Below are 55521 nucleotides of genomic sequence, written 5' to 3'. Positions count from 1 at the left end.
GGAGAACAGGACCGTGCCGTCAAACGGTTCGGCGCCATAGAGGTCGATTTCACCAGCTACGCCGCGTTCGTCACGAGCGGCGAGCGCCGCACGCAACTATCCCTGACGCTCAGCGAATTTCGAATTCTCGCCTATATGATCCGCCATCCCACCCAGGCTTTCGCACGCGCCGATATTCTCGACGCCTGCCTGCCGGAAAGCGACGCTCTGGTGCGCACTGTCGACACGCATATTTCCAACCTTCGCCGCAAACTGGAAGAGTTGGGGCAGACCGGCTTCCTTCCTGCCGTAAGGGGAATTGGCTATCGTTTTTCGGATCCATGATGAAGATATTCAAGCTCCCCTCGCTGCCGCTTGCGACGGTTACCGCTGTCATCATCGCAGTGATGCTGCTTCTCAGCGTCGGCATGACCTATCTCGGGGCCATCTGGTATTCCACCTATCTTGAAGACAGCATCATTGAAAACCTGCCACCGAGAGCTGCGGTTGCTTATCGCGATCTGGACAAGGGCGTCGTCCCCGACCAGGATTCGCTCAAGCTCCTCCTCGCTAACCTCAATGCGCTGCAGGAATCGACCAATTTCGATTTCAAGCTCCAGATGGTGATCCTCATCTGCGGCCTGCTTTCGGCCCTTGTCTGCGCCATTATCGGCATATTCCTGTCGCGGCAGATCGCAAGGCCTCTGGCAGAGCTGACATCTGCTGCCGACGGCTTGAAATCCGGCGACTTTTCAGTGAGCGTCACGACCTCGCGTCACGCCACCCGAGAAGTCTCCAGTCTCATGGGTACGTTCAATGCGCTGGCGGGCAGTCTCGACAGCATGGAAAAAAGACTGCGCTTCAACAATATGGCGGTCGCCCACGAATTGCGCACGCCGCTCACGATCCTGCGGGGTTCGCTGCAGGGCATGCTTGATGGCGTTTTTCCAATGGACCGGAAGATGATGTCCGATCTCCTGGTTCAGGTGGAGGGTCTCGGGCGAATTGTCGAGGATCTGCGCACCCTGTCCCTGGCGATCGGCCAGAAACTCGTGATGGAGCGTTCACCGACCGACGTGTCGCAGGTGGTAGAAGCAGTGCTGACATCGGCCAAATCTATGCTGGAGACGGGCACGCTGACGCTCGAAACCGGGCTGCAGCCCGCCTTCCTATCGATCGACTCGTCGCGTATTCGCCAGGCCGTGCTGGCGCTTCTGGAGAACGCCTGCCGCTATGCGGCAGACGGCAATTGGCTGCGGTGCGAAACGGAGCAGTTGCCGGACAAAAGCGTCGTCATCCGCCTTCTCGATCGAGGTCCCGGATTTCCTGAAGGACTGGATGCGGTGGCCACGAACCCGTTCTGGCGCGGTGATCCCTCGCGGTCTCGTGCAACGGGCGGCACGGGACTCGGACTATCGGTGGTGCAGGCCATCGCACATGCCCATGGCGGACATCTTGAATTTGCAAACCGGCAAGGCGGTGGCGCGATGGTCGCAATCCACCTGCGCCCGGCATGAGGCGCAAGGATCCGGACACCACCGCGACACGAGGCCGGCACCCTCAATAGAATAGTTCGCCGACCATGTAGAAACGCGATTTGCTCCGGGTGCACCTGTCCGCTCCGCCGGTTGCGGCCTTGGCCACCCTGAACCCGTAGGATCGGCAGAGCGCTCGGCCCCGAACGTATCGACCGCCGACAGCATCATGGAACGTCGTTTGCGGCGGCGGTATTGGATCGGCTGCCTGGCCCGCGACACGGCCAGGAAATGCGGGATGCGGCCTTCGATATAGCCTGGGTTTGATCCAGACCTTGTGCCGTGTGGCCCCCTCATCAGACCCTTCGGGCCACAACCTCTCCTCTCTCATCAGCGAATATTCGTCCTCAATGTCACCCCCTCAACCTTTCATCCTGCAGGTTGCCTCCCATCGACGCCGAACCAGCGGATGAAGCCCTCCTCCGTCCGGTTCAACCGCTCACCCCTGACGATCGGATGACCCTCATGTGCATGTTCTCCTCGCCGCCGAAAGCCGAGCCGCCGCAGGCGCCACCCGAATACGCCCAGCAGAAGACACCCGATTATGCCGCGGCCCAATCCACGGCCGCGCGCCGCGCCTCCGACAAGGTGAAGGGCGCGCCTTCCACCATCCTGACCTCTCCATCCGGCGCACCGCCGCTTGCCGATACGCAATCGCCGGTGCTGTCGGGCAATGTGCTCAAGAAGACGCTGCTCGGGCAGTAACGCGGAGATATCGATGGAAAATCCCCGCCGCGCCAATGAGACGCAGATCGCCTATCACCGCCGCAGGCTCGAGGAGCTGAAACAGGTGCGCCAGCCATGGGAAAGCGAATGGCGTACGCTTGCCGATTATATCGAGCCGACGCGCCTTCGCCTCCACGCCGAAAAGGAAGGACCGCGCTCGCGCGACAGGATCATCGACAGCACCGGCACCCACGCCTACGAGACGCTGAAATCGGGCATGCATTCGGGCCTCACCTCGCCCGCCCGCCCCTGGTTCCGGCTGACGACCTTCGATCCCGATCTGAAGAAGCAGGATTCGGTAAAGGTCTATCTCGCCGCCGTGCAGGACAAGATGCGCGAAGTGTTTGCCGCATCGAACCTCTACCGCGCCTTCCATATCGGCTATGGCGATCTCGGTCAGTTCGGCCAGTCGGTGGCGATCCTCGTCGAGGATCAGGAGACCGTCATCCGCGTGCAGCAGCTGGTGCACGGCCGCTTCTGGATCGCCCGCGATCACAAGGGAAAGGCGACCACGCTCTACCGCGCCTTCCGCTGGTCCGTGCAGCGCATCGTCGAGCGCTTCGGCTACGACAATGTGCCGGAACGGCTGCGCAGCCTTTATGACTCGTCGAGATATGGCGAGTGCTTCGATGTCTACCACGCGATCGAACCGCGCTACGACCGCGACCCCGACAGGATCGACAAGCGCAACAAGGCCTTCCTCTCCAATTACTGGATCGACGAGCTCGGCGGCGATCTCCTGGAAGAAAGCGGCTTCGATTCCAACCCGATCATCGCGCCCGCCTGGGAGCTGTCCGAGGACGATCACTATGCACTCTCGCCCGGCCAGAAGGCGCTCGGCGATATCAGGATGCTGCAGCTCGAACAGACGCGAAAGCTCGAAGGCATCGACAAGAAGGTGCGCCCGCCGATGAACGCGCCGACCTCGATGCTGAACAGCCCTGCTTCGCTGCTGCCCGGTGCCGTCAACTATGTCGACGATCCCACAGGCAAGGGCTTTCGCCCGGCCATGGAGGTCAATCTCAGCCTCGCGGAGCTGCGCGAAGATATTCAGGAAGTGCAGAACCGCATCGAGAAGACCTTCTTTGCCGATCTCTTCTTCGCCATCACCAATATGGAAGGCGTGCAGCCGCGCAATCAGTTCGAACTGACCCAGCGCAAGGAAGAACAGCTGCTGCAGCTCGGCCCCGTGCTCGAAAACGTCTTCGGCGACCAGCTGGGGCCGACCATCGACCGCACTTTCGATATTCTGGCGGCCCGCGACGAGCTGCCCCCGCCCCCGCCGGAATTGCAGGGCACGGAGCTGAAGGTGGAATATATTTCCACGCTGGCGCAGGCGCAGCAGGCGGTGGCGACGGGCGCCATCGAACGCGGTGTCGCCTTCATGGGGCAGGTCTCGGCGGTCAAGCCGGAGGCGCTGGACAAGCTCGATGTGGACGAAGCCATCGACCTCTATTTCGACGCGATCGGCGCGCCGCCGTCGATGATCCTTGCCGATGACAAGGTGGAGGATATCCGAGCCCAGCGCGCCCAGCAGATGCAGGCGGCACAGACGGCGCAAATGGCCGCGCAGGTGGCCCCTGCCCTCAACCAGGGCGCCAAGGCGGCACAGGTGCTGGCCGATGCAAATGACAACCCGAACGGCGCGGCCCTTCTGCGCCAGCTGGGGCTCGGCTGATGGCGCATTTTACGCATCAACCTTTTACGCCCGATAGCTTGGCGCGAGACGAAATGTCAGCGGCGTTTCGCGAGGTCTTCGCGACCGCCTCCGGCAAGCGCGTGCTGTTCTGGATGTTGGAACAATGTGCCGTCTACCAGGAGGCCTATGCGGGAGAACTCGGCAACGCGACGCATTACACCCTCGGAAAGCAGGGCGTCGGCCGACGGCTGATCGCCGAGCTCGATCGGATCGACCCGACGCTCTATCCGCGCCTGCTGCTCGCGATCGCGGATCTGAAAGCCACAGACAAGGCAGCGGCGGCAAGCCGCGCAAAAGATGAGGAAGGCGAAGACCATGACATCGATGCTTAGCAGGATCGGGCAGCCCGCCCTTGCGATGGGCGCTGAAGGGCCAGGCAGGGGTGGCGGTGATACCGGCGAAAGCGCTTCGCCGGAGAGCATTCTCTTTCCCGACGAAGCAGGATCACCGGATGGTGACACGCATGGAAACGGCGCTGCGGACGCCGGCAAGGCCGACGACACCGCAAACGATGATGCTGGGAACAACGGCTCTGGGAACGACGATCCTGATGACCGCGTGCCCGACGACGGCCGCTACGCCCTCACCATGCCCGAAGGCGTCGAGCTCGATCAGGAATTGATCAATGCGCTCGGTCCTGACTTCCACAATCTCGGCCTCACCAACCGTCAGGCTCAGCAGCTGGCCGACCGCTTCATCGAGATCCAGGGCCGCCGCGGCAAGGCGGCTTCCGAAGCCTGGGCCGGCCGCGTGCAGGGCTGGGCCGACGAGGCGCGCAGGGACCGCGAGATCGGCGGGGCGAAATGGGCAGGCACCGTGGGCTCGGCCCAGCGCGCGCTCTCCCGCTTGGGCACGCCTGAACTGCGCGAGTACCTGAATAGCAGCGGCGGCGGCAACCACCCCGAGATGATCAGAATTTTCGCAAAGGTCGGATCGATGATCCAGGAGGACAACCCACCGAATGGCGGCGCGGGCGGAAACGGCAGGAAAGCCGAAACCGCGCACCTGATGTTTCCCAAAGACGCACCGAAGGGCTGATAAAACATGGCCACCATTGGCAGCTACTACCCCAACCTCGTTGACGCATACAAAGGCTCTGCCGAAGGCGCCGTCATCGAGCTTCTCTCCCAGCAGAACCCGATCCTCGACGACGCGATGGCCGTCGAATGCAACATGGATGCCGTGCACTGCCATATGGTCCGCACCGGCCTGCCCTCGGTCTCCTGGGGCCGGCTCTACCAGGGCATCAAGCAGTCGAAGGCCACCATGCAGCAGGTGGACGACACGACCGGCTTCGTGCATGCCCGCTCCGAAATCGACATGCGCCTGCTCGATCTGGCACCCGACAAAGCCAAGGCCCGCCTCGTCGACACCATGCCCTTCATCGAGTCGCTGAGCCAGGAAATGGCGTCCGGCCTCTTCTACCACGATACGGCAACGACGCCGGAGAAGTTCAAGGGCCTGTCCGCCCGCTACTCCGCCTATAATCCGAACCTGCCGAACCCGGCGCAGCCGAACATCGCCAACCAGGTGGTCAACGGCGGCGGCACGGGAGCCGACAATACCTCGATCTGGTTCGTCACCTGGGGCGACCACGCCACCCACCTTCTCTACCCCAAGGGTACGAAAGCGGGCGTGAAGATCGACGACAAGGGCGAGCAGCGCGTGCTCGATGCCAACGGCGACCCCTACTATGCCAAGGAAACGCTCTATACCTGGCATATCGGCGCGGCCGTCAAGGACTGGCGCTACAATGCCCGCGTCGCCAATATCGATGTGTCGGACATGATGGCGGGCACCGTCGATCTCTGGTCGCTCTTGCGCAAGGGCTACTATCGCCTGCAGTCGCGCCGCCTGAACGCCAAGGCGAGCCGCATCGCCATCTACATGAACAAGGATGTTCTCGAAGTGCTCGACGTGCAGTCGTCTGACCGCGCGCTGACCTCCGACCGGCAGAACACCGTGCACCTGACCACGCAGTTCGTCGAAGGCCAGGAGGTGAAGTTCTATCGCGGCATCCCGATCCGCGAGACGGACGCCATCCTCAACACCGAAGCCGCCGTTCCGGCGCTCGTCTGATCGTCTCCCCCCAGTCCCGCCGCCGAAAGCGGCGGGCGACCCTCCCTTGAATAAGCCCGCCGCCTTGAGCGGCGAGCCTTCCCCAATCTAACGAAAGGCACTCTCATGATTTTCGACCGGCAGACGCTGCTTTCGGACGCGCAGGCTATCACCGCAACCGGCCCCAGCACCAATGTCATCCATCTCGGTCCGATCAAGGCCGGCCTCACCCGCGATATCGGCAAGGGCGAACCGATCCCCTTCCTCATGCAGGTGGTGGAAAGCTTCAACAACCTCACCTCGCTCGCTGTGACCATCCAGACCGACGACAACGAGGCCTTCCCCTCGCCGAAGGCGGTCATCACCACCACGCTCAATCTCGCCGATCTCAAGGCCGGCAAGATCATCCCGCCGAGCCATATTCCGCGCGGCACGGACGAGCTCTACCTGCGCCTGCTCTACACGGTGACGGGTACTGCCCCGACCACGGGCAGGATCACCGCCGGCGTCACGTCAGGGGTTCCCTCGAATGGTTGATGTCGTGGCAACCGCATCCGGCTATTTCGGCGGCGCCAGACGCGATCCCGGCGAGCACTTCAGCCTGCCGGACGCGCTCTGGAAGGACGAGAAGCGCCGCCCGACATGGGTGCGGCTGGCAAGGCAGGGCGACAAGGCGACCGGCAAGGGCGAAGCGGACCCGGCAGACAAAAGACCTGCCGCAAAGCCCGCAAAGCTCCCCACGTATTCCGAGCCTGCCATGCCCTCCGAGACGAAAGGCAACGGCGTGCAGGAAGCGCTCGGCGGCCCCGCCCCGGACTGGCTGCCGCCGGAACTGCAGAACCCCTCCCATCCTGGCGACTGACACCCTGGTCACAGGCCAACTCTGGAGCGTCGTTCGTCCATTCGCGCGCACAAAAACGCTCCAGCTTTCTACTCGACGCATCAGGATTCCGAAATCGATTCCGATTTTCGAACCGATGCTGCAGCGGCTTCGGCCGCTCTTTTCCCGGTTCAGCGAGGAAGACGTGCCGATGGCGAAACTCTACAATATGCAGCCCGTCCAGGGTGTGGTGATCGTCCCCGACGGCACGCGCATGTTCAACAACCGCCCGGTCATCGGCATCCGCGATGTGGGCGACGCCACCCTCTTTGCCCATAACTGGCCTGTCCTGGGTGTCGAAATCCTCAGCAATGGCGAAACCGTCCATAACGGCCTGCCCGTGCTCGGCGCTGTCAGGATATCGGATGGGCGCAGCCTCTATGGCAACGCGCCGGTCGTTCCCGTGAAGGGCGCAGCCGTCGTCGTACCGCTGCCGGCCCTGCCGCTGCCGGCCGGCGCAAAGATCATGGGCCTTGGCCACAGCTTCATCGGCCTCGGCGCCGCGCAAACCTATACCGCCGGGCAGGCGGCGACGAGCGGCCATACCGGCTTTTATGAAAACGGCCGAACGGTCCTCTCATGGATCAAGGCAGCCGATGGCCGCTTCAACCTCGACATGTTCGCAGAACTCAGCCACCCCTTCTTCGCGCCGAGTTCCTTTGCCGCCTTCTCGGGCGCCATGGGCGGAAAATCCGGCGACTGCCTCTTCCCCGTTCCCGGGATGGAAGCGCAGTTCCCCGGCACGCTGGCCCGCACTGCCTATGCTCTCGGCCAGAAACCCGACATCGTCTATATCGACATCGGCTATAACGATATCGTCCGAGGCAGGACGCTTGCTGAGATCGTTGCGGATCTCGACACCCAGGTGCAACGCATCGTCGATGCCGGCATTTACGTGATCCTGCAGACGCTGAGCTGGACCAACACACTCGACGACCAGCCCGGCACCGACGATCCCGCCTGGCCAGGCATTCTCAACGGTATCAATACCTGGATACTGGCGCAGGCGGGGCGCAACGGTGTCGTTCTCTGCAACACCCTCGCGCTCGACGGCCCGGCCTCGGGCATCTCGTCGGCCATGTTCGTCGACGGTCTTCACCCCAAGCCCGACCTGATGGCCAAACGATCCGATATTCTCCTGCCGGTCCTTCGTGCCATGGTATCGCCGGGAGAAACACGCTCGCTCGATCCTCTCGCCGCCTACAACCTCTTTCCGCAGAAGGGCACGCCCGGCATGACCGGCACCAAGACCAACGTCACCGGCGACGTCGCCACCGGCATGCGCCTGGTTCGCGGAACCGGCACCTCGACCTATGTCGGCAGCAAGGAAGCGGTGGCGGCCGGAAACGAAAAGCAGGTCATCACCATCACGCCGGTCGATGACGCGCTGGCCGTCCACACCGTGACCTACGGCCTGCCCTCCGCTCTCAGCCTCACAAGCCTCGGGCTCATCGCCGGCGACTGGCTCGAAATCCAGATCCCGGTCGAGCTGAACGACTGGGCCGGCTGGGACTACCTCGACAGCTCCATCCGTGGCCCGGTCCAGATCGGCAACACGGTAACAGTCACCGGCGGCGGCTGGACGACGGGCAACTACATCGGCGCCCGCGGACGTTCCCTCATCTGCGGTTCGAAACTCTGGCTGCCGACGGGACTGACGATGACGAACATCCGCCTCGATAACCTGCTCATTTTGCGGCATCTGTGCAATACCGGCGGGACCGGAGTCGCCAAGATCGGGGCACCGGTCATTCGCAAGATTGGTAATCCGCGACTGGCCTGGCAACTGGCGGCCTAGCGGAGATTCTCCTGACTTAAAAGGGGAATCGTAAGATAACTGCTCTACTCGGCGAGGAGCGGCGGAATCTTCATTTCAAAGTAAAAGGACGTCCCCCGGTCAGGGAGGGACGCCCTTTTTATGTCGACTCTGAACACCTATTCCACGCTGACTCTGAACGGACAGCTCGACAGAAAGTAGCGCACGGACTGCGATATGTAATCGGACTAAAGTCCGAGGCTTCACAATCCTTTCGTGTGAGGGATCAGTGGGCGAGCTGCGCTTCGGCATCTATCAGGTCGCCAGCGACATCAACATGAGACGACAGATTTAGGGCTCCCGATCACCATCTGCCGGCGAGAACTTTCCTGCCGAAGAGCTTTGCAATGAAAGCCGCTACCGCATGCAAAGCAACTGGCATGACAGAGTGCCGGCGGACGATCGGCTGCAGACCAGCCTTCGGACGGGAAGCCGGCGGTGGACGGATCTCATCTCTCGCGGACCAACCATCGCCTTTCCGACGTCCGAGCGCCCAAGAAAAATCGTTTCCTTGAACGGTCTTGTCCTTGGAGATGGCAGGACCGGAAAGCTCGCGCCCGTCTGCAGCAATGGCCTGTATCAACTCGTCTATGTCGTAAACTTGCTCCGTTTCTTCAAATAACTGCTCAATACCCATTCCACCTGCCCCGGAAACCTCAACCGATGGGCAGCGGTATCAAGTTGAAAATTGCACGTAAATCGCGCAGAGCCGCGAGGCCGGGAGAAAGTCCAATCAAGGTGAACCGGTAAGGTTAAATACCCGCCCCTCGCCCTTTTGCGGCAGGTTGAGGCACGATTCCTCATGCTGACGGGCCTCCCACCACCTCGTCAGGGCCGAGCACGGCGGGAGGGTCCACTCCGCTCATCGCCACTGACGTGCCAATCGCCGGAGCGCTCCTGCAGGTCAATGAAGAACTACAAGCGCGGTAACGCCGGCTTCATCTGCGGCCCGGATGATCGCCGCCCTGAGCTGGTCAGGTTCGGCTTTGCCGGTCATCACGTCCAGGCAGGCCTTGACGGCAGACAGGAATTCCTCTCCGTCGTCAGACGGAAAATCCTTCATCAGCGCGTTGGCTGCTTCTCCGACCGTTCGGACAACCACACGCTTGTCCCCGTCGTCGAAGAGGAGGATGACAGGATCGAACGATGCCGAAGTGTCCCATTTCATGACGCCTGGTTCCCGATGAACTGAAATATCGGTAACCTTGCAAAAGCCATGCCGCCACACGCAGAGGTTCGGCGATCGCACGGCTCGATGACAAAAACGGCCGGCGAGAGCCGGCCGTTTCAAATGCAGTCCCTGCGTTACTCAGACCAGCAGCGAGCTGTTGATCAGGATGTCGCTGTGGTCGAAGAAGGCCTTGTTGACGCCGACGAAGGCGATGTCCTGGGCGGCATCCTTGCCGGCGCCGTCGTGATCGTAGGAGAGCACGCCTGTCGCGGCATTGTAGGTCAGGACCGCATGATCGCCGCTGACCTTCGGACCATTCTTGACGAGCACCAGAAAGGCGTCGTCATCGACGATGCCGTCATTGTTCTTGTCGAGGCCGGTGAAGACGGAGCCGAGCGAGATCTTGTCGTCGGCATCGAAGTCCCAGATCGAATCCTTGTTGGCAGCACCCATTTCGTTGAAATGGAACGTATCGGCGCCGCCCTTGCCATAGAGGCTGTCATTGCCGGCGCCGCCGGCGATGATGTTGGCCGCAGCATTGCCGGTGATCATGTTGGCAAGGCCGTTGCCGATGCCCTTGATCGCGCTGCCGGAGAGGCGGAGATTTTCAACGAAGGCATTGTCGTTGAGATTGACATTGACCGAAGCCCAGATCGTATCCGTACCACCGCCGGCCGCTTCGTCGACGACCCGGTCGCCGATATTGTCGAAGACATAGCCATCGTCGCCTGCAGAGCCATGGATCGTATCGGCACCGGCGCCGGCGTCGATCCAGTCATTGCCCGATGTGCCGTAGAATGTGTCGGCTGCGGCCGAACCGACGATGGTCACGCGCTCGACTGACGTCAGCGAGACCTTCGAGTGGTAGCCGTCAGCGCCGAGGATATCGTAGACGACCGTGCTGCCGTTCACCGTTGCGGTCACGGATTGCGCAAGCGAGAAGTCGAGTGCTGCAGAGTCGTTGCCGTCTTCACCATCGAATATGGCTGACTGGCCGTGGTCGAATGCCCAGGGAAGCTCTCCTCCGCCCAAGCCCTGCTTGTAGACCAGCGTATCGTCGCCGGTGCCGCCGAAGATTGCGTTGCGCGATTGGTCGCTTGTGACGAGGAACTTGTCGTTGCCTTCTCTGCCCTCGAGCACGTTATTGCCCGCGAAGCCGTTGAGGATGTTATTGCCATCGCTTCCCGTGATGCGGTTGTCGAGTTCGTTGCCATAACCCGATGAGTCCCCCCTCCGCAGGTCGAGGTCCTCAATGTTCGCCCCGAGAGTATAGGTCAGGAGTGTTGTGTGAACGCTATCGTGAGAACCAAAGTTGCCGCCGAGTTCGATCACCTGATCGCCAACATCATCGACCGAATAGTCGTCCATCTCCGTTCCGCCAATCATTATGTCGGCGCCAGCGCCGCCATTTAAGAAGGCGCTTCCAAAGGAGCCACTGACGGAAATGTAATCATTGCCTGCACCCGTAATGATGTCGGCAAAAGTTGAACCGGTTACCTCAACGTGATCATCGCCATGGCCTCCATACACTTTGACAAAGTGGGCGGTCACATTCGCGTTCAGCGGTGAATTGGAAGTCACGCCGGAGGAATAGGCGGTCCACATTGTGGCATCGCCGGATAAGTATGGATCAAACGACGGCCCCGATCCGAGAGTAACGCCTAGCGACGTGTCGAAAGAACCGATCGACAGGGAGGATGTATTTGTTGATCCCCCGGTAAATGTTGTTCCGTTGATGAACTGGCCCAAATAAGCGCCATCATCGGTGTAACTAATTACAAGCGTTCCCATTAAAACCCCACAAAAAATCTGCGCACGCGGGATTTCTTCCACAGCCACAACCAGAAGTCAAAGTCTTAGTTAACGAATACCCAATACTGTTGCAACCCGGCAATATTTTAGATTATATAAATATTTCTATACTATGTGGCGCGCTATCTCACCTCTAAAAATGAAGGGCAACCAGCTTCCCGCGCTGCCGAAATACAGCAAGCCGGAGACAAGTCTTCCAATCTACCTACCGCAGCCCGGCCTCCGCAAGCGAAGACCTCAATATACTGTATCCACCCGGCGCCAGATGCAGTTTATCGACGACATAATTCGAGCATCCCTGCTTGGCAAAGCCGCATGTCAACGCATTCTCGTCAATCTTGACGAGCGTCACGCCGGACTTTCCAGCGAGCTCCCGTTCGATGCCCGCATTCGCTTCGAGGCGATCCTTGGCGCGGAAGGTGAAGCCCGATCCGCGCGGCAGGATGGGCACGACATAGATCTTGCTGTCGCTCCAACGGCTTCTCAGCTGATCGACGACAGCAGCGATGCCCTGCGAAACGCCGCAAGGGGCAAAAGAGCCGTCCCACAGGTTGTTGGTTCCGATGATAAGGACGATGTTTTTGGGCTGAATTGCCGGCGGCATTTCCTTCAGGCGCCAGAGGAGCTCCTGGATATGGTCGCCGAAGATGCCGAAGTTTCCGATGGTCGCGGCCCCGAAATCCCGATTGAGATCCGGCCCCCAGTTCTCCGCCAGCGAATCCCCGAAGATCGCCACATCGAGCGCGCCGGAGATTTTCTGCTGCTGCCGCGCCTTCATCAGCCGGACGGGAGACTGCTCGATGACTGGGGTTTGCGCCACAAGCGCCTGCACGGGATCACAGGCCGGGGCGGCATTCGCCTGCGGCGCAGCCAGGAGCAATAGTCCGGCGATCGCGCAAGGGAGCCACCGCATCACAAAGTCCGTCATTTCGAGCCTCTCTGCCAAAGCGTGACGGACGATCGGGATTCGCCGGCCACGCTTGTTGTTTTCCGCATGCCGTGAGCGCCAAACCACGGGCGCCCGTTTGCGCGACGCAGTTTAGCGTGGGGATTTTGCCCCGATTGTGATGGCGCCGATAAAAAGAACAATTCCGGCAAAAATACGAAGTGACTTTGAGACAGAAGCCCTATGAAAACAAAGAGATAGAGCTTCGGCCGGCCCGAGAAAAATGGAAACGCGCTAGAAAAGAAACCACAATAATACCGCCAGCAACAGCGCCGCAGCAATGAACTTGAGCACCGTGGCTGGAGACCGCGGAGGCTGCTGGCGCGCGGTGACATAGGGCTCGATGATATTCAGGAAGAAGATGTCCCGGTCTTCGGGCCGCGTGGAGACCAGCTGTTCGTATCGGGATATCGTGATGCCGCTGGCCTGGCCGCTGCCGCCATCGGCGTAGAGGATATCGAGCGTTCGCTCGCGCGCGTGGTACTTTACTTTCCGTACCTTCTTACACTCGAAGGAAGTCCAGGTCATTGTGGCGTCCAAATAGAATTATTCCCGATGTTAACGACTATTGCTCGCCTGCGGTATGCGACACTCAGGCAGGCACCATAGTTACCGATGACGCTTATCCTGACAAATTACCCATAATAGTTACTCCAGAGGAATTCTTTAGCTGTAATACTAACCCGCCATCCGTTTGTGGTATGTGACGATCGTTATATCTTTTGATGACAAGCCGGAGTAGGATGACAGGAAGATCAAGGTTCGTCTCCTGCCGACTTTGCAGCATCGGCAGGGTAAGTGAGAGCGGACACAGGAAAGCCGCTGGAACTTGCGGATTGCAACGACTGCAGAAAGCGCTGCTCAGGTGAGAAACTCACCTGCTTATGACACCAGATGAAACCACTGCATTACATCTTGATCCTGTTCGTTGCGCCGCCGCTCATTGCGCTTGCGGTGGGGATTTTCATAATCGTGTCGTCATTCCGCAATGAGCCGGCGGACCCGCGCCCGACAGGAACGATCGGCGTCAAAAAAGGCGGCAGGATCGGCGGCCCCCGCTATGTGCTTCCGCCGCCGCCATCAGACGGCAATTTTCAATAGGACTGCTGAAAGCCTGAGAGCCCCCGCTGTCAGCGCTGGTTCAGCGCGAGCCGGATCCTGCTGAAATTCTGCGCGTCCAGGTTGGCCTTCACATCGCATTGCTTCGTGCCGACGGCCACGGTCGCGATCTCGCCGACATTCCTGCTCAGCCAGATCGGTACCTCGCGGGAATAGGAGCGGCCTGGCAGCGCGCGCCAATTGGCATAGAAAATACCGATCTCCTCCCCGGCGCCATCGAGGAAACTTGCGACGATGCAGACCTGATCGTCATCATCAGGGTCTTCGTTTCGCAACGAGACGCGGGATATGACGGAATTGGCCTGCGGGTCCGTGCGGAATGAAAACGAGTAATATTGCGGCCGCTTCCAGTCCCATTTGCCCTCGACGAGTTTGCAATAGCCCTTCTCGAGATCGAGGCATTGCTGCGCCGGCTGAACGCGCCAGACATAGTTTACCCAGCCGTCCTCATTGGGAACCGGAGACCGGTCGCTGGTGAGAAGGCCTAGGGCAATGGAGAGCTGTTTGAGAGTCGGCATGCGAGATGCTGTCTAAATTTGCCGCGGCGCGCAAGGCATCCGCCTCGCGCTCCGGTCAAGATTTCCGCGCCAGCGGCGGCAGGGAAACGAAGGGGTTTTCGGAATCGTAGCTCATCTTCGGTCTGCTTCCCTTGCCGGCTTTACCGGTCTTCAGCAATCCCGGCGCAAGATGCCCGTCCGGGCCGAATAGATAAGCGCTTCCGGCGCAGAGATGGGCAAGCGCGCGATAGTCGAAATAGCGGAAGGTGCTGTCGGCGAGGAAGGCGGCCTCGTTATAGGCCTTGCCCTTGATGTCGGCAAAGCGGGTCTCGGTCATGAAGGCGTAGAGCGCCTTTTTGTCGAGCGCCGTCCCGCTGCAGAGAGTGGCGAGCGTATCGGCGAGCTTCACCACCCGCAATTTCTGCGCATCCGGATTGTCGAGCGGCTTCATCGCCTCGGCGACATAGTGGTTCGTTGCCGGATCGGCGGTCATGGATTTCTTCCAGAACGCCGGCATCTCCTCTGCTGCGGCCAAGCCTGCAGACACGATCATGAGACTTGCGGCCAACAGGCCGGATCTGAAACGACGAGCCAAGATATCCCCTCCGAGCACCCAGACTGGCTTCTATTCGCAACGCAACGGAAGTCAATTTCGGGCAGAAAAACTTTCTCGGCGACAAACATGCCGTCGCAGATAATGGCAACGGCGACGCCGGCTTCTCCCGAATGCCGTCCGCCGTCCCGCCGCATTCAGGAAAGCTGGTCGCGACGGCCGAGAATTGCCTTGAATGCCCCGAGGCGGCCGTCGGCGCCTTCGGCCGAGCGCGGATATGCATCGCGGATGTGGCGCGTATAATACCAGCCGGGCGAGCTCGCCGTGATCAGGTTTTCATACACGACCGGCGGGACATTGAAATAACGGCGATGTCCCTTGAGGCGGATCTCGATGTCGAGCACGCCGGTCGACGGGTCGTAGGCAACGGATTTCACGAGCTTTGACGAGAGTTCCATTGTGGCTCCTATGTTGCGTCGCACAAAGGAAACATTCCTGCCGATATAGTCAAGCATTTCTATGTCTTATCCTCAGCCAAGGCCGCTGCGCCTCCTCACATTTGCGTGCGCAAATGGCCGCTGCCTTGGCCGAAAAACAGGAAGCAAATGCGTTTCGGCGCCGGTAGATGCCCGGAAAATCTGGTAAGACTTCATCCCATAGCGGGAGTCAAAACGGAGGTGTCGATGACCGAAGACGGTTCTCTCCATACGTTCGCCATTGGCGATGTGCATGGCCGCGCCGACCTGCTCGGCGAGATGCTGACGGGTATCGCGGGCAAGGCGCGCCAGGAGGGAATCAGCCATCGGATCGTCTTCCTCGGCGATATCATGGACCGGGGGCCGGAGAGCCGCGCGGCGATGGATCTCGTCATCAGGACGTTGCGGGAGGTTCCCGGATCGAAACTGATCCGCGGCAACCACGACGCGATACCCCTTCGATTGCTTGGCGAGCCCGACCCGGCCACCCAGGTGAGCCTCGCCGCACACTGGATGGATCTCGGCGGCGGCGAGACGATGCTCTCCTACGGCCTCCCCATGGGAGCAGCCATCACCCCGGCCGAGATCCGGCGTAGGATGAACGAGGAGCACCTGGCCTGCCTGCGCGATGCGGAGCGCTATGTCGAACTCGACCGGCACATCCTCGTCCATGCCGGTCTCAAGCCCGGCATTCCCCTGAACGAGCAGGATTCTCATTCGCTGATGTGGATCCGCGGCGAGTTCCTCAACTCGCCGGAATCCTTCGGAAAAATGGTCGTCCACGGCCATACGATTACGGCAAGCGAACACGTCGAAATTTTCCCGAACCGGATCGCGATCGACACCGGCGCCTTCGCGACAAACACCCTGTCGGCCCTTCACATCAAGCCATCGGGAGATGTTGCCGTGCTGCAGGTGTCGGAGATTCATCCGGGCTCGTGCCGTTTTGGAGAGGGCAAGCCGGTGTACCTGACGCATGGCGATCCGGGTGCGGTGTATTAGAAGGAGGCGACTACGCGTCTCTGGCGGTGGCACGCGAGAGGAACTGCCGGTATCAAGTGGGGACGGACATGCCATCTGAACAGATGGAGCTGCTTCAAGGTCCTGTACGCCGTGACGCCGTGACGACGAGACGCGTTAACTCAGCGAGACAACCGTCGTCCGACATTAAGAGTTCGTGCGGCTTTTACCGAAGACCCTCATAGCAAAAGCTGCAATCGTATGCAGTACAACGGATGCAGCGGATGGCCGGCGAACTATCGGCGGCAGGCCAGCGTTCAGCCGCGAACGCGGTGTCAGATGAACGGTATCATGCATCGACCACCCGTCTGCCTCGCGAACTTTGATTAGGCCTAGCGCTTCTGCCTCTTTGACGACCTTATCCTCTGAGATGGCAATGCCAGAAAGTTCGCCCTTATTGGCGGCTGCCTTTTGCATCAGATCATCAACGCTGTGAAATTGCTGCTGTTCTTCGAACAGATGCTCAGTATCCATTTAACTCCGCCCCCGGAATATCAACCCAGAGGCAGCGGTATCAGGTTGTGATTTACACGTAAATCGTGCGGTGCAGCAGAGGTTGCAAAAGTCCGAAAAAGGTCAAACCGGCGAGTTGAGGCCGATCCCCCATCATCATCTGCTTCGTAACGAGGCTCAAGCACAGCAGTTGCAGCGACTTATCGGTTAAATCGCTGTGGCCGTGGAAACCAAGCTTTGCACGGCTAGCGCCTTTGCCGGCTTCGGCGAATGAGATTCACTAATATTGCGTAAAATCCGACCAAAGCCAAAGCAGTCGCAGAGCTACCAAAAATATCAGCAAAATACAGGCTTCCGAATATCGAGCTTCTGCTTCCAATTAACATCTCCAATAGAGCGCAACGTCCCGCGTTACAGCGCTCCGTCGGGCGAAAATAAATAAACAGGAAGTCAATTAAACCGAGGACAACAAGTATAAATAAGGTTTTCTTTGATATATCATTGATATCGAGATCCTTTATTAGAACTTTCTGGGGATTTGAACTTTGTATGTTGATAAAAATGAGCGATGAAACGAAGGCGACCGCAATGAGAAATTGATTCACGACGAGGACCAGACCGAAATTGCCCACAATCCACAGCTGAGACGCGAGCGGGACTAGTCCCACAAAAAACGCGAACGTTGATACCACTACTTTTGTGTTGACGCTCTGACGGGACAAAATTGCGGCGGCGAGCACGTATCCCGCCCACAAGGTCGCGATGATTGGAAGTGGGCCTATGGTCCAAGGTGCACTGGATAAAAACATGTTCCTATCCGCTCGGCGATGCTGCTCAATTCTTTGACTTGCCTTGGAAGAAAACTCAATTCGCAGCGCGTTGCTGGGTCCGCATGGGGTTGATTGCTGCTATAGTACTACCATCCCATCATCATCTCATGGGACTCCACATCGTAAATACGCAGTTCCGTCCGGCATCTGCCGGAAGCTTTGGGCTTGCGACACCCCTCACCTCAGATGACTCATTCACCGCGCAGACGCGCGGTGGCTGGATCTCTGTGACAAGCACAGAGATGAGGGTGGAGAGGGCCGCACGCCGGTGCTCTCGCCGATAGCATCCCCTCCTGCCTCATCCCCTCGCCTACAACTTGCACCCCTTCGACAACGCCGCGCTCTCCATCGCAGAAACCTTGCCCTTCGACACCGCGACCTCGCCTTCCTTATCCCCGCCGGCAACACTGCCGATCGGCACTCCCACCAGGAACACACCGAAGGCGTCGCCGTTGGCGGCGGAGATCTGCTGCTTCGACAGGTCGTCGAGCTTCTTCTTTTCGGTCGTGTGGAGCTGCGCAAGCTGCGGACAGCTGAGATTGGTATAGGCCTGCATCGGGATGTCGGCCTGGACGATGGCGTCAGGTCTTTTCGCGCAAGCGGTAAGCGCTGCGGCAAGAGCCGCGGCGAGGATGAGTTTTTTCATGATGTAACCCCAGTTGGCAGGCGTTCTCTAGCATTGCTGCGCGCCCCGCGCGAGTAATGCGCAAGAACAACCACAGAAGAATCTTGTATCAGGCCCTGACCCCGTCGGCCTTATCGGATAGCCCGTCCCACATGAGCGCCTCGCAAGCATGGCTTGTGCAGCTCCTCAAAAAGCAGTTAGCTGCGGGAATTGGCGACACCCGTTCCTGCGCGGCTGGAGGAGCCCTGATAGTCAGGGCAAATGGCTGGCGCTGAATGCGTCCGCCTTTCGAGGGAAAGCGCGTGCACTGGTCCAAACCTCTGAGGGTGCATCTCGGCGTGCTGGTCGTAGCATCGCTGCTCTGCACGTCGACGCCAATCATCTGGATGGCGTTCCGGCATGGAAGCGATGCCGCGGTGCAGGCCGGCGCCCGGCAGATGCGCGAGATGAGCCAGCTGCTGATCGAGGGATATCGCAATACGCTGCAGGGCGGGGTGGAAGCGGTGGCCTTCGCCTCCGCCCTGCCGCAGATCTCGACGCCGCCTCCGCAGGATATGAAGGCAAAACAGGAATTCTTCCGGGAAGTCCTGCACAACGTGCCTGATGCCACGAGCGTCTATGCCGGCTACCCCGACGGCTCCTATCTGCAGTTCATCAACACCGAAAGGCAGGATGTCAGGCGCATCCTCGCAGCGCCCGACGGCACGGCTTTTGCCATCCGCACGATCGCCAAAAGAGACAGCGCCGATCCCATATCGATGTTCGAGTTTCTCGACAGCAAGGCGAACCTGATCGAGAAACGCTCTGTTGAATATTCCTCCTTCGATCCGCGCCAGCGCCCCTGGTACCAGGCGGCCGTCCAGGATGGCATGCCGGTTTCCGTCGGCCCCTATATTACCAGCACGCTCAAGGTTCCGACGCTGACGATCGCCGCACCGATGAAGGACAATGCCCAGGTGATCGTCGGCATCAACATTCATCTGGAGACCGTCAGCCGTCTTCTCGATGCGCGCTCGATCTCGCCGCGCGCCCGCAGCTATATCGTCGATGCCGGCGGCGATCTTGTCGCCCATTCCGACCCCGATATCATGAACAGGATCATCGACATCTGGTCGAGACGTGCCGGTGCCATGGAGGCGACGGCCAACGGCTTCGACACGAGCCTTCAAACCGTGAACGGGCTCAGGCAGGATCCGGCCTTCGCCAATGGCGGGCTTGCCCGTATCTCGCTCGATGGCGAGACCCATCTCGTGCAGGTCGCCCCTGTTAGCGTCGACGGCCTGTTCAAGGGAAGTGCGGCGGCCATCATCGTGCCAATGGAGGATCTGGTGGCGGAAGCCAACCGGCTGCTCGTGCGCAACCTGCTGGTTGCGAGCGGCTTCCTGGTCGCAGGCGTCGTCGCGTCGGTGACGCTGTCGCGCATGGTCAGCCGCTCTCTCAATCGGCTTGCGGATGAGGCTCGCCGCATCGGCGACCTCGACTTCGGCGGCAAGCCCGTGACGCATTCCTGGATCACCGAGATCAATACGCTGGGGACCGCGCTTGCGGCCAGCCGGCACGCCATCAGCCAGTTTGCCCTCTATGTGCCGCGCGAAGTCGTAAGGCGCATCGTTAATCCCGAGGGAAGAACGGTCTTCAGGGGCATACGGCAGGATGTGACCGTGCTCTTCACCGATATCAGGGATTTCACCAGCATATCAGAGCAGCATTCGCCCGAAGAAGTGGTCGATACGCTGTCAGCCTATTTCGAACTCCTGAACACAACAGCCGAACGCCATGGCGGCACCGTCGTGCAATATCTCGGCGACTCCATCTTCGTCATGTGGAATGCCCCCGTCGAGGATGCTGATCATGCCGAGCACGGCTGCCGCTGCGCGCTCGCGATGAAAGGGGCGGTCGACGAACTGAACGCGGAAAACAGGCAGAATGGCCGCCCCGAACTCGTCACCCGCTTCGGCCTCCACACCGGCCCCGCCGTCGTCGGCAGCTTCGGCGCGATTTCGCGCCAGCAGTACACGGCCATGGGCGACACGATCAACGTCGCCTCGCGGCTGGAGGGATTGAACAAGGATTACGACACCTCGATCCTCGTCAGCGCCGCCATCCGCGAGGCGGTCGGCGACTGTTTCGAAATGCGTTCGCTGGGTCTGGTGCAGCTCAAGGGGCGTGCTGAGAAGGTGGATCTATGGGAGCTGGTTGGGGAGAGCAATTCAAGCCAAAGCGCATAGCGGTGCCACGAGAAAGCGGGCGTTTCCGTTGCCGATACCCAATCTTTACCGAGACACGGCATCCTCCACCCCATTTGGAGGATCGGATGCGCGACGGTTACAGGACTTCCCAGATCGCCCTTCACTGGCTGATCGCCGGGCTGCTGCCCGTGCAATACCTGACGGGAGGCAGCATCGAGCGGATCCACCATGCGGTGCACCTGGGCATGCAGCCCTCGTCTTTCGATGTCTTTCAGCACCTGGTCCACAATTATACGGGCATGGCGATCGGGGCCTTCATGGGCTTACGGCTCCTGCTGAGGATCATGCGCCCGCCCTCACCGCCAGCATCGCCGGCGGCCTCGGAGCTGCCGGCAAAGGCCCTCCACTTCGGCTTCTATGCCGTCATCATCGCCCAGGCCACGCTTGGCTTCGTCGCCAGCTACCTGACCTTCTCGGTAGCACCGCTCCATGTCGTCGGCTCGTATATCATCCTGGCGATGGTCGCCCTCCACTTCGCCGCTGCAGCCTGGCATACGCTGATCAGGCGGGACGCAACACTCGACCGGATGATCCTGCCGCGCAACGACCAGACCGCGGCTTGAAGCGCCGACACGGAGAAAACCGCAATCGGGCGCGATAAGGATATTGACCTTCCAGTAGGGGGAAGCTCTAGACGCAGATCCGAACGGCCTCCTGGGGATCACGAATCATAGGAAGGCCTGTAGAGGATAGTGAAGCGGAGCGGCCCGATGGCAGCTCCGGAGTTATGGGCGAAATGTATCTGAACGCGCTGGGCAGACTGCTCCTTTTCGTGCGGCTGGTGATCATCGTATCGCTGGCGGGATACACGCTGTCCAATGCCAATGCCGCCATGCACGGTTCGGCTTTCCCCGATCTGCAGCCGCCGGCAATATCGGCAGGCGGGCACGATCACCACGCCATGTCAGGCGAGGATCATGCCGCCTCGGGCGATCACGGCGTCGTCCAGAATGCCTCCATCGAGCATGATCACGGCTCGACGCCAAGCGACGACGAACAGCTTTCCAAGCAGCAATGCTGCAAGGATTTCTGCGGCGGCTTCGGCATCGTCGGGCAAGTGCACGAGATCGGCGGACCGATCATCTCTTCGATCCGCCATTTCGCCGACGATCAGAGCATCCTCGGCGAACTGCCACCCCTTCATCGCCCGCCCAAGATCTGAATAGCGACTCCCCGCACCTGCGGGTCCGAAGGCATGCCGTGGTGAAACCGCGCCTGCCCGTGAATGTCTATTATTCGGATTTTTAAGATGAAACCTTCCATATTGCTGGTGGGGCTGCCGCTTGTTGCGGGCGGCTGCGCATCCACGCTACCTCCAGATGTCATTGCACCCGTGGATATCGGGCAGGCCTATTCCGTCCGGCCGCTCCGGTATCGTTCGCCCGTCTCGGGATTTGTCGCCCGCCAGCCGGTCGATCCCAAGCCCTGGGGGCAGCAGAACGAAGAGCAGTCTCCGCAAAAGGGAGACGCTTCATGAGCATAATCAAAAAGCTTCCTGCCCTCACAGCCCTGCCCCTCGTCCTTGCAGGCTGCGTCAGCAGTGCCGAATATGCGGCGAAAGAGGCAGGCTTCACGACCGTCTCCGCCAAGGTCGGCGGTGCCGCCTCCAAACAGACCGTCTGGGTACAGAACCGGCAGGAAGCCGAAGTGGCCTCCGCCAAGGTGAAAGCGCTCCTTGCCGGCAGGAAGACGCTGGACGCGGAAACGGCCGTCCAGATCGCCCTCATCAACAACAAGGGCCTGCAGGCCGCCTATGCCGATCTTGGCGAAAGTGCCGCCGACGCATGGCAATCGACCATGCTCTTGAACCCGACGGCCTCCATCGGCTTCTCCGGCATCGGCACGCCGGAACTGGGAGCGTTCAAGACGATCGAAGGCGCGATCACCACCAATCTCCTGGCGCTGATGACCAAGAAGCGCGATATCGAGATTGCCGATACGCGTTTCCGCCAGGCCCAGCTGAATGCTGCGGTCCGCACGCTGCAGCTCGCGGCCGACACGCGCCGCGCCTGGACCAACGCCGTCGCCGCCTGGGAGAATGTGACCCAGCTCCAGCGGGCCCAGGCGGCCGCCGATGCAGCCTCCGAGCTTGCCGAGAAGCTTGGCGAGACCGGGGCGATGACCAAGGGCGCGCAGGCCCGCGAGCATGTCTTCGCAGCCGAACTCGCCGGTGAAACCGCCAAGGCCCGCCTGGCCGCCCGCCTGGCAAAGGAAGAGCTGACAAGGCAGATGGGCCTCTGGGGGCCGGATACTGAATTCCAGGTGCCGAACAGCCTGCCGCCCCTGCCGAAGGCGCTGATGAAGCGCGATACGATCGAGGCGGAAGCGCTCGGCAACCGCATCGATCTCCAGGTCGCCAGGCTCGAACTGGAAGCCACCGCGCGCTCCTATGGCCTGACGGAAGCGACCCGCTACGTCACCGATCTCCAGATCCTCGCCGGAGCCGAGTCCGAGAGGGAGGTTGGGGAAGACGGCGACAAGAAATGGGAGACGACGGCGACCGGAGAGCTGGAATTTTCAATCCCGATCTTCGACACCGGCAAGGCCCGCATGCGCAAGGCCGAGCTCGGCTACATTCGTGCGGCCAATCAGTTGGCGGAGAAGGCCGTCAACGTCCGCTCGGAAGCGCGGTCGGCCTATGAGGCCTATCGGTCGAACTACGACATCGCCCGCCATTACCGCAACAATGTCGTTCCGCTGCGCACCAAGGTCGAGGAGGAATCCCTCCTCTCCTACAACGGCATGATCACCAACACCTTCGAGCTACTCACCGACACGCGCGACAAGATCAACTCCATCCTGCTCTCCGTCAACGCCAAGCGGGACTTCTGGCTCGCCGACGTCAGCCTCGCGCCCGCCGTCTATGGCGGCGGTACCTCTGCGGCATCGGCCGGGACCGAGGCCGCTTCGTCGTCCGAGAACGGCGGCGGTCATTGAAAAAGGATTTTCACATGTTCAACAGAAGACAACTCTTCGGCGCCGGTGCCGCCCTGATGGCGGCCGGAGCCTGGACGAAGACCTCGGCAATGGGCTTGCCGGACGCACCAACCATGGAATCGGCCGACATGCAGCCGCCCCTGCATCCGACCTCCGGGCCTGACTATCAGCCGGTCGTGACGCTGAATGGCTGGACGCTCCCACATCGGATGAACAACGGCGTCAAGGAATTCCACCTCGTCGCGGAACCGGTGGAGCGCGAGATGGCCGACGGCATGACTGCTTACCTCTGGGGCTATAACGGACAGTCGCCGGGGCCGACGATCGAGGCTGTCGAAGGCGACCGCGTCCGCATCTTCGTCACCAACAAGCTGCCGGAACATACGACCATCCACTGGCACGGCATGATCCTGCCTTCGGGCATGGACGGCGTCGGCGGTCTGTCGCAGCCTCACATTCCCGTCGGCAAGACCTTCGTCTACGAGTTCGACCTCGTGAAGTCGGGCACCTTCATGTACCACCCGCATTCCGACGAGATGGTGCAGATGGCGATGGGCATGATGGGCTTTTTCGTCATTCATCCCAAAGACCCCAAATTCATGCGCGTCGACCGCGACTTCGTCTTCCTGCTCAACGCCTATGACATCGATCCCGGCTCATACGTGCCGCGGATCATGGAAATGACCGACTTCAACATGTGGTGCTGGAACAGCCGGGTCTTTCCCGGCATCAGCCCGCTGGTGGTCTCGAAAAACGATCGTGTCCGGGTGCGGGTCGGCAACCTCACCATGACCAACCACCCCGTCCACATGCATGGCTATGATTTCGAAGTCACCTGCACGGATGGCGGATGGGTGCGGCCGGAAGCCCGCTGGCCGGAGGTCAGCATCGACATTCCCGTCGGCGCCATGCGGGCCTACGAGTTCGACGCCAAATATCTCGGCGACTGGGCGATCCATTGTCACAAGTCGCATCACACGATGAATGCGATGGGCCACGACATCCCGACCTTCATCGGGGCCGATAAGTCGAAGCTCGCCGAAAAAATCCGCAAGCTTCAACCTGATTACATGCCGATGGGAACCAAAGGCATGGCCGATATGGGCGAAATGGAAATGCCCATTCCCGAGAACACCGTGCCCATGATGACCGGCTGGGGTCCGCACGGCCCCATCGAAATGGGCGGCATGTTCTCCGTCGTGAAAGTCCGCGAAGGCATTTCGGCGGACGATTACGCCGATCCGGGCTGGTACGAAAACCCGCCCGGCACCCAGGCCTGGGAGTGGACCGGCGACCTGCCGGACGCGACCAAGGCCAAGGACGCAAACACCACCATCACGCCGAAGTCGATGCAGCACGGCTGATGCAAATCCCCAGCAACCAAAGGACTTGAAATGAAAATTCATACTCTCGCACTGGCTCTTGCGGCCATCGCCGGCCCAGCGCTTGCTTCCGGCAACCATGCCGGCGGGCACGGTGAAAAAATGGCGGTCGGCGAGCCCGGCGACAAGTCGAAGGTCACCCAGACCATTCGCGTCAGCATGAAGGAAACCGAGGACGGCAAGATGCTGTTCCAGCCCGCCATGATCAAGGTTCGCAAGGACCAGACGGTCAAGATCTCCATCAAGAATGCCGGGCAAAGCGACCACGAATTCGTGCTCGACCAGGAAGACAAGATCCTGGAGCACAAGAAGGTCATGGAGAAATTCCCCGAGATGGAACATGCCGATGCGAACTCGCTCCGCCTGACGGCCGGCCAGTCCGGCGAGATCGTCTGGAAGTTCACCACCGGCGGCGAATTCCAGTTCGCCTGCCTGATCCCCGGCCACTACGAGGCCGGCATGCACGGCGACGTCAGCGTCGCTGCCGAATGACACATCCCGAAAGGAGACCGAAAATGAAAACTGCAATCAAGATCACCCTCGCCTTCCTGCTCTCTGTCGGCACTGCTGCAGGCGCAATCGCACAGGAATACACCAGGGGCATCGTCGAGAAGGTCGATGCCAAGGCGCAAAAGGTCACCATCAAGCACGAAGACCTGGAGAATCTCGACATGCCCGCCATGACGATGGTGTTCCGCGTCAAGGATGCCGCGATGCTCGGGAAGCTGAAGGCAGGCCAGAACATCGAGTTCGTCGCCGACCGCGTCGAAGGCAAGCTGACCGTGGTTGAGGTCAAGTAGGCCGGTCAGGCCCGGGTCTGTCGCGGACCCGGGCCACCCCGATGCAGAGAAATGGCATAAAAGGAACGTCATTCCGACAGGTTGGTTACCTGCCTCAATAAAGGTCGCCTAAGAAGGTTGCATATTTTCTTTCAGAACTGAGCGAACAGCTTCAGTAAACCCCATCGAAATGCCCCCATTTCTGCTTGCTGCCGGCGCCGCGATGACTCACGATCGCTTGAAACTGCAGCCGTTTCGGATGAGAGAGCAATAAGCCAGTTATACGCCGAGCCTCTCCCACCACCCGTGTTCGAGCGGGCTTCGCTAAGCACTGGAAATACGAAAAAGCCGCCAAGGGGTGTTGGCGGCTGATGAGGAGAAAGAGTTGAAAAGGGCGCTCGAGCTCGGGACAATAAGACACCCTTTTCATGCTGACTCTGGAGTCATCAGCTCAATAGAAATTAGCGGGCCGATCACCGCCTTCAATCGGACTAAAGTCCCACCCTTACGGCGGAAATTCGGTAGCAGTTGCCGCTCCTTGCGTCGAGCGCCCATGCGCGAGCGAACGAAGAATTGCTTGGAGCCGATACATGACTTGCTTGCGGTTTTTCCTCTGCCTATCATGATCAATGAAAATATCGGAGCGTTGATTGAGGAAGCCTCAACTAGACGGATTGCGATCTATTGCCCTGTTGTCGGTTTTCTACTCTCATTTCTGGGAGGAAAGTTCGGACTTAGGACATGTTGGCGTCCGGCTATTCTTCGTGTTGAGCGGTTTTCTAATCACAAATATCCTCCTGGAAGCCAGAAGCGGCGACGAAAACGCGGCAGCGACCATTGCTAGATTCTTTATTCGAAGAGCTGCAAGAATATGGCCGCCGTACTTCTTCATGCTCGGATGTTTCGTACTCCTGGCACACTGGCTGCATTTCAAGATGATGCGTGAATCGTTGCCGTGGCACGCATTGTTCCTCTCGAATTTCTGGTATGCACTACACGGCCCCGAGCCCTGGCCGCTGCAGCACCTTTGGACACTCGCTGTCGAAGAACAATTCTATCTGATGTGGCCCTTCGTGATCTTGGCGTTGCCTTCGCGCCATTTTCTGAAATTTTCCGGCGCACTTATTTCCTGCACGCTGCTCTATCGAATATTCGCGTTTGCCCTTGGCAAGGTCGAGATAGCCAATGCGCTGCCTTTCGATTCGATCGATGCCTTGGCGGCCGGCGCCAGTCTCTCATTCCTCTCCGAAAAAAGGTGGAGTCCTCCGCGGCGGCTTGTCTGGTTGTCCGTGGCGGTCGGTATATCTGGATTGATCATATTAACCGGCTTTGACCTCGGCGACTTCGTTGAATGGGTAATCCTGGAAGCAGCGCTGTTGTTGCCACTGGTCGCGCTGGTCGTCTTCGCCTCAAAAGGCCTGCTCCCGAAGATTTTGGAAAATAAGTTCGTAAGCGGCCTCGGCCGTATCAGCTACGGCGCTTATCTCTACCATCTTCCGATTTGGGCCGTCCTTTTGAAATTGAGTGATGATATCGGCTTCAGCTTCTCGCGCGGCCTTTTCACGATGGTAACCGTTGGATCGCTGTCCGTGCTATTTGCCTGGGCGTCGTGGATGTTGCTTGAGCGCCACGCGATATCATGGTCGAACCGGTGGAAGGGTCAGTCTGCACCTGCGTAGAACAGTTAAGGGTAACGCCCATCGCTCCCTGCCCGCCTGCGAAAACACGCGAACTCACACGACATCGAACCGCAGCCCTCACGACAATGCAAATATCCGCACCTCGCGCCCGATGCCATGAAGCTCCTCCATCCGCGACACAGAGCTGATGCCGCCGTCGCGCAGGATCTCCGAGACCTGCTCGTTGTCGACCACGGCCTCGGTCGTCAGGATCACATGCGGTTCGGCGAGCTCCTGCACGCGTGAGGCGATGTTGACGGTTTGGCCGAAATAGTCCTGCCGGTCGTTCATGTTCACGGCAAGGCACGGTCCTTCATGGATGCCGATCTTCAGGAGAAGATCCTCGCTGCCGCGTTCGGCGTTCAGCCGCAGCATGGCTTCGCGCATCCTGAGTGCGGCCGCCACCGCCCGGTCCGGACTCGGGAAGGTCGCCATCACGGCGTCGCCGATGGTTTTCACGACTGCGCCGGCTTCGCCCGCGACGATCTCGTGCAGAACCCTAAAATGCGTGCGCACCAGATCGAAGGCCGAGAGATCGCCGACACGTTCGTAAAGCGCAGTCGAGCCGCGCAAGTCGGTGAAAAGGAAGGTCAGGCTGGTGATCTTCAGGCGCTGATCGACATCGAGCGTATCGGTCCGGTAGATGTCGCGAAAACTCTGGTTCGTCAGGAGCCGCTTGGCCGTCAGGAAGGGTCGCCTGTGGCCCAATATGTCGTGCAGCTCGTCTCCCGCGACGCAGACATTCGGCAGCACCCTGCGATCGGTGTGGTTTTCCAGCGTCAGCCGCAGCGGGCCCGGCCGCAGGACAAGCGTTTCGTTCGGCGCATGCCCGTTGCTGAGGACCATCGACAGAGTTTGCCGTTCGTCGGTCGGTTCGCCCTGCACGTCGATGAACTGGGCGGAATGCGTCACCGCATCGAAGATAATGACGAACGCCGCCGGCAGCTGCAGCGAGACGAGAGCCCTCTCGCCCGGCTCCAGCTCGACCTCCTCCAGAAGGACGTGTGCGAATCTTTCTTCGAGATTGTCGGGCAGGTCGACGCCGGTGCTGAAAAAGATCTGCCGGTAATATTCGAGCGAAGGCAGCCGGTCGGGATCGTGGGCAGCGATCCTGCGCACCCGCGGGCTGACCGTGAAGGTCACCTCGACCATCTCGTCGAGGGTCGGCTCGTAGCCGGCAGCGCAGAGCGCGCAGTGATAGCAGTCCCGGTCGACGGTTTTCAGCGTCGCGCCACTGTCGAGCACGCCGCCGCATCCGGGGCAAAGCACGTTCCAGGTCATCTCGAAAGCCCCCATGCGGGCGGCATGGAGGAAGGCCGCGATCACCTTCTCTTCATCGAGACGATGTGCCGCGGCAAAGGCCAGCGCGTTGATGCGATTGAGATCGCGATCGGCGCCACGCCTGACGACGTTTTCGATACAGTCGGCCGTCTCAGGATCGGCCGCCTGTCGCAAGGCTGCAAAAAGCACGTCCATTTCACTCATCGGACAAGCCTCTGTGGGCGAAACTCCACGGCTGACAAGGCCGCTTGGAAGATTGAAATTATATCACGGAATCGCTTGATAGACATCAGCCTGTCTCAATGGTGGACAACCCCGGATCGAACGTCGATTTTTTGAAATGCTGCTGATATCGGTTCACGCCGTACAATTGATACGGGAATATTCGAGGGTCGATCGGCGCCCGATCAGGGAGGGACGATGCGGATAATCAGGCTTCCCCACACCGTGGGCCTTTTTCTCTGGCTGGTGATCGTTCCAGCCGCACTGTTCGGTCTCGGGCTATGGCAAGCCGAGAGAGCGTCCGAGACGGCGACACAATCGAAAGAACAGTCGCAGGAGCTTGAGGCGACGCTGGCCGAGATCAGGAAAATCGCCGCCACCGATCCGATGACCATGCTGACCTTCCAGACGGAAGCGGGGCAGCAGACCGTTTCGGCGATGGTCGCCGTCTCGCAGATCGAGGCGGCGCTGAAGCAAGCGCAAGAGGATCTGGAGATTTCCTCGATCCGCCGGCCGCTTACCTGGGGCACGATGGGCGGCGCGATCCTGGCGTTTGCCAGCGGCATGTTCGGGCTTGCCACCGCTGCTGTCAGCGGCTCGAGGGCGCGGCGATCCCAGGAGCAGTTGATCGCAAGTTTCGGGCGCCTGCGCGTCATCCTGCCTTTCATTCTTGCGGCGCTCATCATCGGATTTTGCGCCGGCGTGGTCTGCGCAGCCGTGTTCGAGGCGGTCAGCATGGGCCTGTGGGCAGATTTCTCGTCGGGCAGCGCGAGGCTTTTCGTCCTGGCCCTCGGCCTTGCCGGGCTTGCGGCCTACAGCGCCTTCCTGGCATTGCGCGGCCTCAAGAACGTCTTTGCGCTTTTCACCTCCCAGCCGATGGATATTTCCGGGCGCAGGGTGGAGGAAGCCGACGCGCCCGGGCTCTTCCGCTTCGTCCGCGACCTTGCCGACCGGCAGGAAGCCGTGCAACCGGATACCGTCATCGTCGGCCTTACCAAGGGCTTCTTCGTCACCGAAAGCGAAATGCGGCTCTGGCCGGAAAAAGAAATCATCCGCGGGCGAACGCTCTACCTCCCCGCGCCCTATCTCGACCTGCTCGACGAGCCAGAGGTCGCGGCCATCATCGGCCACGAACTGGCGCATTTTTCCGGCAAGGATACGCTCTACAGCCAGAGGTTCACACCGATCTATGCCGGCCTCTGGCGATCGCTGACGGCCCTGCAGAGCGGCGATGGCGGCAGTTTTGTCCTCTATCCGGCAGCCATGCTCGGCTTTCACGCCCTCCAGCAGTTCGATCATGCGGTGAACCATTGGAGCCGCATTCGCGAGTTCGAGGCCGACCGAAGCGGCGCCCGCTCCAGCTCGACCGTCGGCGCGGCCTCCGCCCTGGTCAGAACCGGGCTGATCGCCCCTGCCCTCGACCACGTCTTCAGCCTTGCCGCCGATGGAGTGCTTGCTGCCGATGATTCCGAGCCTGCGCTTGACGTGGTTGCCGAGACCTCGGAACTCGTTCGCGTCAATGGCTGGCCCGATCCTGTCTCCCTGCTCGAAGACCGACAACCGCATCCGACCGATACGCACCCACCGACCATCCAGCGCATTCAGGCGATGGGGCTCACAGTCGACGAGAGATTGCTGAACCTCGCAACGCGCGCGCCGAAACCAGCCGGCCTCACCTTCGCCTGCGGGCTCTTCTCGGATTGGAAGGCACTTTGCCTGCAGCTGAGCGGCGATTACCTGGAGCAGGTGCGCAATCTACGCACGGCCCGCCGGCAGGCGCTCGAAGCTCTTGCCGCGGCCGCACCCGGCGAAACGATCCTCTACAACAATGTCAGGCCGATGATCTGGACGATGGCGATCGTCGCGGCCATCTTCGCAGGCTTCGGGCTGATGGTGACAGTCTTTGCGGCGGAGATCGGCTTTGCGCATGATCAATCCGCCCGGACTTTGGTATCCGGCATCGCCGCAGCCGGCGTCGTCCTTTGCAGCCTCTACGCGCTCTATCTTCACAAATCGGCGGGCCAACCGCTCTTGATCCTGACACCGGCAGAGTTGCGGGCCTCGACGCTCGACGGCCCGGTTGCCTGGACGGATATTGACGCCCATCAAGTCCATGCCTCGAACCGCTTTGCGCTTCGCCTCTGGTTGGCGCCATCCGCCTCGCTCCCCGCAAAGAAGCGGCGGGCGCTCTACAGCAAGATCGACCGCAAGCAGCGCCTCGTCACGATCGGGGCAATGGGCATTCGCGGCATGAAGGCGGCGGAATTCAGCGCGCTCGTCAGCCGTTACCACGATGCGGCTCACGCGCAGAGGGAGCTATCTCAATCTGCCGGAGGGGGCGCGTCTGCGGCTGTCTGATGCCGCAACGCGACAAGCTCTGCATCGTGTCAGGATCATGAAATCAGTCGCAAAAGCCTGCCGCTCGCCTTAAGCCCGGCTGGAAATTTAGCAGGGGTCGTGGGATGGAGTGAGGCCGGACCAGAAGAGGAAGACACAGAGTTGCAGCAGCAAAAATTACCGATGGCCGCATCCGCCCTGGCGGTCGTCACATCCCTGTGGTGCGCAACCCCCTCGCAGGCGCAGGAGCCGTCTGGCGGGCCGGCATGGTCCAAGGATCCGGCAAGCCATTGCCAATTCGTCTCCCCCGCGTCCCTCACGGCTGGCCCGACCTACTGGACCGGCGCTTGTCCCGACAACAAGGCGTCCGGACCGGGAATGCTGCGCCGCCGCGACGGCGATCGTGCCGGTCCGGCTTTCTTTGGGGAGATGCAGGCCGGTGTGCCTGTCATCGGCGTGATCGACGACGAAGGCTATCGGGTCGGCCGATTCAAGAATGGCGATATCGGCAGCGATGCGGAACTGGAGCCGCAAGTCAGGCTCGACGCCTTCCGCGCGGCGGCAAAGGCTGCTCGCGACGTTGCCACCCTTTACGCCAAATAGGGGAATGCCGCCTCGTCGCGCCACTATGAGACCGTCGCGCAGCAGCTGGATGCGCAGATCGAATGACGGCGGGCGGGTTTACAGCGCGCCAAGAAATGTAAGGTTCGCAACCCAATGACCAGGGGACGACAGCACATGGTGAAGCCACTTTCCGTTCTTGCCAGACCCGTTCTCCTCGCACTCTTCCTGTCTCATGGCGCATATTCCGAAGAAAGCGCCCCGATGCCTCCGCCTGCGGGCAGTGGTGCAGCAGCGCCGACGCCCGCCACCCCGGACAACAAGCTCCAGGCATTCATAAAGGCCCACCCGACCTGCAGATCATTAACTGATGGTTGCAGCATTTGCAGCCAGTCCGACAAGGAAGGCTTGATCTGCTCGACACCCGGCATCGCCTGCATCGTCGGAAATTGGCAATGTTCAGATGTCAAGTAACTCCCGGAGATGGAACGACATGCCGCTTTTCGCTGGGAACATAATGCTGTGTCCGAAACGATAGCCGTCAGGGTGGGTACCGGTTGAACAAGAAGTCGCGATCCTTGGGCCAGCGGATTGATATCCACCTCGTCACATTTCCTCGGTAAACGTCTCAACCGTGATCTCGAACACGACGATCCGCGGCCACTCGCTGCGGCTGGAAACCATGGTTTCCTCCGAGACCATGGAGATCAGGAAGTCGCGACCCATTGAATCGCGGAACTGGCTGGCGGGCGAATCCCATATGCAACAGGAACGCTTGAGGCGGTTCAAACCCACGGCCTTGATGAGATAGGCCTCGGTGGCAGCCGCAAACCGGCCGGATACGCGGTATGTCGCCTCAAGCGGTTTGCCCTGGCGATCCGGCGCATAGCTGCACCCGGCATATTCTGCATGAGCGGGCTTCTTCCCCATCTGCGTCAGGAAATCGGCGCAACCCGGCGCCGACGCCTCCGCATCGGAAGTGCCGGCTGACGCTGGCAATAGCGGTGTCGCGGCGGCGCTGCCCAGCGACCATATGGCAAGAAGACAGATCGCAAGCTTCATATCCAACCTCGACTGCGCCGCCCCGACACCTTCATCCGCAACAGCGGTCTTTATACGGATAGTCGAAATCAGGACAGACGACCGCCTCACGGCGCGTACCGGCTGAACACGAAGTCGCGGTCCTTGACGATTGAGTGGCAGGAAAAGCAGGCTTCAGGCATTGCTGTCGTGGAAGGTTTGCCGTCATCGAACTCGACATATCCCCAGCCGCCGGTCGCGGCGAACTTCTTTGCATCCTTGACCATGAACTGCACGCCGTTCTTCGGCAATCCCGCGACGAAAGACTGGGGAGCGCCGAAGGCTGCCTTGCTTTCCTCCAGCGGGTGATAATCCCAGGCGAGGCGCCCGATGATGGTGCCGTCGGGAAAGGTAGCAGCCCCCTCCCGGAAGGCCCTGATCGCGATATCGTTGCCCAGGACGGCTCTGATATCGTTGAGCTTGCCCTCCTCATGCGCCACGGTGATCAGCCGCCAGTCGCGGTAACCGTCGGGAAGTTCGGTCAGCGCCGGCGCGCGTGCGGCATCGGTCTCCCCGGACGCTGTCGTATTGTAACCGATCAGGCCGGTCGCCAGACCGGCCGCCAGGGACACCGCGATAATCCGCTTCATCGAAACTCTCCTGCCGTTAGAGCAATGAAACGATCCTCGCAGATATTCCGGCAGGCGAAATCATACTTTGATATGGTGGACACCGTTTTCTGAAAGTCTGATGTGTCGATTCAAAGACTTAAGGCCTTGCCCCACGCGGCCCGCGTCCTGTGTCCTACAGTAATATACGTGGCTGTTGAGCCGTTTCGTGCATAATGGCAGGGTCGATCTCGATCCGGTGGTCGCGATCGAAGGCTGGGCGAAATCCTGAAGCGCGATCCTCTACGGATGATCTTATCGCCACTTGTTCTGACGCGGGATCGCCCGTGCACGCACTTGCCCAAGACCATGAACCTTCCGAGGGGGATTCGGAGGCATGTCGAGAGGAGTGAGGCAATGGTGAGATTGAAACCCTTGTGTACAGCTCTGTTGGCCACGATGTTCCTTGCAACGTTGCCGGATATCTCATGGAGCACGGAGCAGGCACAGCAACGACGCGCCGGACGAGACGTCAAGCAGGATACGCGGCAGGGCGCGCGCGATACGAAACAGGCCTGTCGCGCTGCCAACGAAAAGAGCAATGCCGCCTGCCGACAGGACAAGCGGCAGACCAAGCAGAGCGGCCGCCAGACTGCGCGCGACCTTAAATACTAAGATCAGGCGTTTTGGGCATAACAGCTGGAACGGCCGGAAATTGGCAGTCCCGCCTTTCAAGCGCACCAAGATTGTACCGCGCCGATCGACAGCAAGAACGGCGCGGCATCTGCCGGGCGGGGACCTGGACACCGGGGGAAAAACATGGGCTGGAACCGGCTCTATAGCCTGAAGAGCTACATCAAGTCGTCGCTGTGGCTGGTGCCGTTCATAGCCTTGCTCCTCTATGTCATGGCAATTCGCATCGTCTCTCTGCTTGAGCCGTGGATCCTCTGGATCGAACCTTGGCCCTGGGGAACGGAGGGTACCCAGAGGCTGCTCGAGACGATCATCACGATGACGCTGACCTTCGTCGTCTTCACCTTCGGCTCGCTGCTGGTGGCGATTCAGATCGCAGGCGGCCAACTGACGCCCAGGATCATTGCGACGACATTGCTGAATGACAATGCCATCCGCTTTACCGTCGGGCTTTTCACATTCACCCTGCTCTTTGCGACCGGGGCGTTGGTGCGGCTGGAAGCTGCCGTCCCGCAGGCAATCGTGGAGTTAGCCGGCCTGCTCGGTTTTCTGTCCATCGCCGCCTTCCTCTATCTGATCGACTATGCCGCCCGCCTGCTGCGGCCGGTGAGCATCATCCTGCGCGTGAGCGAGCAAGGTCGCGCGGTGGTCGACGAGGTCTACCCGGAAATGGCGAAGGCCGAGGCCGACACGGTCGCCACGCATCTGCGCCCCGTCAACGAGCCGGACAGGGTCATCCTCTACCGGGGGCGGCCTGCCATTGTGCTTGCCGTCAACAAAAGCCGCCTGCTGGCGCAGGCCGAGAAGACCCGCTCCGTCATAGAGCTCGTCCCGCGGATCGGCGACTTCGTCGCCTCCGGCGAGCCCCTCTTCCGGCTCTACGGCATCCTGTCACCGGACGAAGACAAGCTGAAATCGCTGATTGCCTTCGGACCGGAACGCACCCTCGAACAGGACGCGACTTTCGCCTTCCGGATCATCGTCGACATCGCGATCAAGGCGCTTTCGAAAGCGATCAACGATCCGACGACGGCCGTGCTTGCGATCGATCAACTGCAGCGCCTGCTCTGCTTCGTCGGCAAGCGTGACCTCGGCAAGCAGGAGATCTTCGGCGCGGCCGGGCAATTGCGGCTCATCTGCAGGACCCCGAACTGGGAGGATTTCGTGAAGCTGACCTTCAGCGAAATCAGGCTCTACGGCGCCGAGAACTTTCAGATCGCCCGCCGCCTGCGGGCCGTGCTGGAATATGGGCTGCAAGTGCTGCCCGAATTTCGCCGGCCTGCCCTTGAAACGGAAATGGCTCTGCTGGATCGATCGCTCGCCAAGGTCTACGACTTTCCAGAGGATCTGGAGCTTGCAAAAATAGCGGATACGCAAGGCCTCGGCGGCTCGAAATCCCTGCCCCCGAAAGTGCAACCAGCAACCGGCTCCGTCACCCCTTTTCGCCAATAGCGGTCGATGATGCTCTGACTGCTTGCCATAATCTGGGCGGCAAGCGCGGGATTTCCGCCGGTTCAAAGGCCGGTTCTATGCCACTATCGGCGCTTGTTGCGACTGATAACATCCTCAGCCGACACAGTGACAAATTCGCTGTTGTGTTCTTAGTGTTCATCACGGCAGCCGGCCCCGGCAGCAGCCACAGAACGGCCGGATCCGCAGATGCGAACCCGGCCCTCCTCTATTGCGCTCGCCCAAGTTCCTCGGCAAGGCCGATGAGAATCCCTTCGGGTCCGCGGATGTAGCAGAGCCGATAGGCGTCCTGATACTGGACGACATCGCCCACGAGCTCGGCGCCGCGCGCACGCAGCCTGTCGAGCGTTTCGTCGATATCGTCGACGGCGAACATGACGCGAAGATAGCCGAACGCGTTGACCGGAGCGTTGCGGTGATCAGCGATGACGTCAGGCGCAAGGAAACGGGAAAGCTCGAGCCGGCTGTGTCCGTCTGGCGTGCGCATCATCGCAATCTCGACACGCTGGTCGCCCAGTCCGGTTATACGCCCGGCCCATTCTCCTTCGATCATGGCCTGCCCCTCCAGTTCGAGGCCAAGTTCGCGAAAGAAATCGATCGCCTTTCCGAGATCTTCGACGACGATTCCGACATTGTCCATTCGCTTGAGCGCCATGCCCCGGTCTCCCTCATCGTCTCAAATTACCAAGTCCCATGCTTACTGGTTGATTTCAGGCTCGGCGAGGCGGGCGAGATTGCGCAGCGATTCCTGCCAGCCGAGATAGCAGGCCTCCGGCGGGATGAAATCCGGGATGCCGGACTGCACGATCTCAAGTTCGGTGCCGACCGAAACCTTCGTCAGCGTCACGGTGACCTCCATCTGGCCGGGCAGATTGGCGTCGTCGAATTTGTCGGTATAGCGAAGCTTCTGGCCGGGAACGAGTTCCAGATATTCACCGCCGAAGGAATGGCTATGGCCGGTCGTGAAGTTGCGGAAAGACATCCTGTGCGTTCCGCCGACGACAGGCTCCAGATGGTGCACCGTGCAGGTAAAGCCGTTCGGCGGGAGCCACTTGGCGACTGCATCGGCTTCCAGGAAGGCGCGATAGATTTTGTCCGGGCTGGTGGCCAGAACGCGGTGAAGACGAATTGTGCTCGGCATGTGATCCTCCTTTGGATTGAACTCTTGCAATGCCTCCAGGACGTGCCAGACCTACCCGGTCCGACACTGCGGGCTAAAAAAATTCCGGAACGAGTCCTGCAGCCGATCTTGCGATGACCGCATCGAGCGATCGGCCGCCGCGAACGGTGTGACGATCGGTTGCCTGTCGCTCAGGCTTGCGGCTAATCTACGCCCCATGCCGCGAAAGAAAAACCAAGACGTCACCTCCTGGTATCAAGCTCCGGAACCCGACATCTGCCCGCTCTGCGGCCGGTTCGTGCCCCCCGAGCAGCGGGATGAGCATCATCTCGTGCCGAAGAGCCGCGGCGGGCGCGAAACCCAGGTCCTGCACCGCATCTGCCATCGCCAGATCCATGCCCAGTTCAGTGAGGCGGAGCTGAAACAGTCCTATGCGACCGTCGAGGCTCTTCTCGCCCACCCCGCCATCCAGACCTTCGTCGCCTGGGTGAAGAAGAAGCCGCCCGGCTTTTACGACAGCACGCGACGCAGCAACCGCCGGCGGGAGTGAACCGCCACCGGCCAATCGTCCGGCGCTGGCAATCCTGCCGCAGCTTTCGGGCGTCGCGGGCTATGTTGCAGCCATCATCGTGCTCACGCCCGGATACCAGCTTTTCCAGGCTGCCAACAATACGGCAGCCCTTGCCGATGTGCCGAAGGACCGTCGCGGCACGGCCTCCGGCCTGCTCGGCCTCTCGCGCAATATCGGCCTGATGTCAGGCGCATCCCTCATGGGCGCCGTCTTCGCCTATGGCGCCGGCACGCAGGATTTCATTCATGCGGCGCCGGCGGCGATTTCGGCCGGCATGAAACTGACTTTCCTGCTCGCCGGCGGGCTGATGCTATCAGCCATGGCCCTTGTCTTCGCTCGCGTCTTCGAAGGGATATCGGCCAGAGCACAATAATCTGAACTCGGCCTCGGGCGGCGCCACCACCGCCGAGGCCATCTCACCCTACAGCAGCCGCACCGACATGCCGCCATCGACGATCATCGGGCTGCCGGTCATGAAGCTCGACTGGTCCGACAGCAGGAAGAGCGCTGCCTGTGCGATCTCCTTGGCAGCGGCCATCCGCTTCATCGGATGGAGACCGGAGATATAATCGAGGAATTCGGGGTTGTTCTCGCCCCCGGCGGGCGTGATGGTGCCGCCGGGCAGCAGGCTGTTGATCCTGATACCATCGGCCGCGTAATCGGCGGCGACCGATTGCACGAGGCCGATCAGGCCGGCTTTAGAAGCTGCATAAGCCCCCATGCCCGGCAGGCCGCCATTGCTGTATCCGACGAAGGACGAGGTGAAGACGATCGAGCCGCTGCGCTGCGCTTTCATGACTGGCAGCTGCGCCTTCAGCGCAAAGAAAGCGCTCGTCAGGTTAGTGGAGATCACCGCCTCCCAATTGGCAGCGCTCATTTCCGAAAACGGCCCCATCTCGCCGACGATGCCGGCATTGTTGAAAGCCCCGTCGAGCCGGCCGAAAGCATCGAGCGCCCGGTCGACCAGCGCCTGCGCATAGGTCTCGTCGCGCACATCACCAGCGAGAGACACGGCTGTTCCGCCCGTCCCGATGATCTCCGAAACCAGCGCTGCGAGGTTCTGAGCCCGCCGCGCACCGAGCACGAGTTTTGCGCCTCTCGCCGCAAACAGCCGAGCGGCAGCCGCTCCGATGCCGCTGCTCGCACCGGAGATCATGATCGTCTTGCTGTCCAGTTCCATGTCCAAAACTCCTGTTTGATGGTCACGGAGGCGTAGGAAATATCGGAACCGGCAGCCACCCGATTCCAGATCGGCGGTCACCACAGCATCGGTCCAGAAATCGGGATCGATTTTTGGAAAGCCTGAGGCGTTAGATTCAAAGGGCGCTCTAGCCGGCGGCGCCTGGCAAACGGTGCGGCGACGAAACCTTAACCATCTCTCGCTCCTTAAGACCATGGTCCGACGGACACCGGACCTCGGTCCGATGCAAGTTCCGCAATTCGCACCTAACATCCTCCTAATCCTGATTGCCCTCAGATTCGGCGATCCGGTGCCTTCAAATAAAAACCGTTCCGCAACGGAGGAAACGATGCGTATCGCAACTTTGGCATCCATGGCCGCCCTTTCCATCATTATCGCTTCGAGCCCTGCTGCGATTGCCGGCTTCGATATGGCCGCATTCGCAAAGGGCGGCGGCAATGGCGGCGGTAACGGCGGCGGCAACGGTGGGGGAAACGGCGGCGGCAGCGGCGGCGACCATGGCAACAGCAATGGCGGCGGACAGAGCGATACGCACGGACAGAGCGATACGCATAGAAGTAGCGACACGCACGGAAAGAGCGGCGATCATTCCGGAAGCTCGGCGCTGCAGGGCGAAACCCGGGGAAAATCCGGCAAGACCACCGAGAAATCGCTAACCGCGAAGACGACCACCGACGATATCAAACAAAAGAACCTCCATTCCGAACTCGCCGGCCTGAACTCTCTCAACCGAAGCTATAAGGCCTATATGCACACGTCCGATCCGCGGATGACGGCGATCTCGGCCTATGCCACGGCCTACGCCCAGTTCGAGCTCGACAACGGCTTCGCGCCCGCAGCCGACGATCCGGTCCTGGGCGACGCGGCACTGGAAAAAGCGCTGGAGGCCGCCACGCGCTCCGGCCAGTTGAGCCCTGCGGCCTTCGAGGAAGCCAAGGCCATCCTCGGCGTCGGAAATGCCGACGGAAAAATCGATGAGATCCGTGAGTCCCTGTCGCACCAAGCCCCGACTACGACAGAGGATTGACGGCCGCTCGATCCGCCGGGTCTCCAGTCCCGGCGGATCGATGCACCTGTCATGAATTTTCCCGCGGGAAGGAAGCTTCCCTGCAACCGGCCATTCGCCGCGCCGAACTCGAAAAACGCGCTGGCGCTCGTCACTTTGCCGGACAGCCCTCGCCAAGGCTAGGCCCTCCTCGGCGTCCGAGATACCGACAGGAAGGCCGACGAAATCCGTCAATCGCTGTCAACCCGCCCTGACCGTGACAGCGAATTGACGGCCGCTCGATCCGCCGGGTCTCCATTCCCGGCGGATCGATTGCGCCTGTCATAGAGCCTCTCCCACCGACAGCGTCGTCTCCTTCCCGCCAATTGCGTCGCGCCGACGCGCGGCAGCCCGTTTCCGGCGACATCACAGCCCCCCGCAACAGGCCTGGAAAAAAGTGCGAAAAACCCCTTGAGCCGAACCCAGCGTCATAGCTTAGAAAGGCTTCCGAGATATCGCGGGGGGCTTGATGGACGCCAAGGAACGGGAAGAGAGCTGGCTGACGGCGGCGCAATGTGCCGAGCGAATCGGCATGACTGTGCGGGCGCTGAGGCTCTATGAAGAGACAGGCCTCATCCGGCCGCTGCGCACCGGAAAGAACTGGCGGCTCTACGGCGCCAAGGAAATTGCCCGGCTGAACGAGATTCTCGCGCTGAAACGGCTGGGGCTCAGCCTGCAGGACATCGCCCGGCTGCTGGCCGGCCACGCGACCGATCTCGACCGCATGCTCGCCATGCAGAATCTCTCCCTGCAGGAACAATTGCGCCGCACCCAGCACAGCCTCGCCATCATCGACACGCTAAGGGCAAAAATTGCCGCCGGCGATCTCCTGTCGATTGACGATCTGTTGAAGCTCGCAAAGGAGACAAACATGACTGACACCTCGGCCGATGCCATCGCCTGGCGCCGCTACAAGCAGGCGCGACCGCGCACTGAACAGAAGATCGACCCGGCGCTCTATGCCAATTATGCCGGCTTCTATCTTATCGACACGCTCGGCTGGCGGATCACCGAGAGAGATGGCAGGCTCTTTCGCGCCTAACCGGCCAGCCGGAGCTCGAAATCTTCCCCGAAGATGTTGACCGCTTCTTCTACAAGGCGGTCCAGGCGCAGCTGACATTCTCTCGCGATCAAAGCGGCGCAGTGGCCGGCCTCGTGCTGCACCAGAACGGCTATGAACAGGAAGCGCCTCGCGTCGACGCCAGCGTCGTGACGGAACTGGAAGAGGCGCTTGCCGGGCGCATCCGGGACAAACGCCCGGTGGAAAACAGCAAGGCGCTGCTGCGGGAGGTCATCCACCAGCACCAGCGCGGCGAACCCGACTACGAGCGGATGGCCCCGCCGCTCGCTGCCCTCGTGCGCGAACAATTCCCCGTGATCAAGGCCGATCTCGACCGCATGGGGCCGCTCAAGGATCTGTCATTTAAGGGCGTGACGGCGGAAGGCTGGGACGTCTATGAGGTCAGTTTCGACAAGGGCAATCTGGAATGGAGCTTCATATTGGCGGCCGACGGGAAATTCAGCGGGATGTTTATCCGGCCGATGATGTGATGTGGTGGGCAGCCGCCCCTCGTCAAAGCCCCTCCCCAACCCCTCCCCACAAGGGTGAGGGACTCCCCCATGGCAGCGCCTTACGCCTCCCCAGAAGCGTCGGAGATACGGAGTGCGGGCGCGGCAACTTAAGCCCCTCCCCCTTGTGGGGAGGGGTTGGGGAGGGGTCTTTGGCCCGGTCGTTCAGCCCGCAGACGCCCCACCTTACACCTGCTCCTCGATCGCCGCCTGCGCGACATCGGCCGTACCGCTGTTGATCCGCGTCGCGATGAAATGGCCGACAGCCACCGCACCGATGCAGAGCACGACGGACGTCGCCACATTGATGCAGGCCCGCACCACGGCGCCTGTTCGCAACAGTTCGAGCGTCTGCAGGCTGAAGGAGGAGAAAGTCGTAAAGCCGCCGCAGATGCCGACGATCACGAAGAGACGCATATCGTCGGACACCGGAAAGCGGCCGTTGGCGAGCGTCAGCGTGCTGAAAAGGCCGATCACCAGCGAACCCGTAATATTGATGATGATCGTACCCCAGGGCAAATCACGGCTGATCGGCATGGCGAGTACGGAGACGGCGTAGCGGGCGAAAGTGCCGAGCGCGCCGCCGGCCATGATGATGAGACAGGTATAAAGTGACATACTCGCTCCAATAATCTCGGGCGGGCAACAAAAAACCCGCCTGCAGCGGGTTCCGGATAGATTCCCACCGCGGTTGAACACGGTAGGAGTCATCAGCCTTACGGCGGTTTCGGGGGCACTCCATCCCCATCGTGGTGATGTATAGCGCGAGTTGCGGTGGGCTTGCAAGGGGAAGATGGACGCGGTGTGGAGTTGTCACGGCAGAAGGCGTTCCTCGATACGTCAGCTAGGAGAACCGTCGAATTTAAAACGCGCCCACGAGGGAGCGGCGCTTAACCTGGCGCCCCGCTTTCCGGATATCAGACGTTTCGGAAGGAGCGAAACTGTGCCTCATGGGAGCCCCTTTGTGGATGTGATGGGTCAACCCAATGTCATTTTCCTGTCGCTCTCATTCCTGTGCCCTCGTGTTGGCGCGAGGGAGGATCCAGCAGCGGCGTGCCTACGCGGCGTGAGGCTCATTCGTCCTGGGAGTGGAAATGAGCCTTTCCTGCCCAAGAATTTAGGCAGGCTGAATTCCGGGACATCCCTTGTGCGGACACGAGGGCACAGGAATGAGGAAGATATTGGTCAGCCGTTCAGATCACTCGCGATTTCGCGAATACCTCCCGTCCCCATCCCCTCCCCGAACGCATCCGAGGAGGGAACGAGGCAAGCGCCGGCCGCCGCCCCTCAGCAAAGCGGCCAAGCGCGGGTAATCAGGCGCGGGTAATCAGGCGCGCGCAGTCTGCGGGCCGATCTCCGAGGCGATCTCGGTGACGAGATCGGCCGGGAAGCCGCCTTCGCGGGCGTGGCGGTAGACGGTTTCGGCACTGTCGGCCTCATGCACGCAATAGATCTTGTCGCCGGCGACATAGCTGGTGATCCAGTTATAGGGACGGTCGAGGCCGGCAACGACCTCGTTGGACGTGGCGGAAATCTCCCGCAGCTGCTCGGGCGTGAGCTTGGCTGCACCGGGGATGTTCCGTTCGATGAGATATTTCGGCATGGCGACCTCCTGTTCGCGCTGGCATCGACGGCATGGATGCTATGCCTGAAAGCCCGGGGCCACATCGGGATATATCCCCATTTTCTTGCCCTCGCCGCCCTATTTTGGCACGCCGCTATTTCCAGCCGTTGATGATGCTGGCAATAATTTGCCATGCGACTAATCGAGCGCGCCCCCAATCTCGATCATCTGCAGTCGTTGTTGCGCGAAGCCGCCGACGGCCAGGGCCGCCTCGTCCTGCTCGAAGGGGAAGCCGGCGCCGGCAAATCCTCTCTTGCCGCGGCTTTTTCCCGCGCCGTCCCTGTCGATACACGCGTGCTGTCCGGTGCCTGCGAAAATTTCGGCACGGCCGAGCCACTCGGTCCCTGGCGCGACATTGCGCGGCAGGCGCGCTGGAGGCTGACCAGGGTTTCAGCCGGCAACTGGATTTCCCTCTTTTCCGAAGTGCTCGATCTCTTGATCGCCGATCGCCAGCCAACGCTTCTCGTCATCGAGGATATTCACTGGGCGGATGACGCTACGTTGAACCTGATCCGCTATATCGGCCGGCGTATCCGCAATACCTGTCTGCTCTCGGTCCTGACGGCGCGGAACGACGACACACCCGGCCAGACGCGGCTAAGGCGGCTGCTCGCCGATATTCCGCCGGCCCACTGGCTGAGGATCGACGTGCCGCCGCTTTCGAAGGCCGCTGTCCTGGAACTTGCGCAGCAGAAAGGCCTCGACGGCGAGGCGGTCTTTTCCGCCACCGGCGGCAATGCCTATTTCGTCAGCGAACTCGTCGATGGCGGAAGCCGCGATCGGTTGCCGGCCACCATCCGCGATGCCGTGCTGGCGCGGGCCGATACGCTTTCGCAGGCAGACAGGGAGGTGCTGTATGCGGCCTCCACCTCGCCCGATGCCTTCGCCCCTGACCTGATCGAAGCGATCTGCGGCAAAGACACGCGCACGGCGCTTGAGGCCTGCACGGCCTGCGGGCTTCTGGTACCGGCTGGCGACTTGTTCATGTTCCGCCATGAGATCGCCAGACAAGCGATCGAGCAATCGCTGCCGCCGCTTCGCCGCCGGGCGCTGAACGAACGCGCGCTCGCCTATTTCCGGCAGTCCGGCGATGCCTCCGTGGCGCGCATGGTCCACCACGCCAACGAGGCGCAGGATATAGACGCAATCCTGGAGCTCGCGCCGAAGGCCGCAGCCGAGGCCGGCAGGCTCGGCGCCCACCGGCAGGCGGTGCGTCATTACGAGCTGGCGCTCGCCCATGCCGGGGCTTTGAACGATGCCAGGCGCGCCTGCCTCTACGAAGGCTATGCCTTCGAATGCCACCTCACCGGCCAGATGGAACGCGCCATCACCGCACAGACGAACGCGCTCACGCTCTACAAGGCCATCGGGGATATGAAGCATGTCGGCGACAACATGCGCTGGCTCTCACGCCTGAGCTATCTCGCCGGAGACCGCAAGGACGCCGATGCCTTCGGTCGCGAGGCAGTCGAGGTGCTGGAGCAGGCGGACGCCCACGCCGAGCTCGCCATGGGCTATTCCAATCTGTCGCAGCTCGGCATGCTGGCAGGTGACGCGGAAACCGCCACCCTTTACGGCGAGCGCGCCATCGCTCTGGTGACGACGGAAGACATTGCAAGGCCCGAAGTCCTCTGCCACGCGATGAACAATGTGGGCACGGCCATCTGCTGGCGCGAGCCCGAACGCGCCCGCCAAACGCTCGACGAGGCCCTGGCGCTCGCCCTCGACCATGGTTTTCAGGAACATGCGGCCCGCGCCTTCACCAACCGCGCCTGGGTGGAAATCCAACTCCACGCCACCGCTGCCGCCGAAGATATTCTGGCTCGCGGCATTGCCTATTGCATCGAGCACGATCTCGATACCTGGCGCGACTACATGCGTGGCGAGCTTTCCGAACTGCTGACCTTTCTCGGTCGCTGGGATGAGGCCGCAGCTGCTGCGCAAGCCGTAGTCGATAACCAGAATGCCCCTGCCCTGTCGCGCTATCCCTCGCTCGTGGCGCTGGCGACACTGAAGACCCGGCGCGGCGAACCCGCAGGCGAACTGCTGCAGGAAATGGAGAAATTCCTCGCAAACACTTTCGAATTCCAGCGCCTCTCGGCCCATGCCGCGCTGATGGCCGAGCGCGCCTGGCTCGGCCTCGGCGATCCGGAAAAGGCACTCGCCGGCCTCCGGCAGGCCTCTTCCCTGTGCAGCGAAGACGCGGCCGGCTCGATGATCGGCTTCTGGGCCCATATTCTTGGCGAGCCCGCCCTTGCAGCCGCCAGCACGGGGGGCGATGCCGCCGTGACCGCCATGCTCAACAGCCGCTGGCAGGAAGCCGCCGATATCTGGACGGACCGCCGCGCGCCTTATTTCGCCGCCCTTTCCCTGCTCGACGGCGACAGCGACGCGCTCTACCGGGCCCTGGCGGCGCTGGAAGCCCTCGGCGCCACCGCCGTCGTCAACCATGTGAAGGAAATGATCCGCAGACGCAGCGGCCGGCTCGCCACGCGCGGCCCGAGAGCCAGCACCCAGGCCAACGCCGCCGGCCTCACGACACGGGAAATGGATGTGCTGCGCCTGATCGACGAGGGCCGCTCGAATGCCGAGATCGGCGCGCGGCTGTTCGTGTCTGCCAAAACGGTGGATCACCATATTTCCTCGATCCTTGCCAAGCTGAATGCAAGGTCGAGAGGACAGGCTGCGGCCGAAGGGCGGCGGCTGGGGTTGCTGGGGTAGACTGGGGCGATGGCCGTTTTCCTCATCATGGCAGTACATGAGGAAAGCGAGGCAAAAACCCCTCCCCACAAGGGGGGCTAACCCGAAGCACCCGCGTCGCTCCTTCCAAAACGTCGAAGAGGTGGAAAGCAAGTGCGGCAGTTTAAGCCCCTCCCCCTTGTTGGGAGGGGTTTGGGGCGGGGTTTTTTCATCACCAACCACAGGCTCCAAAGCCTCACGAAGAACCGGCCCGCCCCGCCAGCTCGAACAGCTGCGGCACCGCCGGGTTCCTGCCCGCCCGCGGCGCGCACAGCACGACATCGAATTCCGGCGCATCCTCGAGCATCCTCGCCACCACCCCCTCGGCAAGATCACTGCAAAGCGACTGCGGGATCAGCGCCACACCCAGCCCCTCCTGCACCAGCCGGATGATGGTGTGCTGCAGGCGGGGCTCGAAGACGAAATTCGGGATGACGCCCCCGCCGGCGCAATAGGTGCCAATCGCCGAACGCAATGTCGGCGCAACTGTCGCGGGGGCTGCAATCAGCTTTTCTCCGGCGAGCGACTGCGGCCCGATCATCTCGCCATCCGCCAGCCGATGACCCGCGGGCACAATCAGACAGAGACGGTCGCGGGCGAGCAGCAATGTGCGCAGATGCGGTGCCGCGCTGCCGCCGAAGGTGACGGCGGCGTCGAGCCGGCCCTCGGTCAGCATCTCCTCGATATCGGTAGGGATGCGCTCTTCGAGGATGAGGCGTACATCCGGCCGCGCCTCGGAGTAGAGCCGCACAAGCGCCGGGATGACGCTATGGGCGGCGTGCATCATGAAGCCGAGTTTCAATTCGCCCTTCATGCCGCTGGCGACCAGCTGCACATCGCGGCAGGCGGCATCGAAACCTTCGAGCACGGCGCGGCAATCGGCAAGGAAATGCTGGCCCGCCGGCGTCAGCGCCACATTGCGCGAATTGCGCTCCACAAGCTTTGCCCCGAGCCGCTTTTCGATCGCCGCAATCTGGCGGCTGAAGGGCGGCTGGCTCATGTTCACCCGCCCCGCCGCATGGCCGAAATGCAGCGTTTCGGCAAGCGCCACGAAATAGCGCATATGGCGTGTATCCATCTGATACCTCAGAAGTATCAATCAGCATCAAAGATGACATTGGATTATCTCGATCGCATGATCTAGGCAAGGATCGCTCCCGATCGTGGAGCCGCGCCGAACTACCCGAGTTGCCTCCAATGCTGACGAACCTTTCGATTGTCCTGCCGATCTTTGCTCTCATCCTCGCCGGCTGGATTGCCCGAAAGGCCGGGGCGCTCAGCGAAAATGCCACGCGTGAGGTCAACCGGCTGGTCGTCTATCTGGCCCTGCCCGCCCTCCTCTTCGACATCATGGCCAATGCCAGGCCCGCCGAGATCTGGCAGCCGGGCTTCATCATGGCCTTCACATCAGGCTGCGCCGTCATCTTCGGCGCGACCCTCTCGTGGCGCGTCGCCAAGGGCCGGCATCTCGTCGACGCGGCGATCGACGGGCTGAACGCGAGTTATGCCAATACTGGCTTCATCGGTTTTCCGCTCGTCCTGTCACTGATAGGCGACACCGGGATGGGGCCGACGCTGATCTCCACCATCCTCACCGTCTGCGTGCTCTTCGCCGTCGCCATCATCCTCATCGAAGGCGGCCTCCAATCCGAAACCCGGCGGCGCGATATCGCCCTCAAGACGGCCCGCTCGCTGGCAAAAAACCCGCTGCTCGTAGCACCCGCCCTCGGCGCGCTTGTTATGGTCTCAGGCGTGTCGCTTACGGCTCCCGTGCATACCTTCCTGAAGCTCCTCGGCGGTGCCGCCTCGCCCTGCGCGCTGATTGCCCTCGGCCTCTTTCTCGCCGACACGAGGGCGGGCGAAGCAAGCGCACGAGCGACGACGACAAGCATTCTCGTCGCCCTGAAGCTGATCGCCCAGCCCGCCGTTACCTGGCTCATCGCCGCACCTTTGCTGAACCTGCCGGCTTCCGCCACCCACACCGCAGTTCTGCTCGCAGCCCTTCCGACTGGCACCGGCCCCTTCATGCTGGCGGAATTCTACGGCCGCGAAGCAAGCCTGACGGGCCGCGTGGTGCTGGCCTCGACCGTGCTTTCGGTGCTCACGATCTCGGCCTATCTGGCGGTGACCGGATAGGTCCGTACGCGTTGTTGCCTGTCGCGGCTCAGCCGAACAGGCCGATGAGCCGCGCCGAGCTGATCGCAAGGCCAGCGATCGCCACCAGAATGAAAAGGCTCGCGATGACGAGAAAGATGGGGTTCTTCACTTTTTCTCCTTCGAGGCCGGCGATGGCTGAAAGGGAGGTAGCAGGTGCGGTTGAGAGCGGCAACCGTCCGCCCGCCGTCAAAGCCAGATATCGCCAGGTTGTGCCGTGGGTATCCCCTCGGCACGCCACTAAAGATGATTGTCCGCCCCACTTCACCCCCACAACCATCTGCACGCTAGCCCTATTTCAACTCAAGAGGTTGGTTCATGGCTACCGTCGTCTCTATCTGCAATCTCGCCCTTTCCAATATCGGCAAGGACAATATCAACGATCTCACCGAAAAGAGCGCCGAAGCGCGCGCCTGCAACCAGTTCTATGCGCAGACCCGCGATGTGCTCTTGCAGTCCTTTCCTTGGGCTGCGGCCGGCAAGACGCTGGCGCTCGGTGCACTGGACAATGACAAGCCCGGCGTCTGGCGTCATTCTTATGCGCGGCCGGCCGATTGCCTGCAGATCCGCTGGATCAGGCCGCGTTATTCCACCGACGCGGCAGCGGTGCCGGAAACGCTCAACCCCGATCTCGACGAGGCCGGGCGCGAGATGCAATATCCTTATGCGCTCGAGGGCGACCGGCTCTATTGCGATCTCTCGCCGATGCTGCTGCGCTACACCTGCCGCCTGACTGACCCTACGAAATATCCGCCGCTCTTCGTCGAGGCGCTCTCCTGGCATCTCGCTGTCCGTCTCGCCATGCCGCTGACGCGCGATCCGAAAATCCGCGCCGATGCGATGGCGCTTGCTGAGAGAAGCCAGCGGGCCGCCGAACAGGCCGAGGCCAATCAGGTGAGGCATACGAGCGAGAATTTCGTCAGCGAGCTGATTGCGGTGCGCACCCATGGCTGATTTCCGCGCCTACCAGCCTTCCTTTACCGCAGGCGAACTCTCGCCTGCCCTCGGCGCCCGCGTCGATCTCACCAAATATCAAAGCGGCCTGCGCACGGCGCTGAATGTCTTCGTCCATCCCCATGGCGGTGTGTCGAACCGGGCCGGCCTGCAATTCATCCATGAGATCAAGGACAGTTCGAAACAGGCGCGGCTGATCCGCTTCCAGTTCAATACCGAGCAGACCTATATCCTCGAATTCGGTCACCAATATATCCGCGTCTTCCGCGATGGCGGACTGGTGCTCTCCGGTGCCGCCCCCTACGAGGTCGCAACCGCCTATACGGCTGATGACGTGCAGGATCTCGTCTTCGTGCAGGAAGCCGACGTGCTCTATCTCTGCCACGTCAATCATCCGGTGCGCAAACTCGGGCGCCTTGCGGACAACAACTGGACGCTGACGACCGTCCAGTTCAAGCCGCTGATCAATCCGCCCGCGGGCACGCCTGTTGTCACCAAGCCCGGCGATACATCAGGCAAACCGGGCTATGTGGCAACCACATACCGCTATCGCGTCTCTGCCGTCGCCGACAGCGGCGAGGAAAGCCTGCCGTCCAACGCCGGCGCCGTCGTCAACGACCTTGCCATCCAGGGCGGCATCAACCGCGTCGCCTGGGCGGCGGTGTCAGGCGCGGCGCGCTACATCGTCTACCGCGACGACAACGGCATCTTCGGCTATGTCGGCGGCACAACAGGCCTCACCTTCGACGACGAGAACATCACGCCCGATCTCTCCGACACGCCGCAGTCCGGCCGCAACCCCTTCAATGCGGCGGGCGATTATCCGCGCTGCGTAACCTTTATCGAACAGCGCCTCGCCTTCGCCTCGACGCGGAACGATCCGCAGGCCGTCTGGCTCAGCCAATCCGCCAATTACGAGAATTTCGGCGTCTCCTCGCCCGCCAAGGCAAGCGATGCCGTGACCTTCCGCATCCGGGCAAGGCAGGTCAACGAGATCCGCTCGATGATCTCCGTGCGCGGCCTGCTGCTGCTGACATCAGGATCCGAATGGATCGTCACCGGCGGCTCGGCCGCCGATGCGATTTCGCCCTCCGCCATCAAGCTCGACAATCAGGGCTATCGTGGGGCCGCCAAGGTGCAGCCGATCGTCGTCGGCAATACGGTGCTTTTTGCCCAGCGTCTTGGCGGCGTGGTGCGCGACTTCTCCTATGACTATACACAGGACAGCTATGTCGGGAAGGACCTGACCATCCTCGCCCGCCACCTCTTCAAGGGCCGCGAGATCTCAGCCTGGGACTATGCGCAGGCGCCGGATTCCGTCGTCTGGGTGGTGCTCGATGACGGCGCGCTCGTCTCGCTCACCTACATGAAGGAGCAGGATGTCTGGGCCTGGACCCGCCACGAAAGCGGTGCCGATGCCTTCTTCGAGGATGTGACCGTCATCGAGGAGAATGGCGAGGATGTACCCTATTTCATCGTGCGGCGCACGATCAATGGAGTGCAAAAGCGCTATATCGAACGGCTGCACAGCCGCGCCTTCGAGGATGTTCAGGACGCCTTCTTCGTCGATTGCGGGCTCACCTATTCCGGCCCGCCGGCCACCACGCTGACTGGGCTTTCCCATCTCGAAGGGCAATCGCTCGTCGCGCTGGCCGATGGCAATGTCGTGCGCAACCTTACCGTCAGCGGCGGAGCCGTGCGCCTGCAGAACGCGGCGGCGAAAATTCATATCGGCCTGCCGGTGACGGCGGCGATCCAGACGCTCGATCTCGATGTCGGCCAGGTGCAGGGCCTCGGCACCGTGCAGGGCCGCTCGAAATCCGTCTCCGAAGTGACCTTTCGCGTGGAAAATACCCGCGGCATCTTCACCGGCCCTGCCGATGGCGAGCGCGACAGCAACGTGCTGGTGGAATACAAGCAGCGCCGCAATGAAAACTGGAACGAGGCGATCAGCCTCTATACCGGAGATCTTACCATCACCCCCTATTGGGACTGGAATACCAGCGGCGCCATGTGGGTGAAACAGTTCGACCCGCTGCCGATGACCATCCTCTCCATCATGCCGGATATCACCCTTGGCCGCTGAAATCGCGATCATGCCGGCAAAGCCCGCCCATATCCGCACGATCGCGGAGCGCATGCGCCAGGCCGACCGCGGCGAGGTTTTCGCCGCCTCCGGTCGCTCGCCGCTCTCTGCCCTTTCCTTCTCCTGCCGCCATTCCTCGCTTGCCTGGACAGCGCTCTTTAATGGCCGGCCAGAGGTTATGTGGGGTGTCGGCGACATCAATATCCTGACCGGCATCGGCGCGCCCTGGCTGCTCGGCACGGATGCGGTTGAAGAGAATTTCCGCGCCTTCCTGCGGATCTCGCGCGATTGGCCGGCTCAACTGTTGAGCCGCTATGCCGTGATCAGAAACTTCGTGGATGCCCGCAACACGGTCTCGATCCGCTGGCTGGAATGGCTGGGCTTCCGGCTGTTCGATCCGGTTGAGATCAACAGGCATCAATTCCGGCTATTCGAAATGGGAGCAGCTGATGTGTGATCTTGGTCTGGCTTTGACACTCGGCTCGACGCTGCTTGGCGCGGCCGGCCAGGTACAGCAGGCAAAGGCGACGGCGCAGGCGAACAAGTACAATGCCCAAGTCGCCGAAATGAATGCGCAGATCGCCGACAAACAGGCGAAGGACGCAATCGAGCGCGGCAAGCAGGAAGAGCAGCAGAAGCGCATGCAGACGGCGCAGCTCGAAGGCCGCCAGCGCGCCGCGATCGCCGCCAATGGCGTGGATATCTCCTTCGGCTCGCCGCTCGACACCATTGTCGATACCGCCAAGATGAGCGAGATCGATGCTCTGAACGTGCGCACCAATGCCTATCGCGAAGCCTATGGCTACAAGATGCAGGGCACCAATCAGCTGGCAAGTGCCAAGCTCGACCGCATGCGCGCCGACGCCGCCGTCAAGGGCGGCTATCTCGAAGCCTTCGGCACCGTGCTCGGCGGCGCGGGCAAGGCCTATACACAGGGCAAGGGCCTCGGCTATTTCAACTGAGTGATGCCGCGGGCGATACGGCAACACGAGCATATTCCGCGGGATTTGCGGTTGGCGATCGAGGCGGCTCTGACGCAACGAAGCCGCCCGCAGGCTCATGGAATTATGGCTCAATATTAGATAGTTATGGTGAGATTCTGATCTTAGACTTCAGTAAGACCTGCCATTTCCGAGCCATGACCGATCTCGATTAATCACTCGCTTCGATCGATCGAGCACTCTCGAAATGCTGCTTCAGCCGCTCGACCTCCTCAGGCGACCAGCCGGGCGGGTCCGTGACCGCCAGCCAGGCATCGATATAGTGCTGCGGCGCATAGACATGGCCGAAGCCCATCGGCGAGGTGGTGGCGATCATGGCGTCGAAGCCGAGCTGCAGCGCGGTGACGATCGGAAACCATTGAAAATGCGGTGATACGTCTCGGCCGCGCTGCCCCTGCATCCAATCCGGCTCCCGATAAAGCGCCCGCCAGTCGAAGAAGGTGACGGGATCGCTGGCATATTGCAGGAAGACGATGCGCACCGGCCCCCAGGCGGCACCGGCAGTGGTGGCAGACGTCCATTGATTGGAGAACCGGATCATGCTGCCATCGCGAAATTGCGGCAGCCAGGCGGGCGATCCTGGATTGCGGTTTGCCGTCAGATAGGACCATGTGGCACTGGCAAAGGGCGGCCCGCTCCACAGCGCCCCCTGGAACGGGTCGTCGAACACTTCAAAGAGATTGACGGAGGACTGGGAATTCAGCGCGCCGAGGCTCAGGCCATGAAGATAGAGTTTCGGGCGATGATCGCGCGGCAGGGTGCGCCAATAGCCATAGACTTCCCGAAACAGCGCCCTTGCCGTATCGGACCCGTATTCCGGCTCGACCATCAGTGACAGCCAACTGCTGAGATAGGAATATTGGATCGCGACGCTGGCGACATCGCCGCGCAGCAGATATTCGACTGTATCCAGGGCTTCCGGATCGACCCAGCCGGTTCCGGTGGGCACGACGACGATCAGCGAGGATCGCTCGAATGCACCTTGCCGCCTCAGTTCGGCGAGCGCCAGGCTCGCCCGCGCCTGTGCATTGTCTGCGCTGTTGAGGCCGACATAGACCCGAATGGGATCTTTTGCGGAAGAGTTCAGGAACGCGCCGATCTGCTCCCTCGTCGGGCCCGAGGCGATGAAATGACGGCCCCGTCGTCCGAGTTCCCCCCAGTTGACGAGCGAGACAGCGCTTCCCGTCCTGGCCGGATCGTCGGGCATCGGCGTATCGTCGTCAATCAGCGCATCGGCCTCCCGGAAAGAGGAATCAAGAACGCGCAGCGCGACATGGAACAGAACGCCATCGACTATGGTCCAGAAGGCGAAGGCAGAAATCAGGATGGCAGCAAGGGCGGCAATCCGCTTCGGGACGACCCGGCTGGCGCGTTCATAACTCGCAATTACCATCATCTTGAAAAGCCGGCCGATCGCGATGAGCAGGATGAAGATAAGGATTGCCGTCAAGATCAGCAGGAAGGGCTCGATCGTGGCATTGGGCGGAAGCTGCATCAGCGCCCGGACCGAATTCTGCCAGGACGACGCCTGCCACACGAAAAACGCCGCAATCGATACGCCTGCCATGACCGCCACCGATCGCACCACCCATCCGGGGCGGAACCGGAGCGAGGGGATCTCGAGATAGATCCAGAGCCATTGCAGGATGACGCCGCAAAGATAACCGACCGCAGCACTTGTACCCGACAGGGCACCCTGCACGAACCACGACCGCGGCATCAGGCTCGGCGTCAGCGACAGGCATAGGCAAAGCAGCGCAAAGAAAAGACCCGGCCACGAAGGCGGCCTGACGTAAATAATCGTTCGATATCGCATGATTGCCTCACACCATGCCGAATGCTGCACTCCCTGTTTTATGTCAGGTTTTGCCTGCAATCCAGAAGCGATGCGCGGCCGCTTAACAGACCCTGAGATTTGTCTGATGACGGCTGGCTTATATTGCGTAAAAGCGGCATCACGCAATCTATATCTCGCCTCATTACCTCACTCCGGCCGTGGGTCCAGTGCGAGCGGAAAAATGAGGGCCATAGGCACAGATCTCGTCGATGTAGACGCGGGCGCGTGGCCGGCGCATGTCCTCTCTGAAGTTGCTCCCGGCTCCGGCATACGGAATCCACGATCGTGCGCGTGGCGGCATCGGTATCGACCACCACATCAGTCCGACAACCTTCTTGCGCCTATGGTCACCAAAACCAGAGGCGTGATCTATGACAATTTCAAGCGAGACAAATCGGTCCGGCCCCTATAGCGGGGATGGCACCACCACGGCCTTCGAATACAAATTCAAGATCCTTGAACCCCAACATCTGCAGGTGATCCGAACGGATGCCTCCGGCACGGATACGATCCTCGTACTGGATGCCGATTACACAGTTACCAGGATCGGCAACGATGGGGGCGGCAGTGCGCTCATCACCCCTGCTCCGGCGGAAGGCAGCCGGATAACCTTGCTGCTGGACGTGCCCTTTACCCAGGAAACCGACTTGGAGAACCAAGGCGCCTACTACGCCGAGACGGTCGAGCAGGCGCTCGACCTGATCGTGATGCGGCTTCAGCAACTGAAGGAACGGGCGGCCCGCGCCGTTACCATTCCACCGAGTTACGATTCCGCTACCATCGATCAGCTTATTTCCAATGTACTGGCGCTGAGCGACAAAGGTGCGGCGATCGAAGCCGTCGCGGCCGTGGCGCAATATCTGAAATTGGTCGCCGATATCGCGGACGTTATTTCAGATGTCCCGGAACTGACGCAAATCGCCGGACAAAAAGCGGGCGAAGCTGCCCAATCGGCGGTGGCCGCGAATACAAGCGCAAATCTCTCGGCCGCCTATGCGAGCAATCCCGAGGATGTTCAGATCCCAGGCACAGGCGGCCTTTTCTCCTCATTTCACTGGTATCGAAAAACACTCGCACTCTACGGTTCGGTTGCCGCCGGCATCGCCGGAATGTTTCACAGTTCGGCCGCAAAAGCGGATATCGCCGATAGCGACGAATTCGCTATGGCTGACAGCACAGATAGCTGGACCCTGAAAAAGGTCCTAGCAAGCAGTATTGTCAAATATGTCTGCGTTGCCACCGGCTTTGATTTCTTTACGGGCTTTATCCCGGCTTATGCCGGAGTTGCATCTGTAACCATCGGCCCAGGCGCTGGATGGTTTGGCGGCAAGAAGCACCAGACCACTATTGCCACGCCTAAAACGCTCGCTCAGCTGCTCGATACCGGATCTGTACAACCGTCAAAGACGTATTTCCTCTACGCCGTCAGGAAGACGATAGATGGTACCACGGATTTCGTGATGTCGCTGTCGGCATCAGAGGCAGGTGTCATCAAGCCAACTGGGTGGGAATGCCTGTCCGGAAGCCGCGTTGGCCTGATCCTCACCAACTCATCGGGGAACGTCGTCCCGTTCTGGCAGACGGGCAATGAGGTCAACACCGATAGCTACGCGTGGTTCGTCGCCAACACCAATGTGCAGGGCCTCGCAATACCAAGCAATACCCCCGTGGGATTGAGTGTGGACATTTCGGTGCTGATCGACACCATTGTTGCAAGCACAGGGCAGGATTGCATCGGGATCGTCTCCGATGCCGCTGCCGCCAGCTACATCGCCGGCGCCGCCCATCAGGTTCGCTGCCGCTCACGCTCGGGCAACGATTATCCCGATCAAAGCGCGGCTGCTGGTAAGGCACGCAGCAATATTAATGGCCAGCTCTGGAGGTATGCTGCGGTGTCGAGCTCGGCCTGCGCTGCCTCCTTCTTCGTCTGCGGCTGGCACGACTACACCTGCAGGAGGCTATTTGCATGACAACCGTATATGTTTGCTACGACAGCGCCGGAACCATCCTTGAAATATTCTCTCGCAATCAACCTAACATGACCCTCACCCCTCACGACGATCAAGAGCCCGCGATCGCAAAATACCTCCGCGATCCCACAGGGTCGGAAGATCGCTTCCCCACTCTCCGGAAGTGGCAGCTCTGGCTCGCCGCGCTCGAACTTGAACCGCCGATTTTCAAGGCGGATGTCCTGGCCACGATCGACG

57 protein-coding genes, 1 pseudogene and 1 riboswitch (2 of these 59 only partly in view) are annotated in these 55521 nt (G+C 61.1%); of the genes and pseudogenes, 37 read left to right on the top strand and 21 right to left on the bottom strand.

Annotation, left to right across the window (positions count from 1 at the left end; genetic code table 11):
- From FHX15_RS08690 to FHX15_RS08645, 10 genes are all read left to right on the top strand, one after another.
- On the top strand, window positions 1–324 hold the 3' end of the coding sequence (locus FHX15_RS08690; protein WP_184397084.1) for a response regulator. Its footprint begins 366 nt before the window's first position; the window shows 324 of its 690 coding nt (coding positions 367–690); its start codon lies off the left edge, out of view; its stop codon occupies window positions 322–324.
- Window positions 321–1496: an ATP-binding protein gene (locus FHX15_RS08685; protein ID WP_246778902.1), complete on the top strand. Its 1176-nt coding sequence runs from the start codon at window positions 321–323 to the stop codon at window positions 1494–1496. Before FHX15_RS08690 ends, FHX15_RS08685 begins: the two co-directional genes overlap by 4 nt.
- Before the next feature lie 483 nt (window positions 1497–1979).
- Complete coding sequence (locus FHX15_RS08680) at window positions 1980–2219, top strand: hypothetical protein (protein ID WP_184395579.1); 240 nt, start codon at window positions 1980–1982, stop codon at window positions 2217–2219.
- A gap of 13 nt (window positions 2220–2232) precedes the next feature.
- Window positions 2233–3918, top strand: coding sequence for a portal protein (locus tag FHX15_RS08675; RefSeq protein WP_184395576.1), 1686 nt, complete (start codon window positions 2233–2235; stop codon window positions 3916–3918).
- A gap of 53 nt (window positions 3919–3971) precedes the next feature.
- Window positions 3972–4271, top strand: coding sequence for a hypothetical protein (locus FHX15_RS08670; protein WP_246778901.1), 300 nt, complete (start codon window positions 3972–3974; stop codon window positions 4269–4271).
- Window positions 4255–4977 carry a hypothetical protein gene (locus FHX15_RS08665; protein WP_184395570.1) on the top strand — a complete coding sequence of 241 codons (723 nt, stop codon included), beginning with the start codon at window positions 4255–4257 and terminating at the stop codon, window positions 4975–4977. The genes FHX15_RS08670 and FHX15_RS08665 overlap by 17 nt, the downstream gene beginning before the upstream one ends.
- 6 nt (window positions 4978–4983) lie before the next feature.
- On the top strand, window positions 4984–6018 hold the full coding sequence (locus tag FHX15_RS08660; RefSeq protein WP_184395568.1) for a major capsid protein: 1035 nt from the start codon (window positions 4984–4986) through the stop codon (window positions 6016–6018).
- Window positions 6019–6123: 105 nt separating this feature from the next.
- Window positions 6124–6534, top strand: coding sequence for a Bbp16 family capsid cement protein (locus tag FHX15_RS08655; RefSeq protein WP_184395566.1), 411 nt, complete (start codon window positions 6124–6126; stop codon window positions 6532–6534).
- Window positions 6527–6859 (top strand): hypothetical protein, encoded by a 333-nt coding sequence (locus tag FHX15_RS08650; protein ID WP_184395563.1) that lies wholly within the window; start codon window positions 6527–6529, stop codon window positions 6857–6859. The genes FHX15_RS08655 and FHX15_RS08650 overlap by 8 nt, the downstream gene beginning before the upstream one ends.
- A 169-nt stretch (window positions 6860–7028) precedes the next feature.
- Window positions 7029–8675: an SGNH/GDSL hydrolase family protein gene (locus tag FHX15_RS08645; RefSeq protein ID WP_184395559.1), complete on the top strand. Its 1647-nt coding sequence runs from the start codon at window positions 7029–7031 to the stop codon at window positions 8673–8675.
- A 922-nt stretch (window positions 8676–9597) separates the two neighbouring features.
- Here the strand turns inward: FHX15_RS08645 and FHX15_RS08640 are convergent.
- The 7 genes from FHX15_RS08640 to FHX15_RS08610 form a co-directional block, all read right to left on the bottom strand.
- The gene (locus FHX15_RS08640) at window positions 9598–9861 is read right to left on the bottom strand and encodes a DUF982 domain-containing protein (protein ID WP_184395556.1); all 264 of its coding nucleotides are present in this window, start codon (window positions 9859–9861) and stop codon (window positions 9598–9600) included.
- Window positions 9862–10002: 141 nt separating this feature from the next.
- Window positions 10003–11469 (bottom strand): calcium-binding protein, encoded by a 1467-nt coding sequence (locus FHX15_RS08635; protein ID WP_246778900.1) that lies wholly within the window; start codon window positions 11467–11469, stop codon window positions 10003–10005.
- Window positions 11470–11881: 412 nt separating this feature from the next.
- Window positions 11882–12604: a GDSL-type esterase/lipase family protein gene (locus tag FHX15_RS08630; RefSeq protein WP_184395550.1), complete on the bottom strand. Its 723-nt coding sequence runs from the start codon at window positions 12602–12604 to the stop codon at window positions 11882–11884.
- Between the two features lie 252 nt (window positions 12605–12856).
- A complete protein-coding gene (locus FHX15_RS08625) occupies window positions 12857–13150 on the bottom strand; it encodes a hypothetical protein (RefSeq protein ID WP_184395547.1) in 294 nt (97 codons plus the stop codon).
- Between the two features lie 602 nt (window positions 13151–13752).
- Complete coding sequence (locus FHX15_RS08620; protein WP_184395544.1) at window positions 13753–14259, bottom strand: hypothetical protein; 507 nt, start codon at window positions 14257–14259, stop codon at window positions 13753–13755.
- A 55-nt stretch (window positions 14260–14314) separates the two neighbouring features.
- Window positions 14315–14833, bottom strand: a complete 519-nt coding sequence (locus FHX15_RS08615; protein ID WP_246778899.1) for a hypothetical protein — start codon at window positions 14831–14833, stop codon at window positions 14315–14317.
- Window positions 14834–14988: 155 nt separating this feature from the next.
- Window positions 14989–15249 (bottom strand): KTSC domain-containing protein, encoded by a 261-nt coding sequence (locus FHX15_RS08610; RefSeq protein ID WP_184395541.1) that lies wholly within the window; start codon window positions 15247–15249, stop codon window positions 14989–14991.
- A gap of 147 nt (window positions 15250–15396) precedes the next feature.
- Here FHX15_RS08610 and FHX15_RS08605 point away from each other — a divergent pair, with 147 nt between their 5' ends.
- A complete protein-coding gene (locus tag FHX15_RS08605; RefSeq protein ID WP_246778898.1) occupies window positions 15397–16269 on the top strand; it encodes a metallophosphoesterase in 873 nt (290 codons plus the stop codon).
- A 165-nt stretch (window positions 16270–16434) separates the two neighbouring features.
- Here the strand turns inward: FHX15_RS08605 and FHX15_RS08600 are convergent, their stop codons facing one another.
- The 3 genes from FHX15_RS08600 to FHX15_RS08590 form a co-directional block, all read right to left on the bottom strand.
- A complete protein-coding gene (locus tag FHX15_RS08600; protein ID WP_184395537.1) occupies window positions 16435–16761 on the bottom strand; it encodes a hypothetical protein in 327 nt (108 codons plus the stop codon).
- A 224-nt stretch (window positions 16762–16985) separates the two neighbouring features.
- Window positions 16986–17549: a hypothetical protein gene (locus FHX15_RS08595; protein ID WP_184395535.1), complete on the bottom strand. Its 564-nt coding sequence runs from the start codon at window positions 17547–17549 to the stop codon at window positions 16986–16988.
- Window positions 17550–17880: 331 nt separating this feature from the next.
- The gene (locus tag FHX15_RS08590) at window positions 17881–18216 is read right to left on the bottom strand and encodes a hypothetical protein (protein WP_184395533.1); all 336 of its coding nucleotides are present in this window, start codon (window positions 18214–18216) and stop codon (window positions 17881–17883) included.
- Window positions 18217–18497: 281 nt separating this feature from the next.
- Between FHX15_RS08590 and FHX15_RS08585 the strand changes: the two genes are divergently transcribed.
- The 9 genes from FHX15_RS08585 (at window position 18498) to FHX15_RS08545 (ending at window position 27221) form a co-directional block, all read left to right on the top strand.
- A complete protein-coding gene (locus FHX15_RS08585; protein ID WP_184395532.1) occupies window positions 18498–20423 on the top strand; it encodes an adenylate/guanylate cyclase domain-containing protein in 1926 nt (641 codons plus the stop codon).
- A gap of 86 nt (window positions 20424–20509) precedes the next feature.
- Window positions 20510–21007, top strand: coding sequence for a cytochrome b (locus tag FHX15_RS08580; protein ID WP_184395530.1), 498 nt, complete (start codon window positions 20510–20512; stop codon window positions 21005–21007).
- Between the two features lie 173 nt (window positions 21008–21180).
- Window positions 21181–21606, top strand: coding sequence for a hypothetical protein (locus FHX15_RS08575; protein ID WP_184395528.1), 426 nt, complete (start codon window positions 21181–21183; stop codon window positions 21604–21606).
- Window positions 21607–21693: 87 nt separating this feature from the next.
- Window positions 21694–21921 (top strand): hypothetical protein, encoded by a 228-nt coding sequence (locus FHX15_RS08570; RefSeq protein ID WP_184395526.1) that lies wholly within the window; start codon window positions 21694–21696, stop codon window positions 21919–21921.
- Window positions 21918–23381, top strand: a complete 1464-nt coding sequence (locus FHX15_RS08565; RefSeq protein ID WP_184395524.1) for a TolC family protein — start codon at window positions 21918–21920, stop codon at window positions 23379–23381. The genes FHX15_RS08570 and FHX15_RS08565 overlap by 4 nt, the downstream gene beginning before the upstream one ends.
- Before the next feature lie 14 nt (window positions 23382–23395).
- Window positions 23396–24745, top strand: coding sequence for a multicopper oxidase family protein (locus FHX15_RS08560; protein ID WP_184395517.1), 1350 nt, complete (start codon window positions 23396–23398; stop codon window positions 24743–24745).
- 30 nt (window positions 24746–24775) lie between these two features.
- Window positions 24776–25255 (top strand): plastocyanin/azurin family copper-binding protein, encoded by a 480-nt coding sequence (locus FHX15_RS08555; RefSeq protein ID WP_184395515.1) that lies wholly within the window; start codon window positions 24776–24778, stop codon window positions 25253–25255.
- A 23-nt stretch (window positions 25256–25278) separates the two neighbouring features.
- Window positions 25279–25563, top strand: coding sequence for a copper-binding protein (locus FHX15_RS08550; RefSeq protein WP_184395514.1), 285 nt, complete (start codon window positions 25279–25281; stop codon window positions 25561–25563).
- Between the two features lie 629 nt (window positions 25564–26192).
- Window positions 26193–27221 (top strand): acyltransferase, encoded by a 1029-nt coding sequence (locus FHX15_RS08545; protein ID WP_184395512.1) that lies wholly within the window; start codon window positions 26193–26195, stop codon window positions 27219–27221.
- A 78-nt stretch (window positions 27222–27299) separates the two neighbouring features.
- Here FHX15_RS08545 and FHX15_RS08540 read toward each other — a convergent pair whose 3' ends face one another.
- A complete protein-coding gene (locus FHX15_RS08540; protein ID WP_184395510.1) occupies window positions 27300–28706 on the bottom strand; it encodes an adenylate/guanylate cyclase domain-containing protein in 1407 nt (468 codons plus the stop codon).
- A 216-nt stretch (window positions 28707–28922) separates the two neighbouring features.
- On the opposite strand from FHX15_RS08540, the gene FHX15_RS08535 reads away from it, so the two are divergent.
- Together FHX15_RS08535 and FHX15_RS08530 are read left to right on the top strand one after the other, a co-directional pair.
- On the top strand, window positions 28923–31082 hold the full coding sequence (locus FHX15_RS08535; protein WP_184395508.1) for a M48 family metalloprotease: 2160 nt from the start codon (window positions 28923–28925) through the stop codon (window positions 31080–31082).
- Window positions 31083–31244: 162 nt separating this feature from the next.
- A pseudogene (locus FHX15_RS08530) lies at window positions 31245–31730 on the top strand (hypothetical protein).
- A 125-nt stretch (window positions 31731–31855) separates the two neighbouring features.
- Here FHX15_RS08530 and FHX15_RS08525 read toward each other — a convergent pair.
- From FHX15_RS08525 to FHX15_RS08515, 3 genes are all read right to left on the bottom strand, one after another.
- Window positions 31856–32224, bottom strand: coding sequence for a hypothetical protein (locus FHX15_RS08525; protein WP_184395506.1), 369 nt, complete (start codon window positions 32222–32224; stop codon window positions 31856–31858).
- Between the two features lie 4 nt (window positions 32225–32228).
- On the bottom strand, window positions 32229–32684 hold the full coding sequence (locus FHX15_RS08520; RefSeq protein WP_184395504.1) for a DUF4952 domain-containing protein: 456 nt from the start codon (window positions 32682–32684) through the stop codon (window positions 32229–32231).
- Window positions 32685–32770: 86 nt separating this feature from the next.
- Window positions 32771–33292, bottom strand: a complete 522-nt coding sequence (locus FHX15_RS08515; protein WP_184395503.1) for a cytochrome P460 family protein — start codon at window positions 33290–33292, stop codon at window positions 32771–32773.
- A gap of 375 nt (window positions 33293–33667) precedes the next feature.
- On the opposite strand from FHX15_RS08515, the gene FHX15_RS08510 reads away from it, so the two are divergent.
- Together FHX15_RS08510 and FHX15_RS08505 are read left to right on the top strand one after the other, a co-directional pair.
- Window positions 33668–33925 carry a hypothetical protein gene (locus tag FHX15_RS08510; protein ID WP_184395502.1) on the top strand — a complete coding sequence of 86 codons (258 nt, stop codon included), beginning with the start codon at window positions 33668–33670 and terminating at the stop codon, window positions 33923–33925.
- 144 nt (window positions 33926–34069) lie between these two features.
- Entirely contained in the window at window positions 34070–35395 is a 1326-nt protein-coding gene (locus tag FHX15_RS08505) for a DUF2254 domain-containing protein (RefSeq protein ID WP_184395501.1), read from the top strand.
- Between the two features lie 226 nt (window positions 35396–35621).
- Here the strand turns inward: FHX15_RS08505 and FHX15_RS08500 are convergent, their stop codons facing one another.
- Together FHX15_RS08500 and FHX15_RS08495 are read right to left on the bottom strand one after the other, a co-directional pair.
- On the bottom strand, window positions 35622–36068 hold the full coding sequence (locus FHX15_RS08500) for a VOC family protein (protein WP_184395500.1): 447 nt from the start codon (window positions 36066–36068) through the stop codon (window positions 35622–35624).
- Window positions 36069–36110: 42 nt separating this feature from the next.
- Window positions 36111–36554 carry an SRPBCC family protein gene (locus FHX15_RS08495; protein ID WP_184395499.1) on the bottom strand — a complete coding sequence of 148 codons (444 nt, stop codon included), beginning with the start codon at window positions 36552–36554 and terminating at the stop codon, window positions 36111–36113.
- Between the two features lie 196 nt (window positions 36555–36750).
- Here FHX15_RS08495 and FHX15_RS08490 point away from each other — a divergent pair, with 196 nt between their 5' ends.
- Window positions 36751–37083: an HNH endonuclease gene (locus tag FHX15_RS08490; protein WP_184395498.1), complete on the top strand. Its 333-nt coding sequence runs from the start codon at window positions 36751–36753 to the stop codon at window positions 37081–37083.
- A 79-nt stretch (window positions 37084–37162) separates the two neighbouring features.
- On the top strand, window positions 37163–37477 hold the full coding sequence (locus tag FHX15_RS08485) for a hypothetical protein (RefSeq protein WP_409527002.1): 315 nt from the start codon (window positions 37163–37165) through the stop codon (window positions 37475–37477).
- Window positions 37478–37525: 48 nt separating this feature from the next.
- Here the strand turns inward: FHX15_RS08485 and FHX15_RS08480 are convergent, their stop codons facing one another.
- The gene (locus FHX15_RS08480; RefSeq protein WP_184395497.1) at window positions 37526–38284 is read right to left on the bottom strand and encodes an SDR family oxidoreductase; all 759 of its coding nucleotides are present in this window, start codon (window positions 38282–38284) and stop codon (window positions 37526–37528) included.
- A 349-nt stretch (window positions 38285–38633) separates the two neighbouring features.
- Here FHX15_RS08480 and FHX15_RS08475 point away from each other — a divergent pair, with 349 nt between their 5' ends.
- The 3 genes from FHX15_RS08475 (at window position 38634) to FHX15_RS30915 (ending at window position 40901) form a co-directional block, all read left to right on the top strand.
- A complete protein-coding gene (locus FHX15_RS08475) occupies window positions 38634–39332 on the top strand; it encodes a hypothetical protein (protein ID WP_184395496.1) in 699 nt (232 codons plus the stop codon).
- A gap of 487 nt (window positions 39333–39819) precedes the next feature.
- Window positions 39820–40392 carry a MerR family transcriptional regulator gene (locus FHX15_RS30920; RefSeq protein WP_246778897.1) on the top strand — a complete coding sequence of 191 codons (573 nt, stop codon included), beginning with the start codon at window positions 39820–39822 and terminating at the stop codon, window positions 40390–40392.
- Window positions 40393–40493: 101 nt separating this feature from the next.
- The gene (locus tag FHX15_RS30915; RefSeq protein ID WP_246778896.1) at window positions 40494–40901 is read left to right on the top strand and encodes a hypothetical protein; all 408 of its coding nucleotides are present in this window, start codon (window positions 40494–40496) and stop codon (window positions 40899–40901) included.
- Window positions 40902–41105: 204 nt separating this feature from the next.
- On the opposite strand, the gene crcB is transcribed toward FHX15_RS30915, so the two are convergent.
- A complete protein-coding gene (gene crcB / locus FHX15_RS08465; protein ID WP_184395494.1) occupies window positions 41106–41537 on the bottom strand; it encodes a fluoride efflux transporter CrcB in 432 nt (143 codons plus the stop codon).
- Window positions 41538–41613: 76 nt separating this feature from the next.
- Window positions 41614–41674: riboswitch (Fluoride riboswitch) on the bottom strand.
- Window positions 41675–42246: 572 nt separating this feature from the next.
- Complete coding sequence (locus FHX15_RS08460; protein WP_184395492.1) at window positions 42247–42522, bottom strand: DUF4242 domain-containing protein; 276 nt, start codon at window positions 42520–42522, stop codon at window positions 42247–42249.
- A gap of 153 nt (window positions 42523–42675) precedes the next feature.
- On the opposite strand from FHX15_RS08460, the gene FHX15_RS31435 reads away from it, so the two are divergent.
- Complete coding sequence (locus FHX15_RS31435) at window positions 42676–45264, top strand: AAA family ATPase (RefSeq protein ID WP_184395490.1); 2589 nt, start codon at window positions 42676–42678, stop codon at window positions 45262–45264.
- A 214-nt stretch (window positions 45265–45478) separates the two neighbouring features.
- On the opposite strand, the gene FHX15_RS08450 is transcribed toward FHX15_RS31435, so the two are convergent.
- Window positions 45479–46360 (bottom strand): LysR family transcriptional regulator, encoded by an 882-nt coding sequence (locus tag FHX15_RS08450; protein WP_184395488.1) that lies wholly within the window; start codon window positions 46358–46360, stop codon window positions 45479–45481.
- A 119-nt stretch (window positions 46361–46479) separates the two neighbouring features.
- On the opposite strand from FHX15_RS08450, the gene FHX15_RS08445 reads away from it, so the two are divergent.
- The 5 genes from FHX15_RS08445 (at window position 46480) to FHX15_RS08425 (ending at window position 51438) form a co-directional block, all read left to right on the top strand.
- Window positions 46480–47418 (top strand): AEC family transporter, encoded by a 939-nt coding sequence (locus FHX15_RS08445; protein ID WP_184395487.1) that lies wholly within the window; start codon window positions 46480–46482, stop codon window positions 47416–47418.
- A gap of 336 nt (window positions 47419–47754) precedes the next feature.
- Window positions 47755–48390, top strand: a complete 636-nt coding sequence (locus FHX15_RS08440; protein WP_184395485.1) for a hypothetical protein — start codon at window positions 47755–47757, stop codon at window positions 48388–48390.
- Window positions 48383–50476: a hypothetical protein gene (locus FHX15_RS08435; RefSeq protein WP_184395483.1), complete on the top strand. Its 2094-nt coding sequence runs from the start codon at window positions 48383–48385 to the stop codon at window positions 50474–50476. Before FHX15_RS08440 ends, FHX15_RS08435 begins: the two co-directional genes overlap by 8 nt.
- Window positions 50466–50933 (top strand): hypothetical protein, encoded by a 468-nt coding sequence (locus tag FHX15_RS08430; protein ID WP_184395481.1) that lies wholly within the window; start codon window positions 50466–50468, stop codon window positions 50931–50933. The genes FHX15_RS08435 and FHX15_RS08430 overlap by 11 nt, the downstream gene beginning before the upstream one ends.
- On the top strand, window positions 50926–51438 hold the full coding sequence (locus FHX15_RS08425; protein WP_184395479.1) for a hypothetical protein: 513 nt from the start codon (window positions 50926–50928) through the stop codon (window positions 51436–51438). Before FHX15_RS08430 ends, FHX15_RS08425 begins: the two co-directional genes overlap by 8 nt.
- Window positions 51439–51628: 190 nt before the next feature.
- On the opposite strand, the gene FHX15_RS08420 is transcribed toward FHX15_RS08425, so the two are convergent.
- Window positions 51629–53293, bottom strand: a complete 1665-nt coding sequence (locus tag FHX15_RS08420) for an alpha/beta-hydrolase family protein (protein WP_184395477.1) — start codon at window positions 53291–53293, stop codon at window positions 51629–51631.
- Between the two features lie 392 nt (window positions 53294–53685).
- On the opposite strand from FHX15_RS08420, the gene FHX15_RS08415 reads away from it, so the two are divergent.
- Complete coding sequence (locus FHX15_RS08415) at window positions 53686–55284, top strand: hypothetical protein (RefSeq protein WP_184395475.1); 1599 nt, start codon at window positions 53686–53688, stop codon at window positions 55282–55284.
- On the top strand, window positions 55281–55521 hold the 5' portion of the coding sequence (locus FHX15_RS08410; protein WP_184395473.1) for a hypothetical protein. 173 nt of this gene lie beyond the right edge of the window; only the first 241 of its 414 coding nucleotides appear in the window; it begins with the start codon at window positions 55281–55283; its stop codon lies off the right edge, out of view. The genes FHX15_RS08415 and FHX15_RS08410 overlap by 4 nt, the downstream gene beginning before the upstream one ends.

Source organism: Rhizobium sp. BK650 (assembly GCF_014195325.1).
Taxonomy (GTDB): Bacteria; Pseudomonadota; Alphaproteobacteria; order Rhizobiales; family Rhizobiaceae; genus Rhizobium.
Note: the sequence above shows the minus strand (reverse complement) of the source record. Positions and strands in the feature narration are given on the sequence as shown.

Excerpts from the sequence above, each read along its gene's own strand:
- FHX15_RS08685 (WP_246778902.1), top strand. The coding sequence starts at position 321 with ATGATGAAGATATTCAAGCTCCCCTCGCTGCCGCTTGCGACGGTTACC.
- FHX15_RS08680 (WP_184395579.1), top strand. The coding sequence starts at position 1,980 with ATGTGCATGTTCTCCTCGCCGCCGAAAGCCGAGCCGCCGCAGGCGCCA.
- FHX15_RS08675 (WP_184395576.1), top strand. The coding sequence starts at position 2,233 with ATGGAAAATCCCCGCCGCGCCAATGAGACGCAGATCGCCTATCACCGC.
- FHX15_RS08670 (WP_246778901.1), top strand. The coding sequence starts at position 3,972 with ATGTCAGCGGCGTTTCGCGAGGTCTTCGCGACCGCCTCCGGCAAGCGC.
- FHX15_RS08665 (WP_184395570.1), top strand. The coding sequence starts at position 4,255 with ATGACATCGATGCTTAGCAGGATCGGGCAGCCCGCCCTTGCGATGGGC.
- FHX15_RS08660 (WP_184395568.1), top strand. The coding sequence starts at position 4,984 with ATGGCCACCATTGGCAGCTACTACCCCAACCTCGTTGACGCATACAAA.
- FHX15_RS08655 (WP_184395566.1), top strand. The coding sequence starts at position 6,124 with ATGATTTTCGACCGGCAGACGCTGCTTTCGGACGCGCAGGCTATCACC.
- FHX15_RS08650 (WP_184395563.1), top strand. The coding sequence starts at position 6,527 with ATGGTTGATGTCGTGGCAACCGCATCCGGCTATTTCGGCGGCGCCAGA.
- FHX15_RS08645 (WP_184395559.1), top strand. The coding sequence starts at position 7,029 with ATGGCGAAACTCTACAATATGCAGCCCGTCCAGGGTGTGGTGATCGTC.
- FHX15_RS08640 (WP_184395556.1), bottom strand. The coding sequence starts at position 9,861 with ATGAAATGGGACACTTCGGCATCGTTCGATCCTGTCATCCTCCTCTTC.
- FHX15_RS08635 (WP_246778900.1), bottom strand. The coding sequence starts at position 11,469 with ATGTGGACCGCCTATTCCTCCGGCGTGACTTCCAATTCACCGCTGAAC.
- FHX15_RS08630 (WP_184395550.1), bottom strand. The coding sequence starts at position 12,604 with ATGACGGACTTTGTGATGCGGTGGCTCCCTTGCGCGATCGCCGGACTA.
- FHX15_RS08625 (WP_184395547.1), bottom strand. The coding sequence starts at position 13,150 with ATGACCTGGACTTCCTTCGAGTGTAAGAAGGTACGGAAAGTAAAGTAC.
- FHX15_RS08620 (WP_184395544.1), bottom strand. The coding sequence starts at position 14,259 with ATGCCGACTCTCAAACAGCTCTCCATTGCCCTAGGCCTTCTCACCAGC.
- FHX15_RS08610 (WP_184395541.1), bottom strand. The coding sequence starts at position 15,249 with ATGGAACTCTCGTCAAAGCTCGTGAAATCCGTTGCCTACGACCCGTCG.
- FHX15_RS08605 (WP_246778898.1), top strand. The coding sequence starts at position 15,397 with ATGCGTTTCGGCGCCGGTAGATGCCCGGAAAATCTGGTAAGACTTCAT.
- FHX15_RS08600 (WP_184395537.1), bottom strand. The coding sequence starts at position 16,761 with ATGGATACTGAGCATCTGTTCGAAGAACAGCAGCAATTTCACAGCGTT.
- FHX15_RS08595 (WP_184395535.1), bottom strand. The coding sequence starts at position 17,549 with ATGTTTTTATCCAGTGCACCTTGGACCATAGGCCCACTTCCAATCATC.
- FHX15_RS08590 (WP_184395533.1), bottom strand. The coding sequence starts at position 18,216 with ATGAAAAAACTCATCCTCGCCGCGGCTCTTGCCGCAGCGCTTACCGCT.
- FHX15_RS08580 (WP_184395530.1), top strand. The coding sequence starts at position 20,510 with ATGCGCGACGGTTACAGGACTTCCCAGATCGCCCTTCACTGGCTGATC.
- FHX15_RS08575 (WP_184395528.1), top strand. The coding sequence starts at position 21,181 with ATGTATCTGAACGCGCTGGGCAGACTGCTCCTTTTCGTGCGGCTGGTG.
- FHX15_RS08570 (WP_184395526.1), top strand. The coding sequence starts at position 21,694 with ATGAAACCTTCCATATTGCTGGTGGGGCTGCCGCTTGTTGCGGGCGGC.
- FHX15_RS08565 (WP_184395524.1), top strand. The coding sequence starts at position 21,918 with ATGAGCATAATCAAAAAGCTTCCTGCCCTCACAGCCCTGCCCCTCGTC.
- FHX15_RS08560 (WP_184395517.1), top strand. The coding sequence starts at position 23,396 with ATGTTCAACAGAAGACAACTCTTCGGCGCCGGTGCCGCCCTGATGGCG.
- FHX15_RS08555 (WP_184395515.1), top strand. The coding sequence starts at position 24,776 with ATGAAAATTCATACTCTCGCACTGGCTCTTGCGGCCATCGCCGGCCCA.
- FHX15_RS08550 (WP_184395514.1), top strand. The coding sequence starts at position 25,279 with ATGAAAACTGCAATCAAGATCACCCTCGCCTTCCTGCTCTCTGTCGGC.
- FHX15_RS08540 (WP_184395510.1), bottom strand. The coding sequence starts at position 28,706 with ATGAGTGAAATGGACGTGCTTTTTGCAGCCTTGCGACAGGCGGCCGAT.
- FHX15_RS08535 (WP_184395508.1), top strand. The coding sequence starts at position 28,923 with ATGCGGATAATCAGGCTTCCCCACACCGTGGGCCTTTTTCTCTGGCTG.
- FHX15_RS08520 (WP_184395504.1), bottom strand. The coding sequence starts at position 32,684 with ATGAAGCTTGCGATCTGTCTTCTTGCCATATGGTCGCTGGGCAGCGCC.
- FHX15_RS08515 (WP_184395503.1), bottom strand. The coding sequence starts at position 33,292 with ATGAAGCGGATTATCGCGGTGTCCCTGGCGGCCGGTCTGGCGACCGGC.
- FHX15_RS08510 (WP_184395502.1), top strand. The coding sequence starts at position 33,668 with ATGGTGAGATTGAAACCCTTGTGTACAGCTCTGTTGGCCACGATGTTC.
- FHX15_RS08505 (WP_184395501.1), top strand. The coding sequence starts at position 34,070 with ATGGGCTGGAACCGGCTCTATAGCCTGAAGAGCTACATCAAGTCGTCG.
- FHX15_RS08500 (WP_184395500.1), bottom strand. The coding sequence starts at position 36,068 with ATGGCGCTCAAGCGAATGGACAATGTCGGAATCGTCGTCGAAGATCTC.
- FHX15_RS08495 (WP_184395499.1), bottom strand. The coding sequence starts at position 36,554 with ATGCCGAGCACAATTCGTCTTCACCGCGTTCTGGCCACCAGCCCGGAC.
- FHX15_RS08490 (WP_184395498.1), top strand. The coding sequence starts at position 36,751 with ATGCCGCGAAAGAAAAACCAAGACGTCACCTCCTGGTATCAAGCTCCG.
- FHX15_RS08480 (WP_184395497.1), bottom strand. The coding sequence starts at position 38,284 with ATGGAACTGGACAGCAAGACGATCATGATCTCCGGTGCGAGCAGCGGC.
- FHX15_RS08475 (WP_184395496.1), top strand. The coding sequence starts at position 38,634 with ATGCGTATCGCAACTTTGGCATCCATGGCCGCCCTTTCCATCATTATC.
- FHX15_RS30920 (WP_246778897.1), top strand. The coding sequence starts at position 39,820 with ATGGACGCCAAGGAACGGGAAGAGAGCTGGCTGACGGCGGCGCAATGT.
- crcB (WP_184395494.1), bottom strand. The coding sequence starts at position 41,537 with ATGTCACTTTATACCTGTCTCATCATCATGGCCGGCGGCGCGCTCGGC.
- FHX15_RS08460 (WP_184395492.1), bottom strand. The coding sequence starts at position 42,522 with ATGCCGAAATATCTCATCGAACGGAACATCCCCGGTGCAGCCAAGCTC.
- FHX15_RS31435 (WP_184395490.1), top strand. The coding sequence starts at position 42,676 with ATGCGACTAATCGAGCGCGCCCCCAATCTCGATCATCTGCAGTCGTTG.
- FHX15_RS08450 (WP_184395488.1), bottom strand. The coding sequence starts at position 46,360 with ATGGATACACGCCATATGCGCTATTTCGTGGCGCTTGCCGAAACGCTG.
- FHX15_RS08445 (WP_184395487.1), top strand. The coding sequence starts at position 46,480 with ATGCTGACGAACCTTTCGATTGTCCTGCCGATCTTTGCTCTCATCCTC.
- FHX15_RS08440 (WP_184395485.1), top strand. The coding sequence starts at position 47,755 with ATGGCTACCGTCGTCTCTATCTGCAATCTCGCCCTTTCCAATATCGGC.
- FHX15_RS08435 (WP_184395483.1), top strand. The coding sequence starts at position 48,383 with ATGGCTGATTTCCGCGCCTACCAGCCTTCCTTTACCGCAGGCGAACTC.
- FHX15_RS08425 (WP_184395479.1), top strand. The coding sequence starts at position 50,926 with ATGTGTGATCTTGGTCTGGCTTTGACACTCGGCTCGACGCTGCTTGGC.
- FHX15_RS08420 (WP_184395477.1), bottom strand. The coding sequence starts at position 53,293 with ATGCGATATCGAACGATTATTTACGTCAGGCCGCCTTCGTGGCCGGGT.
- FHX15_RS08415 (WP_184395475.1), top strand. The coding sequence starts at position 53,686 with ATGACAATTTCAAGCGAGACAAATCGGTCCGGCCCCTATAGCGGGGAT.